The sequence below is a fragment of the Streptosporangium sp. NPDC000509 genome, assembly GCF_042898365.1.
Lineage (GTDB): Bacteria > Actinomycetota > Actinomycetes > Streptosporangiales > Streptosporangiaceae > Streptosporangium.
On the sequence record NZ_JBIAYX010000002.1, the window covers coordinates 114003 to 171505 of the forward strand.

A 57503-nucleotide genomic window follows, 5' to 3' on the forward strand; every position below is an offset into this window, starting at 1 on the left:
GGTTTATCGGGTGGTGTTGTCCCGGCTGGCCAAGCCGGTCGTGAACGGCTACCGGACCACGGTCTCCGTGGTCGTCCCGTCCTACCGGGAGGATGCCGAGATCCTGGTGCGCTGCCTGGACAGCTGGCTGGCCCAGAACCCCCAGGAAGTGATCATCGTCGTGGACGTCGGGGACACCGACTGCCATGCCAAGCTCCGCGAGGTGACAGACCCCCGGCTGCGTGTCCTGGTGTACGAGCACTCGGGCAAGCGCTCCGCGCTCGGGGTCGGCATCCGGGCGGCCCAGGGCGAGATCGTGGTCTTCGCCGACTCCGACACCTGGTGGCAGCCCGGCCTGCTGGACGCCGTACAGATGCCGTTCGAGGACCCGTCGGTCGGCGGGGTCGGCACCCAGCAGAACGTGTACCAGCGGACCAGCAGCGTCTGGCGGCGCATCGCCGACTGGCTGGTCAACCTGCGCTACTACGACTACGTGCCCGCGATGGGCAGCAGGGGTGGGGTGGCCTGCCTGTCCGGCCGCACCGCGGCCTACCGGCGCAAGGCCATCCTCCCGGTGCTCACCCACCTGGAGAACGAGTTCTTCCTCGGCCGCCGGTGCATCGCCGGCGACGACGGCCGGCTCACCTGGCTCGTTCTCGCCTCCGGGTACAAGACCGTGCACCAGTCCTCGGCCCGCGCCATCTCGATGTTCCCCGACTCCTTCCGCGCCTTCGTCAAGCAGCGCGTCCGCTGGAGCCGCAACTCCTACCGCTGCTACCTGACCGCGCTGTGGAAGGGATGGCTGTGGAAGACTCCGCTGGTCACCAAGGTGACCGTGCTGCAGATCCTGCTCACCCCGGTGACCATGGGCGTCACGCTCGCCTACCTGTTCTTCAGCAGGCTTGAGCTCACCCCGCTGGGCATCGGGCTCGCCGTCGGCTGGCTGCTCCTCGGCCGGGGCGTCCGCGGCTGGTCGCACCTGCGCCGTCACCCCGGCGAGATCCTGCTGCTGCCGCTGCTCTGCCTGGTGGTCATCATGATCGCTCTGCCGATCAAGCTGTACGCGTTCCTCACGATGAACAAGCAGGGCTGGCTCACCCGTACCTCCGACCAGGTGGGCGGGGCGGGCCAGAGCGCCGCCACCCTGCAGGGAATGAGCTGAGGTGAAACGCTCCATTTCCGTGCTGCTCGGCGCGGCGACGCTGGCGGTCGGGCTGGGGGGCGGGCCGGCCGTCGCCCTCTCCTCCCCCACCCCCGGAGGGAACTCCGAGGCGGTCTCGGGGCCCAGCGCGTCTCCGACGGGCAGCGCGCCCTCGGACGACAACCCGTTCCTGGCCGACCCGTCGCCCGAGCCCAAGCCCTCCGCGGAGGACGACTCCCCTCCGAAGGCCACCCGGACCCCCACCGCCAAACCGAGGCCGACGGCCACCACAACCCGGACAACCGGCCCGGCCACGGGAGAAGGCTCGGAGCCGACGTCCGCTCCCACCTCGCCGACCCGCCCCGCCCCGACCTCCGGCCCGGCCCCGACCTCCGCGACGGACGACCCCGACCCGGAGGAGAGCCCGGCTCTGGTCGAAGACGCGATCATGGCGGACGACGCGATCCTGGAGGCCGGCACCCTCGCCGCGGAGGACGCCGAGGCGCAGGCGATCCTGGTGGACGTCGAGGACCAGCGGATCATCCAGACTCGCGCCGCGCTCACGGCCATGCTGCAGAGCGGTGGCATCGCGGCCGCCCAGCGCAAGCAGCCCCAGGTCTTCGTGTCGGCGCACGGCAGGACGCTGGTGCTGCCCGCGCGCAACACCGAGGCCGCGTACACCCTCAAGGATCTGGCGGCCGTCGAGAAGGGCCGGTACCTGCGGCGACTGAAGGACGGTTCCTACCTGCTCGGCGTCCACGTCTTCGTGGCCGACGGGGCGCGCCTGCAGTTGCGCGGCCCGCTGACGCTGCGGATGGGCAGCCTGCCGGGTTCGTTCAGCTCGATCATCACGTTCGGCGGCGGCATCGAGATCAAGGGCACCGCCAAGAGGCCGGTGCGGATCACCAGCTGGGACGTGCGGACCCAGAAGCCGGACACGACCACGACCGACGGCCGCGCCTACATCCGGGCGGTCGGCGGCGAGTTCGAGATGTCCCACACCCAGGTCTCCCAGCTGGGATTCTGGAGCGGCCGTACCGGGGGCATCGCGCTCACCGGCACCGAGCGACCGGCCAGTGTCTACCGGCACCGGACGAAGGACCAGCGTCACCAGGACAAGCGGGAACGGCTGGCGAACACCAAGCAGGGCGAGCGGGGTGGCAGCAACTTCGGCGACGTGGAGACCATTCCGATCGGCCCCGGCACCGCCTCACACGTGCTCGCCGACGAGCTGGTCTCCGGATCGATCAAGAACAGCGTCATCACCGGCGACGCCTACGGCGTCTTCGTCTCCGGCTCGAACCAGACACAGATCATCGACAACAGGATCGTCGACAGCCTGGTGCACGGCGTGTTCATGCACCGGTTCGCCAAGAACGCGACGATCGAGAAGACCGAGGTGATCGGTAGCGGCGGCGACGGTTTCGTGCTGTCACGGGCGACCGAGAAGGTGAAGGTCGTCGACTGCCTGGCCGAACGGAACGGGCGCAACGGCTTCACGCTCAACGGACGGGCGCTCGCGAGCGGTCCGTCCGCGAGCGGCGAGTCGCTCGCCGTCTACGGTGACAGTTCGGTCAGCGGCAGCACCGCCCGCGACAACGGAAGGTACGGCGTCGAGGTGCTCGGCGGCAGCCGGCTGGCCGTGCAGACCAGCGAGATCATCGGCGGTGACATGGGAATCGTGGTGCGCGAGGGCGCCAGCGGTGTGCAGATCTCCGGCAACAGGCTGACCGGCCAGCGCCGACAGGCGATCGCGCTGCGCGACAGGGCGACCGGCGCGCATGTGGCCGGCAACACGATCGCCGGGACCGTCACCGGGATCTATCTCCGCGACTCCGCCGGCATGATCATCGGAAACAAGATCACAACCCTGTCGCACCCCAAGGCCCACGGGATCACCGTGGTCGGCGACGCGGCAGGTTCCGAGATCACCCGCAACACCGTCATCGGTTCGGGGACGAGCGCGATCAGCGTCGCACGGGCCGCCGACACGGTGAACAAGCACAACAACGACGAGGACCAGTGGAACGACACGTCGTCGTTCTGGGTCAAGGCCAAACGCTTCGTCAAGCCCATGAACGTGATCTGGGCCGCGGTCATCCTCCTGGTGATCGTGTCGGCGATCCGATCCCGCGCTGTCGTGGAACGCAGGCAACGCCGCAGGGAGATCCGCAACCCCTACGAGCAGCAGCGGCTGCTCGCCGAGGGGCGGTTCCAGGTGCTGCGCCACGCCGCCGTGCCCGCGCCGGACCATCCGGTGCCCGCCGACGGACATCTTGCACGGCGCCGGCGACCGTCCTCGCCGCACCTCGACCCGGTCCACATGACGGGCCCCTCCATCGGCGGCCCCTCCATCGGCGGTCCCTCCGTGGGCGGCGCTCCCGTGGGAGGCAGGGGATGAGCCCGCCACCCCGGAAGAGGAGCCGTACCCTCCTCATCGTCCTGGCCCTGTGCCTGTCCGCGGCCGGTACCTGGACATACCTCTCCTACATCGATCGCCCCGTGCCACCTCCCGGCGTGAACGAGGTGCCCGCGGTGGAGGCACAGCAGCAGTCGGCCCTGGTCGACCAGGAGGATCTGCGGATCATGCAGACCCGGGCGACGCTGACCTCGGCGATGGCGCGGGGCGGCCCCGCCGCCGCGAGATCCCGCGTGCCGCACATCTCCAGCTCGGCCAACGGCCAGACGCTCGTGCTACCGCAGCGCCGCGAGCCGTACCGGGTCGCGGACCTGGAGCGCCTCGGCCAGGAGCACTTCCAGAAGCAGTCGGACGGCTCCTACGTGCTCGGCATCAACCTGTTCGCCGGTCCGGGGGCCAAAGTCGTGCTCCAGAACGCGACCGGCCCCCTGGTGATCCGGATGCGCAGCGACCCGGGTGCCTTCGTGTCGATCGTGAGCTTCGGCGCGAACATCAAAATCAACGGTTCGGCACGAAACCCGGTGCGGATCACCAGCTGGAACGCGCACGACAGGACGGCCGACACCAAGGTCTCCGACGGACGCGCCTACCTGCGCGTGATCGGCGGGGAACTCAAGGTGAGCCACGCGACGGTGGAGCATCTCGGATTCTGGAGCGGCCCGACCGGCGGGCTCGCGTTGACCGGCAGTGACCGGCCGACCGCGAACGCCGATCTGGTGACCGTCCCCGCCTCCCTGCCGGGGGCGTCGCCCACCTCCTCGCCGAACCCCACCTCCCGGCCGAAGCGAGCCTCCTCCCAGCAGCGGGCGCTCCTGCCCAACGGCCTCCTCGTGCCGAGCAGGGGCAGCGATAACGAGGTCGAGATCACCAACGGAGCCGGCCGGGGCAGGGTCGCCTACCGGCTGCCCGAGGCCAATCTGGTCACCGGCGACATCACCGACACCAAGGTCACCGGCAACGCGTACGGGATCTTCATCACGGCCTCCAACGAGACCCGGATCATCAACGTCTCGGTCACCGGGAGCCTGGTCCACGGGATCCTGCTGCACCGGTTCGCGCGCAACGCCACCATCGAGAACACCACCGTGACCGGCAGCAGGGGTGACGGGTTCGTCCTGTCCAGGGGCACGCAGAACGTCACGATCACCGGTTCGGGAGCCGAGCGCAACAACGGCAACGGCTTCACCATCAGCGGCCTGCCGCTCGCCCGGGGGCCGTCGGCGTCCGGGGAGTCGCTGCGCAGCTTCGGCGGCAGCTCGGTGACGAGCAGCACGGCGCGGGACAACGGCCGCTACGGCGTGGAGATCCAGGGCGGCGTCAAGCTCGTCGTACAGACCACCGAGGTCATCGGCGGGGAGATGGGCATCGTGGTGAGCGAGGACGCCACCGGGGTCCGGGTCTCCGGCAACCGTCTCACCGGCCAGCGCAGCCAGGGAATCGCGCTGCGCGGCGGGGTACGGGGGGCCCGGATCAGCGGCAACATCGTGCGGGACACCCAGACCGCGATCTACCTCCGTGACTCCGAGGCCACCATCTCCGCCAACACGGTCGAGTCCGCCTCGCTGCACGCGATCTCACTGCTCGGCGCGGCCGAGGGCACCACGATCACCGGGAACACCCTGGGCGGTGCCGGCCGCAGCGCGCTCGACACCGGCCGGGCGAAGGGAGCCACCACCGTCGCGCAGAACAACACCACCGGCTGGCAGGACACCGCCGGCTTCTGGACGATGGTCAAGCGGATCGCCAAGCCGATGAACCTGATCTGGCTGGGAGTCATCTCCCTGATCGTGCTCTCGGCGCTCCGGGCACTACGCGGCGACGGCCCGCGGGCCGGCCGGCGGTTCGTCCACCCGTACGAGAAGCAGACACTGCTGGAAGAGCGACCGGCCAAGCTCCTGCGGACCGCCGCCACCCAGACTCCAGCCGAGAGAAGTTGAGCGATGCGCCTGGACATTGACAGGAAGACCCTGGTGGGGATGCTCGCCGGGGCGGTCATCACGGTGATCGTCGTAGTGCTGCTGCGCGGGCTGTTCGGCGGTGCGGAGGAGCCGGGCACCGCGATCGAGGACATCCGGCCGAAAAGCGCGGACGCGCCGGCCGCACAGCAGGAGGACGACACCGCGCGGGCTGAGGATGACGTGAACGAGGACAGGGACGAGGACGCCGAGGAGTTCGTCGCGTCGCAGGAGCCGCCCGACATCGCCGTACCCCTCGGGAAAGGGCTGGTCGAGTGCCCCGAGGCCACGGTGACCGTCACGGACGCCACCGAACTCGCCGAGGCCCTTGAGGCGGTCGAGCCGGGTGCGGTGATCAGCCTGGAGCCCGGTGTCTACAGCGGCCGGTTCGTGGCGGCGGTCTCCGGGACGGAGGCCGAACCGATCTTCGTCTGCGGCCCGCCCGAGGCGATCATCGACGGCGGCGGGATCAAGAAGGGCTACGCCTTCCACCTCAACGAGGTCGATCACTGGCGGCTGGTCGGCTTCACCGTCCGCAACAGCCAGAAGGGGGTGATGGCCGACCGCACCGGCAACACGATCATCCAGCAGCTGACCGTCCACCACATCGGGGACGAGGCGATCCACCTGCGCAACTTCAGCAGCGACAACACCGTCCAGTACTGCATGATCTACGCGACCGGCCTGCGCCGGGAGAAGTTCGGCGAGGGCGTCTACCTCGGCACCGCGGAGAGCAACTGGGCGGCCTTCTCCGGCGGGCAGATGGACCGCAGCGATCGCAACACCGTGCGCGGCAACGTCATCCGGGCCACCGCCGAGGCGATCGACATCAAGGAGGGCACCTCCGACGGCCGCATCCTCGACAATATCTTCGACGGTTCCCGTCTCGGCGGCCACAAGCACAACGATTCATGGGTCGACGTCAAGGGCAACGGCTATCTCATCCGCGGTAACACCGGTAGCCAGAGCAACGGGGACGGATTCCAGACTCACAAGATCGTAAATGGCTGGGGCACCGGAAACGTGTTCCAGGCCAACACCATCGATCTTGGTGGTTCGGGCGGCTTCGGCATCAACGACACGGTCGGCGGAAACACGATCACCTGCGACAACAAGGTCACCGGCGGAGCCCTTTCCAAGGCCGACGACTGTTCCTGAACAAGAGCCCGAAGACAAGTAGTAGATAGGACGACGGATATGGGCGAAGCCGAGCTCCCCCGATTGACCGTGATCGGAACCGGCTATCTCGGCGCGACGCACGCGGTTTGCATGGCGTCGCTGGGGTACGACGTGGTCGGCCTCGACGTGGACAGCAAGAAGATCGAAAAGCTACAGGCCGGGGAGGTGCCTTTCTTCGAACCCGGCCTGCCCGAGTTACTGGGCAAGGCCCTGGAGTCGGGCCGTCTCCGGTTCACCACCTCCTACGCGGAGGCCGCCGAGCACGGCGACGTCCACTTCGTCTGCGTCGGCACCCCCCAGCAGCCCGGCTCGGACGCCTGCGACCTGACCTACGTCGACGCCGCCGTGCGCGACCTGGCCGCCCACCTGACCCGGCGCTGCCTGGTGGTCGGCAAGTCGACCGTCCCGGTGAACACCGCCACCCGCCTGGCCGGCATGCTGCGCGAGCTGGCCCCCGCGGGAGAGGAGGTGGAGCTGGCCTGGAACCCCGAGTTCCTGCGGGAGGGCTTCGCCGTCGACGACACCCTCAAGCCCGACCGGCTCGTGTTCGGCGTCACCTCCGAATGGGCGCGCGAACGTCTCACCGCGGCGTTCCAGCCGATCCTCGACCTCGGTACCCCGGTGGTCGTCACCGACCTGGCCACCGCGGAGCTGGTCAAGGTGGCCGCCAACTCGTTCCTGGCCACCAAGATCTCCTACATCAACGCGATGGCCGAGGTCTGCGAGGCCACCGGGGCCGACGTCCGCGACCTGGCCAAGGCCCTCGCCTATGACGACCGGATCGGCGGCCGGTTCCTCCAGCCCGGCCTCGGCTTCGGCGGCGGCTGCCTGCCCAAGGACATCCGGGCCTTCGCGCACCGGGCCGAGGAGATCGGCGTCGGCCAGGCCGTGTCCTTCCTCCGCGAGGTCGACGCGATCAACCGGCGCCGCCGTTCCCGGACCATCGACCTGGTCAGGGAACTGCTCGACGGCCGGCTCGACGGCAAGAGGATCGCCTGCCTGGGCGCGGCCTTCAAACCCAACTCCGACGACATCAGGGACGCCCCGGCGCTGGACGTGGCCAGGACCATGCACGGCCTGGGCGCCAACGTCCGGGTGTACGACCCGGCCGCGATGGACAACGCGCGCCGCACCTATCCGGAACTCAGGTACGGCACGAGCGCGCTGGACGTGGCCCGTGACGCGGACGTGGTCGTCCTGCTCACCGAGTGGGCCGAGTTCCGCGAGATCGAGCCCTCGGCACTGGCGAGCGTGGTCAAGCACCCCCGGATCGTGGACGGCAGGCACGCGCTCGACGCGGACACCTGGCGTGCGGCGGGCTGGGAATACCGGGCACTGGGCAGCCCCTGATGGGACGCCCTGGATCCTTATGACGAACACCCGTCACCTCGCGGCGGCCGGTGGGGTATGGCGCCCTGTCGTCCCCGGTAACCGCGGGTGGCCGGGGCGAGGTCACCACCGGCGGCCGTTTCACGTCCCCATCCACAGGTCGTTTCGCAGCGGTGGAGATGGTGGCACGCGCTGGTGGAAGGCGCGTCGGCCGAGGACTGGTGCACGGCCTTGTACCCGGAGGCGGCGCCTTGTGGTCGGCGTCGTCGACTACAAGGCCACCAGCACCGAGACGAGCACGAAGGCCGCGAAGAGGGCGACGACAATGCCCAGGCCGAACAGGAAGCCGGATCCTCCGCGCTCTTTCCTGCCAGGGCCACTAAGGTCGACCACCACGGTTCCGGCAATCACGTCGTGGAGGCATCGACGCTTCGAATCGCCGAATATCCACAACATGTCGACCAGGTTGAGCAGCGCCCCGATATACGGCACCGACGTTATGAAGGGGTAGACAAGAGCGCGGATTCCCGCATGACGAAAGCTCGGCGGTTCTCCGATCGTACTGGACACCACCTTCAGGCGCCAAAGTCGCTTGCCGAGCGTCTGGCCCCACAGCGCGTGCTGTACCCAGAAGTAGGCGGCGAGGAGGACGGTGACCGCGACTTCGATCGGCCAATTCGGATTGTCCGCGTAGGGGTTGAGATAACCGGCAAGGGTCGACTCGTCGGACACCTCGACATCTCCGGTCAGCGCATAGATCGGCGAGACCGCTATCAAACAGATCAGGCCGTCGACAAGAAAGGCCGCGAAACGGTGACGTCTCGCGGCGAGAGTCCGTGTTATCGGGGCATGGGGGGCGGTTGTCATGCGAATCAGTGTGCCGGATGACCTTGACCCGTGAAACCAGCTCATCGCCGTACTGCTCGGCTGGACGGCACCGGCCCACACCATCGGCGAACGAACGGTCGACGACCACCACAGCCCGGGTTCATGTCGACACCCCGCCGCCAAGGCACTCTGACATCACCAGGGATTGACACGCGCCCAATCAGCTACGAACAGGCCGAGCGCGCACAGTGAAATCAACTGAACGAATGTGATCTCGGGACGCCGGCGCCACGCCAGGATCGCAATCGCCATCAGGATCAACGCGACGACCGTCGCTGAACCATATATGGCGAGGGATCCACGGTGTTGGTGAGCTTCCAACTCCGCTTGGGTCCTGTCAGGTCCGCCGCCCAAAATTTGGAACCCGCCGATGACGAAGGCTGCGTACAACCCCATCGCCATGAGGAAGCCATCCGCGATCAGGACAGCGATACCGATCACAATCTGCTCAAGCCATGAGCGCTTCCCCGCGCTGTGATCGTCCACGCTTCGACAATACCGACAAAACCCTGCCTCCGGCGAGGACGCTCGACTTCGGGATGACCGCGATTACAAGAACAGAGAACCATAATCGATTGAGATAAAACCTGATCGTCCCGCCTGCCACATCAAGAACGCCCAACATTCCGCCCCCTCCGCTCCGGAACTCAGGTAGGGCACGAGCGCGCCGGATGTGGCCCGTGACGCGGGCGTGGTCGTCCTGCTCACCGAAGCCGAGTTCCGCGAGATCGAGCCCTCGGCGCCGGCGAGCGTGGTCAAGCACACCCGGATCATGGGGAGCAGGCACGCGCTCGACGCGGAGACCTGGCTATCCTGTGGCGCGTCGAGCCGGGTACGGCTCCCCCACCACGAGCCCACCGGAAGGCGACGACCGTGACAGCCTCCCAACGCCGGAGCATGTGGCCGACGCCGGTGGCGGTGACGGCACACCTGGTCGTCGCTCTCCTGACGGTGATCATCTTGGTGGGCGTCCGGCACCTCGGCGCGGACCTGTGGCAGATCTTCGCCTCGGCGGGTGCCGCCGGCCTGCTCCATGTGGGAGCGGTGGTGGCCGATCGACGGCCGTGGGTGGGGTACGCGATCGGCGCGCTGGCGATGCTCGTCCTGGTGACGATGCCCCAGCTGGGCTGGTCACCGAGCATGCTGCCCTCGGCCGTGTGCTTCCCCCTCATGTTGTGGCGGCTGACCGGCCTGGTCCCGGTCAGGTCCTCGGCGGTCGCGTTGGCCGTCGCCGCGCTCGGGATCGTGCTCACCGAGCTGGTGGCGTGGGCCCGGCTGCCCCCTGACACCCCCGGGTGGACCCCCCTCGTCGAGGGCGGGCTGCTCATGCTCGTGGTCGGCGGCGTGTGGCTCGCGGCCCTGCTGGTACGTCGCAGGCACGAGACCCGGCAACGGGCCGAGAGCGAACGGCTGGCCGCGGCGGTCGCGGACGAACGGGCCGGCATCCGCCGCGACCTGCACGACGTGATCGCCCACACGGTCACCGTCATGGTCGCGCGGATCGAGGCCGCGGCGGTGACGACGGCGGATCCGGCGACCCGCCACGAACTCGGCGACATCGCCGAGGCCGGCCGGGACGCCCACCAAGGTCTGCGGGCGATGCTGGCCACCTTGACGCCGCGCGCCGGTTCCCGGCCCGGGGAGGTCCCGATCTCGCTCGACGCCCTCCCCGACCTCGTGGCCTCGGCGGCGAGCCCGCTCCACGCGGTGACGTTCGCGGAGGTGGGCGAGCGACGGCCGCTGAGCCTGAGCGCCGAGGTCGCGGCGGTCCGGACCGTGCAGGAGGGCATCACCAACGCGCTGCGCCACCTCGAACCGCCGGTCGAGGTGACCGTCCGCCTGCGCTGGACCCCGGCCGAGGTGATGGTGGAGGTACGCGATGACGGCGGCAGGGCGCTTCGCGACGGCGGCGGTCAGGGGACGGGATTGATGGGGATCGAGGAACGTGTGCGCACCGCGGGCGGCACCCTGTCGGTCGACGACGGCGACGACGGGTGGGTGCTGCGGGCGCGGCTCCCCACGAAGGAGGGGCATGACCCGGCCGCCACCGAGTCCCTTCACCGAGCACCGTAGTGGTGCCTGCGAGAAAGACGGTGCCCCGGTGACCGGGATCCGAGTCATGCTCGTCGACGACCAGGAGTTGCTGCGGGCCTCCCTCCGTACGGTGCTGTCGGCCGACGAACGCATCGAGGTCACCCACGACGTCGCGAACGGCGGCGACGCGATCGAGGTCGTCCGGCGGCACCGTCTCGACGTGGTGCTGATGGACATCCGCATGCCACGCATGGACGGGGTCGCCGCCACGGCGGAGATCGTCAGGATCGCGCCCGCGACCCGGGTGCTCATGCTGACGACGTTCGACGACGACGAACTCGTCGTGGCCGCCATCCGGGCCGGCGCGAGCGGCTACCTGACCAAGGACGTCCGGCCCGCGGCCCTGGCCCAGGCCGTGTGCGACGTCGCCTCCGGGACGTCGGCGCTGGCTCCGGGAGTGGCCGCGACGATCCTCGATCTCGTACGACGGGTGCCGACGCGAAGGACGACGGCCCTGGACGGCCTCACCCCCCGCGAGGTCGAGATCTTCGGCCTGCTCGCCCGCGGCAGGTCCAACAACGAGATTTGCGCGGAACTGGTGCTGAGCGAGAACACGGTGAAGTCGCACGTCCGGGCCGTCCTGCAGAAACTGAACCTGCGCGACCGCGTGCACGTGGTGATCCACGCGTACGAGAACGGGCTTGTGGGGCGCGGCGATCTGCCCGGCTGAGATTCCATCCTGCCGGGTGGTGCCGTCTCACCCCTTGGGGTGATGTCGGCCGGTGACGCCCGGCCTACGTTCGACGTCGTGCATCTCCTCCATCTGTTCTTTCCTCGGGTGACCGCCCTCCTCGTCCTCGGCGGTGTGCTCGTCGCCGTGCTGCTCGGCTGGACGGCACCGGCCCACGCCGTCGGCGAACGGCTGGTCGACGACTACCGCTCCGTCTACGGTGCGCCGGGGGTCGCGGCGGCCGTGATCGACGGGTCGTCGGTCGAGACGATCGTCCGCGGCCGGGACGGGGACGGCAACGCGGTGACGGCGCGGACCCGCTTCCGGATCGCGTCGATGAGCAAGTCGATGACGGCTGCGGCGATCATGCTGCTCGTCGACCGTGACCGCGTCTCCCTGGACGACCCGGTCGTCAAGCTGCTGCCCGACTTCGAGATGGCCGATCCGCGCTTCACCAGGATCACCGTACGCCAGGTCCTCAGCCACACCTCGGGGCTCTCGAACGACACGAACAACGAGTACGTGTTCCCGCCTCCGCGCGGCGCGCGGGAGGTCGTGGCCAGGCTGGCCGACAAGACCCTCGCCGCCGATCCGGGCACCCGCTCGGAGTACCACAACACCAACTACTCGATCGCGGCGAGGATCGTCGAAGTGGTGTCGGGCAAGTCCTTCGACGCCTTTCTCCGCAGCGAGCTGTTCACGCCGCTGGGCATGACCGGCACCGGCTCGACCTCGGGGTGTTCCGATCGTGCCGAGGGCCTGCCGTCCGGGTACGAGGTCGTTCTCGGGGTCGCCGTCGCGGCACCGGAGATGCCGGGGTTCTGCGTCGGCAACGGCGGGGTGATCTCGACCCTGGACGACATGGTGCGGTGGCTGCGGTTCAACCAGGGAACCTTCGGGGCGGACCTGCTGAGCGCCGGTTCCCTGGCCGAGTTGCACACCGTCCAGCCCAAGGCCGGCACCTACGCCCTCGGCTGGCAGTCCCGCCCCCTCGCGGCAGACGCCCCGCCGTCGGTGATCGGCCACGGCGGAACGCTGGCGACGTGGACCGGGGACATGGTCTTCTCCCCCAAGACCGGTGTGGCCGCCATCGTCCTCACCAACAGCGGCGGCGATCCCGGTCTGCTCTCGACCAACCTTCTCGCCGAACGGATCGGGGCGCCGACAACGCCGATGAGCAACCCGCTCACCGTCGTGAACGCGGTCCTGCTCGGGCTCACGGCGGGGATGACCGCGCTGCTGGTCACCGCGATCGTCCGAGCGCGCCGCTGGGCCTCGCGACGCCGCGCGGCGCGCCGGCCGAGGCTGGTCCCGCGGCTCGTGCCCCTCGCCCTGGTGACGGTGCTGGGCCCGGTGCTGCCGACGCTGATCTGGGGGGCGTTCAGCATCCACTACTGGATCGTCACCGCCTGGCTGCTGCCACTGCTGGCGCTCTTCTGCCTCACCTGCTGCGTGCTCGGGGCGGTCGCACTCGGCCGCCGCCTCTGGTGCTTCCACCGCGCCGGTCAGGTCGCATAACACCCGGCACGACCTAGGGAAACCCGTACACCACCTCCGTGGACGGTGGACGCGCCCCCCGTCCCCTCAGCGGTACACGTGGACGCGACCGCCCGTCCGCTCAGCGATATATCCCCTCCGCGTAGGCGGGGCCGTAGTAACGCTCCAGTTCCTCGATCGGCTCCCCCTGTCGTTCCAGCGCCTGGGCGATACGCGCCCGCGATGGCAGGACCTGCGGGTTCCAGCTCTCCGGGCGCCACAGTTCCGAGCGGAGGAAAGCCTTGGAGCAGTGGTGGAAGATCTGCTCGATCTCGACCACGATCGCGAGCGACGGCCGGTGCCCCTTGACCACCATCCGGTCGAAGAAGGGGGCCTCGCGCACCAGGCGCGCCCTGCCGTTGACCCGCAGGGTGTCGCCGCGGCCGGGAACGAAGTAGATCAGGCCGACGTGCGGGTTGCGCAGGATGTTGTGGAATCCGTCCGCCCTGCGATTGCCCGGCCGTTCCGGGACCGCGATCGTGGAGTCGTCCAGGACCAGCGTGAATCCCGGCGGGTCACCCTTGGGCGAGACGTCGCAGTTACCGTCGGCGTCCGAGGTCGCGACGAGGCAGAACGGCGAGGCGGCCAGCCAGGCACGGTCCAGCTCGTGCAGGGTCCTCCGCTCCTTCGCGAGCGCGGCCGGTTTGGGAATGCCGAGCACCTCCCGCAACTCGTCCGCCGACTCGATCGATTCCCAGCCCTCGGCCCCCATGATTCCCCTTCGGTGATCCGTTTCTTCGCGGAGGGCGTGTGGTCACCGACCTGGCAGGTAAACGTCGGGATCGTTGCCGTTCACACCGTAGACCATGAACCTACGCCCTCATGGAGCATAGGCCCATGGAAACGCATTGGGAAAGATCAGTCATAGAGCATCGTTAACGGCCGGACATACGAGAAGAGCCTCCTCACCACGTTTCCACCGGCGAGGGAGCTCTTTCTACCTGCGTGGCAGGTGCGGTTTGAATCAACACAGGCCGAGCCGACGACGTTACAGGCCGTTCCCGACGACAGGTGAAGAATAACCTCTGGATGACGTCTGGGTTTTAGTGCTCAAGGGTTGACGAGATCCCGTCCGATCACCTCGATCGGGCGGGACCTCCTTGTTCCTCCGGAGCCATGGGCAACGGGCGGCAAACTCCGGCGGTGTCCTCGTGACGGTGGACACGGTCATCGGGTTCACCCGCCACACAGCGGGCGGGGCGCGGCGAGATTCAGCAGCACCTCATGAAGCTAGCTGTCGCACACCTTGGAAATGCGCTTCCCGGTCTTGGCGTCCGTACACGTCTTGCACGTGCGGTTCGGGCTGGTCGTGGTCGGGTCCTTGGTGGTCACGCATTCGACCTCGGTCGAATTCTCGGACTCGCCGCGCTTCCGCTCACAGTACTGCTTCTTGTATCCACTGCCTTTCTTGCCGCGGCAGTAGTAGCACCTCCTCTCCCCCTCGTCGAGCCATTTACATTTCGGGGCCTGCGAGACGGAGTGATCGGTGGACGAGACGACGGTGCCGACGCTTCCAGACTGCGCCTGCGAGGGAATCGAAGGGGCGAGGGCGGCAGCCACGAGAGCGCTGACAACACAGGCTTCCTTGAGCACGGTTCCTCCCAAGGTTCGCGTTCCTCTGACCCTCCCATCATGAACCCCCCTATCTGAGAGGCGTCAAGGCAGGCGCTGAACTTATTTCTCAATCGCCACGTGCGCATTTTTACGGCTAAACGTACGCGGTCGATATCCTTTCGATCTCACAGCCATTCTCAGAATACTATTTTACATTCTCATTATTTTCTTTCCATATGGCCATCACATTTTTTCGGTCTCGATGACGGTTCTCTCCGGCGCCGGTGTGACGCCGATCCAGCACCTGCCGCACATCCTCGAACAGGTTCGGCGGGCGGCGGGAAACCACGGCCGACGAGAGCAGCGGCATGTCCTCCTCCAGCCGCTCGGACAGGGAACAGGCAAGGATCTGTTCACTGTCCCAGCAGCCCGACACATCCGCCGCGACGATCGCGTGGGCGGCACACTCGCCGATGACCACGACCCGGGCCTGCGGGAACGCGCTCTCATACCCGCCCACACTGTCCTTGGAAAACTCTTCGAGGTCCGCCGGAGTGCCGGGCAGGTCGAGCACGAACCCGTCGATCGCCATCAGCCGCCGTCGGCCGAGCCACGTTTCGCCATGGTGGCATGGTGCCGATAGAGCTCAGCCCGTGAGTGCGGCCGGGAGTTCATCGAGGGAGCGGATGACTCGAATGCCGCTACCGACGGCCGTGCGAGCGCTGATGTTCGCCCGGTCGAGCCAGTAGGCGTGCAGCCCTGCCTCGTGGGCTCCCACCGCGTCCAACGCGTACTTGTCTCCGACGTAGGCCACCTCATGCGGCTGGAGGCCGAGGGAGGTGCAGCCGGCGACGAAGATGCTCGACGCGGGCTTGGCCGCACCGTGCTGCTCGGAGCACACAAGCGTGTCACCGAAGTAGGGCAGAAGGCCAAGGACGTCGAGCTTGTGACGCTGGTGATCGGCGGATGAGTTGGAGACGACGCCGAGGCGGTAGTCGGGTGCGAGTTTCTTGAGGACCGGCTCGGCGTCGGGGAACGCCGCCCAGGCGGCCCTGCGGTGAACCTGGTATCCGGCGAACCACGCGGAGGCTTCCTGGTCCGACAGACCGGCATGCGTGATCTGCCCGAGGTGGGAGAGGAATTCCCTGGTGCGTTCGAGCTGCTGTTCGGTGAAGGTGAGCTCGCCGTTCAGAAAGCGGGCGTACTGCCTCTCCATGACATCCCGCCAGAGCGCGAGCGCCGTGGTGGAGTCGGGGAACCTCTCAAGCAGTCCTTCGGCCCGCAGGTGGGTGAGCACGCCGACTTCTTCCGAGGTCGAGTAGTCGAACAGAGTGTCGTCCACGTCGAAAAGCACCCCCTGGATCGGCATGAGGTCGCCCCTTCTGGTCCTGGTGTTGCCGGGTTCCGCCACGCCGAGCATTCCACCGCTGTACGCGTCCATCGGCCACCTCGCCGAGGCCGTGCGCCTGCTGATTAATGCACCGTCCCTGATGTTCAACGTCGTTGCTGCCACCACGGCCACTCGGGCGAGGCATGCGGGTCCGGCGACGTTCGGGCGAGAAACCGCCTGTCGATGGGCAGGACCAGGGCGTAGAGATACGGTTCGGCCCAACGCGGCAAGGCGATGAGTGCCTGTTCGAGCCGCTGACGTGGCGCGTCTCCGCACTCGGGACATATACACCGGGGTCCGATCCGGTCGACGGTGCCGGGAACGACTGCCTGCGTCCAAGCCAGCAGTGCCTCAGCAACCGTTCCGGGCCACATCCGGGTGTGCTCCAGCGCAATCACCGCGGCCATGGGGCGACGTCCGAGACCGGGAACCTGATGAATCGAAGCTCTGTGGGTTCCGCACACCGATTCTCGTGCGCGAACCTCCGAAGGGCGCCTACGAGGCATGGCCCTTTCTGATCGATGTCATGGCGTCGATGATCGCACACCGGAAAGCCGATCTCCAGATCTGGCCCATCGGCCTACCGCCATGAATCGCTTCGGGGCTGATGGAGGCTTTGGCCTCGCTTGATCGCTTTCTGTCCAAGCTCTTGGTGTTGTCGACACTTCAGGAGACCAGACAGCACGGCCGTCATCCGCGAGCTTAGAGTTGAGCAGGTGCGTGACGACCCCGAACAGGAACGGCCGTTCTTGGACTCGACCACCAAAGCCACTCGTGAGGCCAACTCCCCTCTGTGGTCGGTGAGAGCCGCCGCCGGACGGCGCCTTGCGGCATCGGCGCACATACCCGAGGTGTCCGAGGTCCTTCACCGCCTCCTGCTGGATCCTGATGACACAGGGGTCACCCAGGAGACGGCGGAAGCCCTAATGCAGCGGGGAGACGCATGTGGTCTGCGCGCCGTACTGGCGGCACTCGCCTGTGCGCAGGCTTTCGACACCTCTGATCAACTGGCGGCGGAAATCGACTGTGATCCCCGCTGGATAACGGAGAGCGGCGCAGATCAACTGGTCCGGCAACTGCGGGAGTTGACCTCCGATGAGAACGACGGCGTCCGTACCGAGGCGCAGAGCCGCCTGCTTCGCATGAGGAAGCCCCAGGGCGAAATGGGTCCGAACGCCTCAGGGCCGACGTGATTCTTTCGGCAACCACTACAGCTGGTGGCCGAACCGCGCCCCAAGAGATCATGCGATCAAGTCCAAAGCACAACAGCGAAGGGCCGGCTGGGAATGTCCAGCATCAACCGAGTCACGACATCCATGATCGATAGCGTTCCTTACCTGGGCGGCTGGTAGAACGCTGAGTGTGGAGGATCGTCGGGATCGCCTGCGGGCGCTCCAACGGCTCGTGAGCTTCCCCCCTTAGCCCGGACACCGGCGGTGTGTCATCAGGCTCCAGGGTCCGGCGGCTGGTGACGCCGCTCGTGCACGGCCTGGGCACTTGGTCCGAGTGGACCGCTGGGAACGGCCAGGACCCGCACGGTACAGCTTCCCGACGCCTCCGCACGTTCCTTGGCCCAGTGGAGTCCCTCGGCATCGGTAGCGAACCGCACGACATCTCCCATGGCCACCCCTCTTGCAGAAAGGGGACGTTTTCCAGACGGGCGGTGTCCTCGCCAAGCCGCGTGGCCCAGAGTCCTTCGGTGCTGTAGGGAAGCCCCCCCTTCTCGCGGCACAAACCGGAACCAGACCTTGATCCGGTTGTTCTCGGTCGTGTCGTGCTCCGGTGAAGTCGTGGAGGCCATGACCGACATGATCGCGCATTCTTCTCGGGCATCGAGCCCTGCCAAGACGCCCGAGGAGACGAACCAGAACACCGGTTAACCTCTCCTCCACCACTACGCCCGCGACGGACACCTGGTGACCTCCTTCAGCCCCTCCGAGCCGGAGTTGCGCTTCGGCAACGACCCGTACGCGCTCGATCACCTGATGGACGGCCGACGCTTCCAGATCAGCGCTGACGACGTCTTCGAGGATCGCGTGGACCCGAAAGAGAGCGTCAACTCGGCCTTGGCGCTGATCGGACGCTTTACGAAAACCGATGTCGCCACCGACTGGTTCGAAGCACGGTACTCCTGCATCAGACCCACCTCCTGACGGCCTGGGAAGTACCGGAAACCCCGGGGGTCCGCTGTGTTGGATGCTGTGATCAGACTCGGAACATGGACAAGGGCGCCATGCAGAGGGTCTGCTCGGCGCCGAACTCCTCGAACGTGCTGATGGGGCAGAAGCCAAGGCGGGCGGCGAGTTTCAGAGATCGTTTGTTCGCGGTCTGGGTCACGAGCGAGACCGGCTGGTCGGGGAGTTCGTCAGCCGCAGCGCGCAACGCGGCTGTTGCGGCCTCGAATGCGAACCCCGCGCCCCATGCACTGCGCCGCAGTACATAGCCCAGCTCCAGTTCCTCGCCATCCTCGGTGACATGCCCGGGGCCATCGGTCGACCGGTGGGCGAGCATCAATGTCCCGATAAGTCGGTTCGTCGTGTTGTCCGCGATGACGTAGTTGCCGGGCCTGGATGTCGCGTTGGCGATTGCTGCATCGAAGCGCTGCTCGACGTCATTCCGAGGCTGGGGACCACCGATGTATGCCTGAACCTCGGGGTCGGTCGAGAGCTCGATGAATCCTTCGCGGTCGGCATTGTGCAACACACTGCGCAGCAGGAGTCGTTCCGAAAGGATCTCCGTGGCAGATAGCGTGCGCAAGGGGCTCATAGGGCCGTGAGCATAGAACAGGCCCCTTGCACTCGTCTGCGCCTGTGGCGCTGAAAGGATCTCGCGAACCAGCGGATCGGTGACGCGCCGGTCGGCTGAGATGTTCAACGTAAGAGGGTCCCGGAAGTCATTCGGGACCCTTTCGCTTGCGCTGCACACTGTAGGCCGTTACATGATCACCATTCGGCCAGGCGATGTCGCCACCATGTACTTGACATTGACGAGCGTCCGTCGTCTGCCCTTGGATCAGGCAGGGTCCGGTCGAGGAACTTCGTGTCCAGAGGCTCCACGATTCGCCGAAGCTCAGATCGAGCGAACGAAGGCAGGGCGTGGAGGGCTTCTTCCAGGAGGTCACGGGCTTCTACGGGGTCGCAACATGGCAACCCGTCCGGACGGAGGTAGAGGTATCGGCCAGAGTGCCGGAGAAACCCTGCGTACTGGTCCAAGGCGTCGGCCAGGGCATCCAGCCACAGACGCTCGGCTTCCAGCCGTCGTATCGCGGCATGGGTCTTACGAGAGATTCCAAGTATCTGCCTGGCCGGGGTGTGGCCGGATGATCGAGGGCACCCTGAACGCAGAGTGCCGGGCGGCCTACGCGGCACGGTTCCTTCGAGTCAGCATGCGGCACATCCTGTCACGTCTCAGCAGACCGTCGAAAGGCCGATGCCCGTTCCAGAGCCACCCGAAAGCCCGGCGCGACCTGGGAAAACACGGCCAAGATCATTGCACGCATATTGGTGGAGTGGTGACATGCGGCTGCTTCCGGCTGCCTGTAGCTGCATGTCCCGGAAACGCAAAAGAGGCCCCGGAGGGCCTCTGAGCTGCCAGTTTGGCTGGTGGCAGGTGCAGGACTTGAACCTGCGTAGGCTGAGCCGACGGTTTTACAGGACGTGACCGTTCCTGCTGCCTCAATGCTTCTGACCTGCGGCGACATCTTGTCAGGCCGCCTCCACCAGCAAGATCATTGCACATATATTGCACGGTCCCCCGGACGCCACCGTGAGACGCTGAACCCTGTGGATCAACCCGCTGAGGCAGTCTTCCCAACAGACAAGCTAAGCGCGCTTCGCCTTGGCAGGCCCCTCGTCGCCGAAGTCGAGGCGGACCGGCCGCAGTATCGGGCATGGATCGAGATCCGCCCACTGCGAACTGTCGCCGACGATGCCGCCCAACGAGAAGGCTGGACACGTAACGACGAGAGGCGCAGCTTCCGGCTGACACACTGCGAATACGTCATCGAGCGCCTCGACGGCTTGGACTACGACATTGGAAGCAACGAACTCAAGCGCATCGTCGCCACCGACGAGGCCAACCTCCTCGCCCTGCTCCAAGATTGGGGTGTAGTGCCCGAGCGATTCGCCCACCCCTGGAACACCGATTTTCCGGCCTAGCAGACACTTCCGATGGCGCCTGCGGCCGTCGGATTAGAAGTGGAGCGGCCGGTATCTGCTCTCTCATCTGATGACCTGGGCAGATGAGTTACATAGCGCCGAGTATGCGAAGCTCCTTCCACATATGTTCCGGATCTTCCTGTTAGTCCCAAATTGGAATTGCCCTGCACGACTTCTGACCCATCACCGTCCTCCTCGTAGCTCCCGATCTTTGGTGGGGCCATGTCAACAGCAGCAGAGCTGATCACATAGCAACATCGTAGGCGCCCTTGACTCGGCAGGGCCGAGCTGCTCCCATCCACAGCGGCCGTAGGGCGCAAGTCGCAAAAGTAACAGTTTGAACACGTCAGACAAGCTAGGGCTTGTCGGGTGTGATCGTTTCGTTCACCCTGAGACTGAATGATTCTGCCTAAGGTGGAATGCAGGGCATAAGTAAGCCGCAGCAGGAGAGTCAACTGAATGGCGATACTAATCCCGGGGCCATCGACAGATCCCCTTCGGGGTGACCTGAGGCTTAAAAGCCGAATGGAGATGCTTCAAGATAGTTATTTGCGAGCTGTAGCGGCAGCAGCCGGTTGCACCATGGCGAAACCTGACCCAGATGACGGTATTGACTGGATACTTACTCATAGCTCAAACAAACACCTAGCAGATTATCAGATAGATCTCAAAGTGCAGTTGAAGAGTACGTATCAGTATGGCCCAAATCCGGCCAATGGACACGTTAGCGTCAAGTTGAAGAACGATCGATTGACGTTTATGGCCGCAAGGCCGGTCACTGTCCACCGCATACTTGTTGCGATGATCATTCCTAGGGAGATAGCTACCTGGGTAGCAGCCACTCACGATGTCTTCAGTCTCCGCCATTGTGCCTACTGGGCTGATTTAAAGGGACTTCGCCCTACGGGGGAGGAAGAGACGAGTGTTAGCGTTCCGACTGCTAATGTCTTCGATGACATCGCTCTGTGCGCGATCATGGAACGCATTGGAGCTGGGGGCCAGCCGTGAGCAGCAACCTTTCGATACGTCAGCTAGCGACGGAGATTTCCCCAGGTGATTTTGCAGCTGTTTTGCGACGAGTTGGGTGGTCGCAATTTGGAGGGCAGCAAGGCCTCTATTCGCGCTGGCGTCCCTCGGGGGACGAAAATGCGCCCAGCCTACTTCTTCCTCTTAATGAGGAAATGGCTGATTATCGCGATCTTTTCCAGCAAGCTTTAGCGGCTTTGTTGAAGCGCGAGTCGCAAGCTGAGAAGTTATTGATGCGCTTAGGGGGTGATGCTAGGTCTTTAGGTGATGAGATCAGATTCCGTAAGGAAGTAACCACAATCGCTGGCGCCATTCCATGGCTCCAAGGTGAGAGCTTGATCAACTCGGCACGTTTGGCGCTCCTAGCTTCCGCCAAGTCCCGGAAGTCGCGTAAAGCCTACTTCGGCAACACAAATTCTAAGTTCGCATACGCTTTCCTTGGAAGCGTGTTGATGGGGCAAACCGACAATTCGAGTTATGTAGTAACAGCATACGCCCCGGTGGATAAATTATTCTACGAGAGGCCAGCCGACGAAGGCTCTACCTTGCCTGGAGTTGGATCCCATACAGGGCGCGATATAACGCAAACTCTTATCTCGTCTCTAGATGCTACACAAGAAGCTATAGAGCACTTCGAGAACTCGCAGTCAATGTCAGGTTTCGACGCGGGGGTTCGGAACGGAATATCTTACGAACTCGTATTAGCCCTTCAGGGAGTTCTTGAAAATTCCGATGGTGCAGACATATCGGTCTCCTGGAAACCGGCCTTAAATCTAGAAGAGGATAGCCAGCCAGAATCGGCGATTAAAGAGTTTGAACCCCGCCACATCCCTATTCTAGAAAAAGCATGCAACCGTCTCGCAATAACTTCAGCCTCTCAAACGGTTACCGTAATGGGGGCGGTTACCTTACTGGAAAGACCTAACCCTGGAAGTCCAGGAGTAATTCGCATTGAGGTAGTTAGCGGCTCTCCTGCCAAAAAAATCCGCGTCCGTCTTGAAGGTCAGCAATATAGGGTGGCATTCGAGGCACACGGAGACGAGCGCGGGATCGTAGTCACGGGCCGTCAGGAAAAAGAGGGGCGATACTACTGGTTATATGATGCTCAGGACATTCAGCCTATTGATCTTCCGATAAAGTATGCCCATATTCAAGCGGTGGGACTCGGCGAGGATCAAACGGCAATGGAACTGGAGTAAATTCTGCCTTGTCCGCCGATGGAAAGTGTCTTGGTGGAAAGTGGGATGGAGGATTCAGTGGCACTGAATCTCGGGACGACACGGGGTGATGCTGTAGTCGTTGACCAAGATCTCGGCTTCCGAACCACATGCGTCGGCTATCGCGTGGACACGAAACCATGTTGCCCGTTGGGCCGGGGCTGAGGGACGAAGCCCTGGACCGTCGATCGCCCCCAACCAGGTATGGCGCTTAGCCACGACTTGGCGATCGTGGGGGCGGCACCATCTCCCAACCGCTCTACTACCGACGATTGCGGACCACTTCCGCCCACGATGGTCTTACAACTCGTGAACGTTTCGAGTGAAGATAGCCCCTAACCTGCAAGGGAGCTACGTTAACCCGCTAAGCTTCATGATCACCTCATGCATATTGACGCAGCCGCTGCTTGAGCGCAGAGCTTTCGAACGTGATCCACTCCTCCGCCGAACTAAATTCCAGAACCAAAGATCCAAGAAATCTCGACGAAATCACCACATCAGCCCCTGTTACGGGCGACACTTTGTCGGTGGCCCCGTGAACGTCCCGGCCGACTCGGGATCAAGATCACTGGGCAGATGTACTGTACTGTTTCGGGGCTGATAGAGGGAGCAATGCGTGACAGGGATCGCCGATGCGGTTCGTAGAAGTACAGAACTCAGGAAGCCGCTGACAGCGCTGATAAACAAGGGCTGCGTGCCGGTCGGCGGCATCTACCGCCTTGACTACGATTCCGCAATCGTGCTGACTGACGACTTCAAGAAGCACAAGGCCGGAGGAGTGCCGCGGGGCGGATTTCTTCTTGCGGTTGCGGGAGAGAATACCGAATCCGGATTTATGCTCGAGGATCAAGAGGTCATTCTCCTCCGCGTACGCGGAACTGCACCGCTCCCCAACGAGTCCGAACTGATCCAGACGCGCTTGGCGGTTGTTCGCGACGCTGGTGCGTCAGGTGTGGGATTCGACGACGTTACCGACGTACTCACTCGCAACGAGCTGCAGCAGTCCGCCTTCGACTGCGAGGTGCTCGGAACTTTCTATACCGAGACTGATGCCCGTGACGCTCAGATCGAGTATGGCGCGGATATCGACAACGTGGTCGTCTCAGCTCGTTACCAGGTTTTTCTTCCATCAATAGAGGTACTCTCCTGGCTGGCGTCTTACCCGGAACCCGTTGACAATCGCGATGCCCTTGCGATCGGCAAAGTTCGATTCGCTGCAACACGCCGTAAGGCGCTAGTCGCCGGCACTGATCAGGCCGATGTGCGTGTTGACGTCTCCGACTTCATCGGCCGGAAAACCGCCGTGTTCGGCATGACTCGGACGGGCAAGTCCAACACCATCAAAACCCTGGTCACGGCAGTACATCGTTACGGTTCGGAGCACAAGCGCTCCATCGGACAACTCATCTTTGACCCTCAAGGCGAGTACGCCAACGTCAACAAGCAGGACAAAACGGGCCTTCGACTGCTCGGCGATGACGACAACACGGTGCGGATCTACAAGGTGGAGCCCAACTCGACCGATATCCGGGAAAAACCACTGCGCATTAACTTCTACGACCGCGAGGTTCTGGACGCGGGATGGAGCTTGGTCAGCGAAGCAACTGCACCGGTCAACACCAATTACAGTAAAGACTTCCGGTCGGCTGTTCTTTCCGAGCCTGACCGGAACGATCGCAGTGCGTACAACCGTTGGGGCTGGGCGATGGTCGCCTTCTATGGGCTGCTGGCAAAGTGCGGTTTCCAAGGAAGCTCACTGCCGCAGGAACTCATTATTGCCGCACAGGCAGACCCGATGAACGCATTCATGGCTGCCAACTCTGGCGCGGTCATCCAGGCTGGCCGACCGGGCAGCTACCGTGTACTCACTTCGGCTGGCGCACTCGCACTTGCGGAGTGGGTGGGCGAACGGCCTGGCGAATTCCCAAAGTGGCACGAAAGAAGTAACTGCCACTTCGTCGACATATGGAGTGTCTACAAGTACACGGGCGTCACATCCGCCATTCGCAGCATCCGCGCCTTCCATGGAGCGCAGTCGGCTGGCGATGTCGGCGAGCACCTATGGCAGGACATGCTCGCCGGGCGACTTGCAATCGTTGATCTCTCCAGTGGCAACGACAAGGTTGCTAAGGTGATGTCGGAGCGCATCGTGACGCATCTGCTGAACCGAGCAAGCGAGCGGTTCCGCGCTGACGACGACCCAGTCGACATGCAGATCATCGTTGAGGAAGCCCACAACCTGTTCGAGCGCGGTGGGCGAGACGTGGCTGATGACCCTTGGGTGCGTCTGTCGAAGGAGGCCGCGAAGTACCGGATGGGATTGATCTACGCGACGCAGGAGGTCACCTCCGTCGACAAGCGCATCCTGTCCAATACCTCGAACTGGTTGATCGCGCACCTTAACTCAGATCACGAGACGCGTGAGCTGGCGCACTACTACGACTTCAAGGTCTGGGCCCCTAGCATTATGCGGGCCGAAGACATCGGCTTTGTGCGGATGAAAACTTACTCCGGCAAGTTCATCGTCCCGGTGCAGGTTGCGAAGTTCGACCACGCGATGGTCAACAACGCACGCAATACCGCCGGGCTTGCAAGCATCGACTTTCAGGACGAAGGCGAGTAGTCCATGCCCTACGAAGGAGAGAAGGCTTCCCGACTCGGGCACGTAGGAACGGTCCGCAATGAGGCAGTCAAGGCTGCGCTCCAACGCTGGACCATCACAAGCGCTCGCCCGAACAGCAGGGACGACATTGATGAGCTCTGCTCGCCGCTCGAAGACCTGCCGCTTGTTGGCAAGTTGGATGACGTTGATTTTTCGATCACAGTAGACGGCTCGGACACGGAGGTTGAGACAACCCGCGACCATCCAACCGTGAAAGTCGGCTACCTGCGGGTCGCCGGCTCGGTGGTTCGCCTGGATGTCTTCAGGAGCCTCGCACAGGTACGGTACATCGACCCACGGGAGGTCCGCCGCTCTCACACCGAGTATGCCTTTGACGTCGCACTCCCCGGCTCTCAGCTGGCTCGCCCAGGTATGAGCGGCGTCGACACCTGGCGCGCAGAGCTCGACGCGTTCCTCCAGAGCTCGCGATTCGACTCGAGCACCAGCATGACTCTCGCCGATGGCCTCCTTGCGCTGCACGGCACTCGTGGAGCGCCCGCGGCGGGAGTCGCGCTCCGGGTATGCCCTGGCTGCGGACTCAAGGCGACGAGCATAGCCACGCTCGCTGTCACCGCCACGGGCGGCACTTGCCCGTCATGCAACGCACAGCTTTACCTCGCGGACGTGCTCCGAACTCACGAGGAGTACAACGTCGAGGGCTCTAACTTCACCCCCATGGGACGTGTCATGACAGCCGCCGAACGGCTGATGTCTCTGTGCTACCTGAATTTCTTCGCCGACACGGCACCTGACGTCCTCCGGCACACCATCTTCATCACTGACGGACCGCTTGCTCTGTTTGGTCCACTGGCTCCACTCAAACGTCGATTCCAGGAACATCTCAGCGACCTGAGCAACTGGTGCGCCCAGCACAGCCTCGTCGCCCCGCTCATCGTAGGCATCGAGAAGTCGGGAGCGTTCGTCGAGCACGCTGAGCAGATCAAGGACCTAATCCCCGCCGGGCACGTCATGCGGCTCACCAACGACTACATCAACCGGATCTCAGGACGCCCAGCGAACAACCACTACGGTGTCGATGAGTTCTACGGACGCCGCTTCATCTATCGCACTCGTGCCGGGGATCCCCTGGTGATCACGGTCCTACCAGCTCCCGGACTTTCGCCATACGACGGTGGTACCGAAGTTGAAGGGTGGGATGCCTACCCGACACTTCGTCTGATCTGCGATGTTCTCGACTCGCTCAGGACCCGTATGTATCAACATGCCGTCGTGCCCATCGCCCTCGCGCATTCAGCGGCCGCGCTGCCCCTAGGGGTTGGACGATCTGTCCTGACGATGATGGCGCAGCAGAACATTCCTGGGCTGAAACTCGACATCCAGGCAGTGCAGCCGCCAACCTACTTCAAAAGGTAGACCGAACTATGCGCCCGAACATTCGTTCGTCCGGCATGATACGGTCATGACGACTCTGACCTCGCCGCCGACCGGCATCGCTGCTAGCGAGCTTGCCCGGACCGCTAGTCTCTTCGGCACCGGCGAGGCGATAAATGTCAGGGCTCGTCCTTTGGTTAAAAAGCTTGAGCCTGTCTCGCACAGGCTCGCCCATGGCCGCTATCAGTCGCCCTTGCGCTATCCGGGCGCCAAGTCGTCACTAGCCCCCGTCATCACGCGAGTGATCACATCGGCGAAACAGTCCCGGGAAGTGCCCGAGATTAACCTTCTCGTGGAGCCCTTCGCCGGCGGGGCGTCAGCATCACTGCGCATGATCGGTGAGGGCAGTGTGGACCGCATTCTCCTTGCAGATGCTGACCCGCTTGTCACAGCCTTCTGGCAGGCGGCCGCTGACGATACCGAGCGGCTTGTCGACCGAATGCATGATGAGTGGAAGCGATACGTGCGTAATGGTGGCACGGCAGCCGTTGAACGATGGGACTACTGGCGCGACTGGAATCCGCGGCCGAACATGATTCCGCGCAATCGTCGCCTGGCGGCTGCTATAAAATGTCTGTTCCTCAACAGGACCACCTTTTCGGGCATCTTACATGGCAAGGCCGGTCCCATCGGCGGACGTGCCCAGACAAGTGACTACCCGATCGGCTGCCGGTGGAATCCAGACGCGATCGCTGAGCGACTCCGGTACGTCGGCCATCTCTATGATGTCGGACGCCTCGTGGACGTGTGGCGCAAAGATTGGCGCCAGACCCTCGACGACGTCCCCGAGCATTACCCACAGCTTCTGCCGTCTCGGGTAGTTGCCTACCTCGACCCGCCATACGTCGAAAAGTCATCACTCCTCTATCGAACCTCGTTCGACCCGCGAGGGGGCTACGGCGGCGACGGGCTCGGCGCGTCCCGGCCCAGTGATGACACGCTCCACCTCAGCCTCGCTGAGTACCTGCGAACGAAGGCACAGTTCAGGTGGCTGCTCAGCTACGACAACCACCCAATGCTCACGCAAAGCACATGGCTATACGCGCACAACCGCATGACTCCTTCGGAAGATGACCGCGAGATGCTTGGTGTACGCCGCTGGCGAATCAGCAAACGTCTGATCACCACCCGCTACACAGCGGCTGGTCGCGTTGGAAAGCGATCCGCCGAAGAGTTATTGATCACGACGCTCCCTCCTGCGACTGTCCCGCTTGACGAGCATCTACGCCTGCTGTGAGCGAGCAGGAACTCCGGACGCTTTCAAGTCGTCCGTCGCCGTTGTCCCGTCGGGAAGGGAAGCGGGTCGGCGAGGGCGTAGCGGCGGCGCGTCGCTGGGGTCGGCGCGTGCGTTTGGTACCGGCGAGTGCACTGGACGATAGAAGGCCCGGGCCGCCGCCGCCCGGGACCGGCGCCCACGCCGCACGCCCGGGCGGCGGGCGGCGGAGGGCCGGGTACGGCGGCGCGGCGCGCCGCCGCTTGATACCTCACAAGAACAATTCGGCAATCCTCCGGGACGGCCCGATGTCCCGTCTCGAAACGGACTGCTGGCACTGCGCTGATGCCCGTGTACGTCAGGGTTGTTGGGCGGTAACTTCGCTGTGTGGCTACCAACGATGAGCAGACGCGCTGGATCGTGCACGGTGAGCGGCTGATCTACGACAACCGGTGGATCCGGCTGGGCCTGGTCGATGTCGCGATCCCGGACGGGGAACGGTTCGAGCATCATGTGGTGCATCTGGATCGAGCTGCTATCACGGTAGTGGTCGACGACCAGAACCGAGTGCTCCTGATGTGGCGTCACCGGTTCCTGGCTGACCGCTGGGGCTGGGAGCTGCCTGGCGGGCTGGTCGATGCGGGCGAGGACGCCATGACGACGGCCGCTCGTGAGGTGGAGGAAGAGACGGGATATCGGCCCAAGGAGATCGAGCACCTGATCACCTACCAGCCAATGGCCGGCATGGTCGACTCGGAGCACAACCTATTCCTGGTGCGGGGTGCCGAGTTGGTCGGGAGTCCGACCGGGGAGATCGAGGCCGATCTCATCGAGTGGGTGCCGATGTCGGAGATCCCGGCGATGATCGCCCGCGGTGACATCTGGACGTCGGGGACGTTGATCGGTCTGTACGCGGCACGCGACCGGCTTAACGGAGTGAGCGCTTAACCGCTCGAACGAGTTCCTCGATGCGCTTGCGCTGGCGGCGGGAGCCGGTCATGGTCGCGAGTTGCTGAGCGCGTTGGATGTGGGGTTGGGCCGCGTCAGGTTCTCCTCTGGCCAGGAGGGCGTGGCCCAGGTCGCAGCGGACTCCGGATTCGGCGCGGTTGTAGGTGCCGTCCATCCCGGCCAGGGCAGAGCGAAGGTCTTCGACGGTGCCGGGATCGCCGAAGCGCACCAGGCAGTTGCCGCGCCAGCGGGCGAGGTGGTGAGCATCCAAGGAGAGGTAGGGCATGCTTACATCGGCCTCCCCTGCCGGTAGAAGTGCGGCAGCCTGGTCGAGGGCCGCGCGACATGTGGTCTCGTCCCCGAGGATCGCGGCTGCTTCGGCTTCGGCTGCTGACAGCCATGTCCGTAACCGGTTGGGGATGTGGTCGCGGTGGGTGGCGTGGATGTACTGGAGTAGCTCGGTGGCTTCGGCCGGCCTGCCGAGTTCCATCAGGACATATGTCTGTTCGGCCGAGACGTAAGCGAGAACGGCAGGGTCGTCGGCTTCGCGGGCGGCGGCTTTGGCCTGCTCGTAGTGATCCCAGGCGTCGTTGAGCGCACCGGTGTGGATGGCCTGCCATCCGGCCAACGATGAGGTCTCGGCCAGGACCTGGGCGAGTTGAGCGCGGATGCCGGGCCGGATGGCGTGGCGGTGGGCGCGTTGCACCTGGGCGATCTGGGCGCGCATCTTCTCTGCGATGGCGACGCCGCCGACTCGGCGGTCCATAAGGCGCAGGTTGTTGGTCTCGGTGGTGAGGATCATGACCATGACGGGGTCGATGGCGGTAGCGGCTTCGATCCGGGCTGTCAGTTCGTCGGTCTGCTCCTGGTGGTTGTCGCCGTGATCCCCGGTGGGGGATGCGAGGTCGAGTGGCGCCAGGCCGAAGAGCATGCGGGCGTGGTCGGGCAGGCCCAGGCCGGTGGCGATGCGCTCGTAGACCTCCAGGTCGGTGACCTGGCGTCGCCCTCGGATGATCAGGCTTACGTGGCCCTGGGCTATTCCGGTCGCCGTGCTGAGGCGGATCTGACTGGCTCCGCTGTACTTGACGGCGAGGTTGAAAAGCGCCATCACGTCACGATTTTTAAGGATTTCCTGGCTTTCATCGCGATCCCAGACCCATGCCGGAATATCGATCGGATTGAAAGCGTTGCTGTGCATTCCATCCTCCGGTGATCGGTTCCGAAGTGGTGCATTGCCGCAGAACGAGACTCTATATTCTCGGTGGTATACCTGCGCGGGATAGGGTGGAAAAGTTCGCCCGGACATTCTTTTCGGCATGACAACACCGGTTAAGTGCACGGAGTGCGACGGGCGCGGCTGGAAGATCGTCACCCGTCGTGGATGCGTGGCGGCCATGGGCCTCCGCCTGGAATTCTCGGCACACGAGGACTGCATCTACTGCGGCGGTACGGAACAGCTCGCCGAGATGTTCGAGTGGGAGGTGTTCACCACCTCCGGCGGAACCGACGAGCTCGGGCCGTGCGGGGTGAGCTCGGGTCAGGCCACGGCGATGGACACGCTGCGCACGGAGATGCGCCGGATGGACTCGCCCGCGACGATCTGGGGCCGCATCAGCCACCGGGTTCGCGACTTCAGCACCATGCAGGAAGACTGGTCAAAGCAGGTCTTATTTCACGCCACCGTGGATGCGGCCGGGTCGGTGCGTTTCGAGCGGCAGGAATCATGAGCGAGAATTCTGCCCAGCGGGAAGTGTCGTGCGTGGCACATCATCTCGTACCGGCTGTTCCCGGATGTGTGTCTTTGACCTGGAATAGGGCACGGCGTTTCGGACGGTCCCGGGTGGTGGCCTGGACCTGTCACGAGCATCGGGTGACGTTTTACGAATTGTGCGATGCGGGCGGCCTGTCATTCATCCGCAAGACGGTTCGGGCCGGAAACCGCAGCACCGTACTTCACAGTGAGGCGCAGACTCCTGCTCAGGCGCGGGTGATATGGATCAGGATTCTGGCGGGGCTCGCCAGGTAGCCGCCTGTCGCTGCTGCGCCTCCTGACAGAGCTGACCTCAGCCGGTACTGTGCTTGTGCAGACAAGTGGAAGAGCGATCAGGCGGTCAAGATGAGCAGGGATTTCGCCCCTCCGAAGTATGCCCAGGTGATGGGCGCGATTCAGGAGCGCATCGAGGCCGGGCAGTATGCGGCCGGTGACATGCTGCCCTCGGAGACGCAGTTCGTCCGGGAGTTCGGGGTGGGACGCACGACGGTGGTGCGGGCGCTTCAGACGTTGGCCATGCAGGGCTGGATCGAGCGTGAGCATGGCCGCGGCTCGTTCGTGAAGGGTCGTCCCGAGAGTGCCGCCGATCGCGTTCGGCCGGGCTTGGCGGTAGCTGAGCAGGTCGAGAGCGGTGACATGGTGACCGGGGTGGCCCGTGTTCCGGCTCCCCGCCATATCGCTCGTCTGCTGGGTGTTCAGGACAAGACGCCGGTGATCTCTCGTCGGCGTGTGGTGAAGCAGGGTGGCCGGCTGTCGGCGGTGGAGACCTTGTGGTTCCCTCTGGAGATCGCGTTGGGCACCGACGTCGACAAGCCCGAACCGTTGGCACGCGGGGTGCGTCATCACCTCCAGGCAGTCAAGCACCTGCGCTTCGATCACATCACCGAGCGACTGACCGCGCGCAACCCGACCAAGGAGGAGGCGGAGTCGCTCGGCTCCTCCAAGCCCGTTCTCGGGGTGCTGGCCACCGTGCATGACGCCACCGGGAGCGTGCTGCTCGTGATGAGCGTGGCGCTCCCCGGCGACCTACACGAACTCCAGGACGTCTACCAGGTGAGTTAACCGGGTGCTGCATCAGGCAACGTTCGCCGTGGTGATGGTCTCTCGTCGGCGCCGTGCTGTCTGGGACAGCGTCCGGGAAACCTGTCACAAAGCGCGACGACGCTGCAACTCCTCAAGCCACTCACGCACCTGCTCGTCGCCGTGCAGAAAGTCCCCATCCGGCCCGTGGGCCAGATCAATCCCGTACAGCAGCCTCAACGCCCACCACTCCAGGTCGTCCCAAACGAGATAATCATCGACAACCCAGCGGCATGCCCACCGGTCGGCCTCGTCCCGGCTCATCCGCCCATCGAGAACCGCAACGAAGCACTGCTCGATCTCGTTCAGTCCCGGCTGCTCGTCGCCGCTCATGAGCTGACCGTACTTCGAACGGGACACATGTTGCCCAATGCGGCGTCAGGCGTTGCGCCAGGCATCGGTGACACAGGAAGCCTCGAAGTGCCACCAACCGTCTTCCTCACCACGAATCAGTAGAGCCTTTATCTGGCCCAGTTCGGCGTCGGGCGGCACGTTGAAAGCAACCAGCGGTAGGTCCTTGCTGAAGACCTCTCCGCCCAGACCGAACGGCGCCAACCGCTCGTGCACGGCCTGGGCACTTGATCCGAGTGGACCGCTGGGAACGGCCAAAACCCGCACGGTACAGCTTCCCGACACCTCCGCACGTTCCTTGGCCCAGTGAAGCCCTTCGGCATCGGTAGCGAACCGCACGACATCTCCCATGGCCGCCCCCTCCTGCAGAAAGGGGACGCTCTCCAGACGAGCGGTGTCCTCGCCAAGCCGCGTGGCCCAGAGCCCCTCGGTGCTGTAGGGAAGCCACCCCTCTCGCGGCACGAACCGGAACCAGACCTTGATCCGGTTGTCCTCGGTGGTGTCGTGCTCCGGTGAAGTCGTGGAGGCCATGACCGACATGATCGCGCATTCTTCTCGGGCATCGAGCCCTGCCAAGACGCCAGAGGAGACGAATCAGAACGCCGGCCCACCTCTCCTCCCTCAATCCACTCATTCACTTGTGCGGACAAGTTGCCGTAGGCTAATCTCAACTCGATCGGACAAGTGGACAACCGATTGTAGGTCGGCCCATCCAGAGTGGAAGGAGCATCTGACATGGCTATCCAAGGCCCCATTCCCATCAGCTTCACGCAGGTCTTCCCGCACGGCTGCTACGTCGTCGGTGAGGTCGAGCAGGTCAAGGACTTCGACGCCTCCAGCAAGGGGCGCACGGTCTACGCCAAGGACAAGAACACCGGCGAACTCGTCTGGCAGGTCGCCGTGATGGACGCCGATCCCACGGTGAAGGCCGGCCAGAAGACGGTCTCGGTCAAGATCCTGTCCCCGACTCAGCCCGTCGTCCCGGCCGCGCTGCCGGGCCTGCCGTTCGTGCCGGTGGAGTTCGACGGCATGACCGCAACCGCGTACGTCGGCCAGAACACCGGGCGACTCGCCTGGTCCATCCGGGCAACCGCGATGCGCGCTCCCCGCTCCGCGACGGCTCCCGCTCGGCAGGCCGCTGCGGCTCCGGCCAAGGAGACGGCCGGTAAGGACGTGGCCGCGTGAGCGAGCACAAGCCCTACACCTACGTCACCGCGTCGATCCACGAGGGCCTCACCCGCTTCGACGTCTCCTTCTGCACCTCGGACATGTCGGCCAAGGCGTTCGGGGGCGACGGTGAGCGGCCGTTCCTGACCCTGTCCAGCGCTGAGGCGCAGATGACCGTCACCACCACGGGCGGCGGGCCGGTCACCGAGCGGGACGTGACCCTCGCGCGGGAGATCTTCGCCGCTTCCGCGCGCTACCTGGCCGACTGCGAGCGCCTGCACGCCGAACAGCCCATCAACCCCGACCAGGTCGAGCGGGAGAAGACGGCCTGACACGTAAGCGGGGCCGCCAGAAGCGCCAACTTCCGGCGGCCCCTCGATTCTCCCTCTCACGCGAATTCAAGGAAGAGGTTCCAGCCTAATGTTCAAGAAACTGCCCGGCGACGAGGCACAGCACCTCGTCTCCACCACCCCTGATACCGCCGTCGTCTTCCGTCCGGCCGTCGTCCGTACCCCGGCGATCGTCACCATTGTGATCTTCGCGTGGCGGCTGCTGGCCGGTGTCCTGCGGCTGCTGTGGCGTCACCCGATCGCCTCGGCCGTCGCCCTCACCCCCGGTGTGCTCACCTACTTCTACGGCTGGCGCTGGGGCCTCGGCTTCGTCGTCCTGGTTCCGCTCGGTCTCACCACGTGGTGCCTGCTGGCTCGTCCGTCGTTCCTGCGTCTGGTGGGCTGGCGGCTGCTGGCCTGGTGGCGGCTGGTGTGGGTCTACCGGCGTCACTGGCAACCGGTAATGATCATCTCCGGGCTCGGCCGTCACTTACGCGGCCGGGACTACCTTCCCCGCATCATCCGTGTCACCTGCACCTCGTGGGCCGACCTGGTCATAGTGCGGATGCTCACCGGGCAGTCGGTCAAGGACTGGGCCGACCGCACCGACCATCTCGCCCACGGATTCGGCGCTCAATCGTGCCGGGTCTCCGTCGCACGCTCGGGCCGGCTGCTGCTCGTCTTCCCCCGGCGCGATCCCCTCGCCACTCCGCTCACGGCCGTGCCGGTTCCTGCTGAGGCGTCGGTGGGTCCGGTGGAGGTCGGCACCTGCGAGGACGGCAAGCCCTGGCTGCTGAAGGTCCACGGCACTCATGTCCTGGTCGCCGGAGCCACCGGGGCAGGCAAGGGCTCGGTCATCTGGTCGACGATCCGCGGCCTGCTCCCCGCCACCCGCGCGGGCCTGGCCCAGGTGTGGGCGCTGGATCCCAAACGGATGGAACTGTCCTACGGACGCGACCTGTTCGGCACCCGCTACGCAGCCAGCCCGGCCGACTGCGCCGACCTCCTCGAATCCGCCGTACAGATCATGCAGGAGCGGGCCGACCGCTACGCCGGACTCCAGCGCTCCCACACCCCCACCGTCGATGACCCGTTCGTCCTGGTCGTGGTCGACGAGGTGGCGTTCCTGACCGCCTACCAGTCCGACAAGGGTCTGAAGCTGCGGATCTCGGCTGCCCTGGCGACGCTCACCACGCAGGGTCGTGCGGTCGGGTTCGGTGTGATGGCGGCGCTTCAGGACCCGCGCAAGGAGGTCATGAACATCCGCAACCTGTTCCCCGACAAGATCGCACTCCGGCTGGACGAGTCCGAGCAGGTCGACATGGTCCTCGGCGACGGCGCACGGGATCGCGGCGCGCTGGCCGATCACATCTCGCCGATTCCCGAGCAGGGGGCTGGTATCGGCTACGTCCGCCTGGAGACTTCGCCCGACCCGATCCGGGTCCGCGCCGCGTACGTCTCCGACTCCGACATCCGCGCGATGGCACTGGAGGGGACGGCGTGATCGCCTCGACGGCCTACACCGAGGTGTGGCAGGAGGCTCGGAAGCCAGCCTTCACCCCAGCTCAGGTGGCCTCTCCCCTGACTCGCAGACCGTATGAGCCTCCACCCGCAGGGCGGACACCTCAAGTCGCCGAGTGAGCCGGGCACAGTGTGCACGTGCTTCTACGGGTCTACGCCAAGTGCATTGTGGGACAAGACGACCTTGCTCGGAAGCTGATTGTTGAAGCTTTGAGACCCGCACAAGTGACCAACTGATCTCGGCAGGGCATAACACGGAACCACCCAGAAGCCCCGAAGCAAGAACATCCGCAATGGGTCACGGCGGAGAAGGCAGCTCGGGGACTTTCCGGGAACGAAATGACTTTTCCTGCTCTATGGCAGGATACAAAGGAAAATGTGGCGCATGGCGCCCATAGATGTCCAAACCTTTTTCCGGGAGGACTTTGCGATCGACGTTGGGCTTAGCTTGATTTTTTCGGTCAGATCGTCCGATGGCATCGGCAACCCGTTGAATATCGACAGAATCGTACATTCCTCTGACCCCAGAGATAGACATCCCAGCTGCTTCCGCCAGGGCGGCAAGGCGATAAGGTTCGGGTCGAACAAACTCTCGACCATAGGTCACGAGGAGACGCATCTGCTCTTCAACCTCCCTCTTTTTCCTGCCGAGCTCACGCAGGCTTGAGATTAAGGGATCGAATGCGCCATCTGCCTCCTTGATCTGAGCCGCCAGTTCCTTCTGCACTGCATCCCGCTGACTGCTGGCCCGACTTCGCCGTTGCACGAAGTCCATGCGCATCTCGTCAGGTTGTGGTATCGGGTCGGGGTAGAGGACATCAATGACCTCTCTCGTGATGTCGTTCATGCCTTGCAGTATGTACATTTTTTTGCGTTGACCGCAAGGCATTGCGGAGGATGCACGGATTTCAGGTCACCCAGGTATGAAAAGTTCCCCCCAGGCACAAGTTCCCCAACCGGATGAAGACAAAAATCATCCGGCTAGCTATATCTCAAGTGGCGGTAAAACCGATCATCTGCAACCTTGTTCACAGATGAAGGCTTCGGCCCGCTCTATGCGAATGGCCCCCCGCGGACACGGGGGGCCATTCTGCGGCACTCACACAGTTGACTCCGGAGAGGCCACATGATGAAGATACTCAGACAAGCCAGCCAGAAAAAGCAAGAGGAGCAACCTGAAAAGCCACCCCGACTCCCGCTGCGTTGGGTCGTCATCATCGGCCTGGCGTCAGTAACAGGGGTCTTCGTAGGAACCTTGGCTAGCAGCGTCGCCACCGGCTTCGGTGCAGGTTTGGCCATGACGGGCCTGTTGCACCAAGTCATGGATTGAGGTCCTTGAGCGGTAAGTCGCTACACGGCCACTAGACGTCCCAGGCCAGCCCTAAAACTTGCGCTGGCAGCCTCAGGACTACCGGATGGGATGGCTTCGATCGCCGGACAAGGCCGACTGATCGCCGACGCGCATACGACGCGGGCGCCCGTAGATCGCCGTTGACGACCATGGACAGCCGGACATATGCAAACAGCCCTCTCACCGCGTTTCCGCTGGTGAGAGGGCTGTTTCTGCTGGTGTGGCAGGTGCAGGACTTGAACCTGCGTAGGCTGAGCCGACGGTTTTACAGACCGCTCCCTTTGACCACTCGGGCAACCTGCCATGTCTTCCGCTTGCGGCGGCGACAGGAAGAAGAATAGCGGACTTCCGGGGGTGACGTGACATCGGCGGAGGGCACCTCCGGATACCCGCTCCTATCAGGACTTTTGCGCCCATACCACTGCTCGGATCGGCGTCTTCTGGGGAAGAAGAGGCGCGAGAGGCGTCGCGGTGCCGGGGCGCGAGGAGGCCCGATGGGGGTGGAGGCCGAGGGCGGGCAGGTGGCGCGAAGGGCTGAGGAGGGAAGACGCGCAGGGTGAGTGAGAGGTGGGAGAGGTGAGAGAGGTGAGAGGGGAGATGAGACGCGCCGGGGTGGGAAGGACCCGTGGAGGACGGGTGAGGACACGCTGCCGCCTCGGCATCGGCGGGAGATGCTGGCTAGGCTGATCCGTTACGTACGCGTCTACCGAACCGGCTCGCGGACGCCGCCGTGATTCGCGGTCCGTGGTCTGCGGGAGCCGGGGAGTGATTCATAGTTCTGGCAGGTCAGAGGGGATTGTGCTTTGGCGGATTCATCGTTCGACATCGTTAGCAAGATCGACCACCAGGAGGCCGACAACGCGCTGAACCAGACGATCAAGGAGATCGGGCACCGATTCGACTTCAAGGGCACCGGCGCGGCCATCGCCTGGTCGGGCGGTCAGAAGGCCGTCGAGATCAAGGCCAACAGCGAGGAGCGCGCCAACGCGGTGCTCGATGTCTTCAAGGACAAGCTGATCAAGCGAGGGCTCTCCCTCAAGATCCTGGACGCGGACGAGCCCAAGTTGTCCGGCAAGGAGTACCGCCTGGTGGTGACCCTCAAGGAGGGCATCGACCAGGAGCACGCCAAGAAGATCTCGAAGATCATTCGCGATGAGGGGCCCAAGGGCGTCAAGGCCCAGATCCAGGGCGAGGAGCTTCGGGTGAGCTCGAAGAAGAGGGACGATCTGCAGGAGGTCATCGCCCTTCTCAAGGGGAAGGACCTGGAGATCGCCCTTCAGTTCTCCAACTATCGCTAGCGGATGAGCGGTCGCGACCCCGGCCTCCGGCTCCGGGATCCAGCCCGCCGCAGAAGGCGTATCCGGGCACACGGCCGGGGGCGCACGCGCATGCCTTCGCGTGTGCCCCGGTCGCTTCACCTCCCCGGTCCGTGAGCGGAGGTGCGGCCTCTCGGCGAGGGAGAGGGCGGGCAAGGCGGGAGACGGGGAAGGCGGGAAGAGCCGGGAGCGGGAGGGCGGGAGCGGAGAGTCCGAGGGGGAAGGGGTGTCCGCGGGCGAGAGGGCTCACCGGTTGGATACAGCTGTTGGACGCGGTACCGACCGGCGAACGGCAAAGAACTATCGTCCTGTTCATGGGGAAAATTCACGACAGGATCAACGACCGGCTGCGTGAGTTCATCGGAGCGCAGCCGGTCTACTTCGTGGCCACGGCTCCCGAGAAGGGGGGTCATGTCAACATGTCCCCCAAGGGGTACGCCGACACCTTCGCCGTTCTCGACGACACCACCGTCGCCTATCTCGACCTGGACGGCAGCGGGGTGGAGACGATCGCGCACCTCCGCCAGAACGGCCGCATCACGGTCATGTTCTGCGCCTTCTCCGGCCCTCCCAACATCCTCCGCCTGTACGGCACCGGCCGGGTCGTCGTACCGGAGAGCCCCGACTTCGCAACACTGATCAAGAATTTCGGCCCGCATCCGGGTGTGCGGTCGATCATCGTCGTCGACTGTGACCGGATCTCCGACTCCTGCGGCTTCTCGGTGCCGTTCATGTCCTTCGAGGAGGACCGGACGCTGCTGGACGAGTGGGCGGGGCGCAGGGACGTCCAGCAGCGGCGCGCCCATCGGGCGCAGAAGAACCGCGAGAGCATCGACGGCATCCCCGGTCTCTCCGCGGAGGAGACCGACCCGGTCACGCATCACTCCTGAGACGACCGTCCCGGCCGGGACCGGTCCGCGCAGGACTGGTCCGTTCGTCCCGCTCGGGAAGGGGTTTCCGCTCCTGCCTCGGCCGGAAGACGCCCTTTCCAGTGGCACCGCCGACCGGAAGCGGACGCCCCTTTCGGCGGCACCACCGAGCGGAAGGGGTCTCCGCTTCACGCCTTGGCCGGCTTCCCCCGTACGGCGACACCACCGGCCGGAAGGGATGTCCGCTCCACGCCTCGGTCTGCTTCCCCCGTACGGCGACACCACCGACCGGAAAGGGTGTCCGCTTCGCGGCGAGGTCGGGTGACACTCGCGGCGGCACCGCCGACCGGCCTTCCCCGAGGCGTACAGTGAGCCCGTACGTGACGGACGTCCCCCGCTGTCCGGAAAGACTCGGGAGGGCGTCAGTGGGGTTGTTCCGCCGCTTGAGTGTTTGCGTCGGTGCGGTCGCCGTGGTCATGGGAGCGGGTGGCCCGGCGGGGGCCGCGAGCGCGAGGCCGCCGGTCCGGTACGCGGGGCTCGACGGGTGTGTCTGCGCGCCGTGGAAACTCTGGGTACGCGGCGGCAAGGTGGTCGCCCTCCGTGACGCCCGGGTGTTCTCCGTGCGCGGGCAACGAGCACCGCTCGCCCTGTCGCCGAACGGCAGGTATGTCGCGTACTTCCAGCTGGGGGACGGGGCTCTGGTGGTGCGGGAGATGGCCACCGGCGAGGTGCGCGTGGTGCCGGGGGTGATGTGGTCGAACGGCATGCGCACGGCACGGGTCGAGCTCTCCCCCGGTGGGCGGTACGCGGTGCTGGGCATCGGCGGGGAGTATCAGATCCTGGACACCTACAGCGGGGATGGTGTCCCGTTGCCGCCCGGACTGCGGCCGTGGAGTTTCAGTCCTGACGCGAGGTTCGTACTCGTGGTGGATGACATGTTCCAGGCGGGGATCTACTCGCTCTCGCCCTTCGCCGAGCGGGGGCGCGTTCCGGTGGGAGGGGCGCTCGGCCCGGGCGGCGAGGTCGTCGCTCACTTCACGGCCCGTGACGCGGGGATCCGCCTGTGGGACGTGCCCACCGGCGGTATCCCCAGGCACGACCCCGTCGCCGTGCCCGTCGGCAGGACCCCGACCCGGATGCGCTGGAACGGTGCGGGCCGTCTCGACCTGCAGACGGTGATCCCGCGCAGGCTCAGGAAGGGGGGAGGTGCCCGCTACGCCTGGTATCGGGTCGATCAGGAGTCGGGTGGTACGGAGCGAATGGGGGGCTTCGTCGTGCCCGGATCCGTGCACAATCCGATCGTCACCGGGCTGACCCCCTGAGCCGCCCCGAACCGTGGAGGTTTCACGGGGGCGGGCAGGGGCTCAAGCGTTAGCGTGCGGTCAGCGGCGGTAGCCGGCCATGCGCTCCAGGCGGGCGACGCGCTCGGCGGTGGGCGGGTGGGTGGAGAACAGCCTGCCGATCCCGGCGCAGCGGAAGGGGTTGGCGATCATCAGGTGGGAGGCGGAGGCGATCCGGCCGTTTTCCGGGAGGGGTAGCTGACGGGTGCCCATCTCGATCTTTCTCAGTGCCGAGGCGAGGGCGAGCGGATCGCCCGTCAACCGGGCGCCGGACTCGTCCGCCTGATATTCGCGGGAGCGGGAGATGGCCATCTGGATCATTCCGGCCGCGACCGGGCCGAGCACGATCATGAGGAGCGCGCCGATGAACCCGGGCCCCTCGTCGTCGTCACCGCCGCCGAAGAACAGCCCGACGTAGCCGAGGTAGGTGATCATGGTGGCGAGCGCGCCGGCCACCGACGAGATCAGGATGTCGCGGTTGTAGACGTGGGAGAGCTCGTGTCCGATGACCCCGCGCAGCTCGCGCTCGTCGAGCAGCTGGGTGATCCCGTAGGTCACGCAGACCGCGGCGTTGCGTGGGTTGCGCCCGGTCGCGAAGGCGTTGGGCTGCATGGTCGGCGAGACGTAGAGCCGGGGCATGGGCTGGCGGGCCTCGGTGGAGAGTTCGCGCACGATCCGGTAGAGGACCGGTTGCTCGACCTCGCCCACGGGCCGGGCGCGCATCGCGGACAGCGCGATGCGGTCGGAGAAGAAATAGGCGACGCCGTTGGTCGCCAGCGCGATCAGGACCGCGATCTGCACGCCGGGGCTGCCTCCGAGCCACGCCCCCGCCGCGATGATCACCGCGGACAATGCTCCGAGAAGGACTGCGGTACGCAGACCGTTGTGATGCACTACACCCCCCTCTCGGTTGATGCTGGTTCACCCGTGACAACGTCCCCGGCCAGGTCGAACGTTCCCGGACGGTTCAGCCCACGGCGATGAGGCCCGAGGGGACGAGGTCGAGGACGAGCTGCGGGGCGACCGAGAACGCGATCGCGACGATCGCCGCCACCGCGATCGCCGCGGTCGCGGGTATCCATCCGGCACCGCGGCCATCCGTTCTCACGCCCCCCACCACGACATCTCCGGCCACAGCGCTTCCTGTCATGACACCCCCGGTCGCGGTGCCTCCCGCCACGGCACTTCCGGTCGCGCCGCCTCCCGTCATGGCGCTCCCGGTCGCCGAAACCGGAGTGAGGACCGGAACCGGGGTGAAGATCCGTACGACCCAGGCGACGTAATAGTAGAGGCCCACGACCGTGTTCACCGCCATCACGACGGCGAGCCAGCCACCGCCTCCGCCGAGGAGCTCCCGGAACACCACGATCTTGGCGAAGAGCCCGGCCAACCCGGGGGGCAGGCCCGCCAGGCAGATGAGGAAGAAGGCGAGCGCCAGCCCGGCGGCCGGCCTCTGAAGCGCCAGGCCCCGGTAGTCGTCCAGCTCTCCCCCACCCGACCGCCTCGACACCAGTGTGACCACGGCGAACGCCCCGAGGTTCATCGCCGCGTAGAAGACCAGATAGGCGACCGAGGCGTTCATCGCCTCGTCGTTCCTGATGCCGAGGGGGGCGAGGATGTAGCCCGACTGGGCGACGGAGGACCAGGCGAGCAGTCGTACGGCGTGGCGTTGGCGCATGGCCAGGAGGTTGCCCACGGTCATGGTCAGCGCGGCGAGGATCGCGATCAGCGGGACCCAGGTGGCCCCCTGGCCGCCCAGGGCGACGACCAGGACGAGGATCAGCCCGGCGAACCCCGTCGCCTTGGAGACGACGGACAGCAGGGCCGCGACGGGGATGGGGGCACCCTGGTAGACGTCGCCCGCCCACGCGTGGAACGGCACCGCCGCGATCTTGAAGGCGAACCCGGCGATGGCCAGGACCACGGCCACGGTGACCACGGCGGGCAGGTCGTAGCCGATCCGCAGCGAGGACTCGTAGGCGGTGCCGGCGTCTCCCGAGCCGGGTCCGAGACCGGTGGCGGCGGAGACGCCCTGCCGCAGAACGTGGGCGATGCGGTCGAGGTAGACGGTGCCGGTCGTCCCGTACAGCAGGGAGACCCCGAAGAGCATCACCGCCGTGGAGACCACGGAGACGAGGAAGAGCTTGACCGCCGCCTCGGAGCTTCGGCCGTCGTACCGCCTGAGAGCGGTGAGCGCGAACACCGGCAGCGAGACGAGCTCCAGAGCGACCACCAGCATGATCAGGTCACGGGAGGCGGGCAGGGCGACGGCGCCCGCCAGCGTGCAGAGCAGCAGGAAGTACCATTCTCCGACGGGGATGTCTCCCGAGGAGAGTTCGGCCGCCGACAGCAGCACCACGACGATCCCGGCGAACAGCGCGAGCCCGGCGAAGACCAGCGTGAAGTCGTCGACCACGAACGAGCAGGGTGCCACGGCGGCCGTGGGCGCCGTCGGCTCGGCGACCGGGGGGACGATGGCCCCGATCGCCGCCTGGGGGGAGCCGAGCAGACCCTCGGGCACGCAGAAGGTCCGCAGCGGGTCTCCGGCGCGTACGGCCTGCGAGATCACCACCGCGAGGGCGCCGATCACCCCGGCCAGCGTGACCGCGCCGAGTGCCGTCCGGACGTACGGCCTGCGGGGCAGGAAGGCGTCCAGGAGCAGCACGAGCCCGGCGGTGAGGGCGAGGATGAGGGGCGGTGCGACCGCGTAGTAGTCGATCGACTGGATCATGGCGCGCCCACCAGGGTCCGGACCACCGGATCGGTGAGCAGGAGGAGCGCCTTGGGCCAGAGGCCGAACAGCAGGATCAGCACGATCAGCGGCACCCAGGCGGCCAGTTCGTAGCCCGTGACGTCGGGCATGCGTGATCTGGCCGCGCTCGTCGTCCCCGAGGTCACCGCCGAGGCCGTCTCTGAAACCGTCCCCGCAACCGTTTCCGAAGTCGCCGCTGAGATCGCCCCCGGAGAGGAAGCATCTCTCCCACCGCCTGTCGCCACGGGGATGCCCTCCTTCTCGTCGGCTTCGGGGGTGGGAGCGCCCTCTTCGCGGTCACTCTCTCTGTGATCGGTCTCCTCACCGGTCGGGCCCGTGGAGGGGAGACCACCCGTGGTGATTCCGGCCAGGACCGGGACGTGGACGGTCTCGGTGCTCCGGCCGTGGGTGACGCGGGAGAGCATGAGCAGGAAGTAGGCGGCGGTCAGCACGGTACCGAGACCTCCGAGGGCCATGAAGACCAGGTAGAGGGGGCGGGACAGGCCCGCGGCCGGTTCGAAGGCACCGAGGAGGGCGAGCATCTCGCCCCAGAAGCCCGCGAGTCCCGGCAACCCGAGCGAGGCGACGCAGGCGAAGGTGAGCAGGGAGGCGAGCCGGGGCAGGCGTGTCATCATGCCGCCGCCCAGAGCCGGCATGTCGGAGGTGCCGTAGCGCTCCTTGATCGCTCCTGCGACGAAGAACAGCAGGGCGGTGATCAGGCCGTGGGCGATGTTGCCGAACAGGGCGCCGTTGACTCCGGCCGGGGTGAGCGTGGCGAAGCCCAGGAGCACGAACCCCATGTGGCCGACCGAGGAGTAGGCGATCATCCTCTTGAGGTCGCGTTGGGCGAGACAGGCCAGCGAGCCGTAGACGATGCCGACCACCGCGAAGGCCCCGAGCCAGGGCGCCACCGCGACGGCGCCGTCGGGCAGGATCGGGATCGCGACGCGGGCGATGCCGTACGTGCCCATCTTGAGCAGCACACCCGCCAGGAGCACCGAACCGACGGTCGGTGCCTCGGTGTGCGCGTCGGGCAGCCAGGTGTGCAGCGGCCACATCGGGGCCTTGACCGCGAAACCGATGCCGACGGCGAGGAAGGCGAGGGTCTGCACCGAGGTGGACATGCCCGTCCCCCGTGCCTGCGCGAGGGCGGTCATGTCCAGGGTGCCGGTCTGCGACCAAATGAGCAGCAGGCCGAGCAGGAGGACCACCGAGCCGAGCAGGGTGTAGAGGATGAACTTGATCGCCGCCGCGCGGCGGGCACGCCCGCCCCAGACGGCGATCACGAAGTACATCGGGATGAGGACGACCTCGAAGAAGACGAAGAACAGCAGCAGGTCGAGCGCGAGGAACGTGCCGATCATGCCCACTTCGAGGACGAGCAGCGTGAACACCAGCGCCCGCGGCCGGTTGCCTCCCGGCCGCGGCGCCAGCAGCTGCCCGGGTCCTTCGGCGCTGCCCCGGCACAGGTAGACGAAGCACAGGAAGGTCAGCAGCGTGGTCAGCACGACCAGCGGCAACGAGATCCCGTCCACGCCGAGGTGGAACCTGAGGTCGAGGCCGGGGATCCAGGCCAGGTCGGTCACGAACTGCGGCCGGGCGGCGTTTCCGTAGTCGAACGTGGCGGCGAGCAGCACCGACAGCGCGAACGTGAGCCCGGAGACGACCAGGCCGTGCACCCTGAGCAGCCGCCTCCTGGCCGCGACGTCCGCTCCGGGGAGTGCGAGCAGCGCGGCGGCCCCGGCGAGCGGCACGCCGAGGAGCGCGATCAGCAGCCAGCTCATGGCGTGACCACCTCACAGGGGCCGGGCACCGGGTCCGTCGCCGTGCCGGGCTTTGGGACCGGTGTCGGGGTCGGTCGCGGGGAGGGGGTCACCGGCGCATCACCGCCAGACGGATGAGGAGCAGCACCACGAGAGCGACGATGCCCCAGAACAGCAGAGAGATCATCTGAAAATCACCGCCCACGCCGCGATCAGGAGGACTCCGGCCAGCAGGCCGGTGATGTAGAGCTGGGCGTTGCCGTTCTGCATCAGGCGGACCAGTCTCGCCAGGCCCAGGGTCGCCTGGCCCGAGCCGCGCACGGCACCGTCCACCACACGACTGTCGATGCGGGCGACGAGGCTCGCGAAGAGCAGCGTGGGGCGGACGAAAAGCCTGGCGTACAGGGAGTCGACGTAGAAGGCGCGCTCGCACGGGGCTCTGAAGGGGCCGAGCAGGCGGGCCGGGTCGCGCATGGAGTCGGAGCGCCACGCCGCGTAGACCGCCCCCGCACCCAGCAGCGCCACCGCGAGACCGAGGGCGGCGGTGCCCCAGTGGACGTCGCCGACCCGGACGAGGCCGAGGAGCAGCGCCGGGACGGCCAGGACGAGGATGGGCACGCGCATGGTGGCCGGAGCCTCGTGAACGGCGGTGTGGGCGGCGGTGGGGACAACGGCATGGGCGGCGTGAGGCGTGCCCGGCGCGGGCTGGAGTTCGGGGAGGGTATGGGGCTGGGGGGCGCGCTGTCCGAAGAAGGTGCGCAGCCACGCCCGGGTGGCGTAGGCGCCGGTCACCGCGACCGTGGTGAGCGCGCAGCCGTAGAGCAGCAGGGCCGCGCTGCCGGTCAGCGTCCCCGAGGACAGGGAACGCTCGATCGCCACCAGCACCTCGTCCTTGCTGAAGAAACCGCTCGCCGGGGGGAGGCCCACCAGGGCGGCGAAGCCGATCGTCGTCGCGGCGAAGGTGACGGGAAGATCCTTTCTCAGGCCTCCCATCGTGCTCATCAGGTTGGAGCCGACCGCGTGGATCACAGCACCGGCGCAGAGGAAGAGGAGCGCCTTGAAGGCGCCGTGGGTGATCAGGTGGAAGACCGCGGCGCTCCGGGACCCGGCGGCCAGGGCGCCGGCCATGTAGGCGAGCTGGCTGATCGTGGAGTAGGCGAGGACGCGTTTGAGGTCCTCTTGGGCGAGGGCCGCGAGGGCCGCGCCGAGCATTCCGATGGCGGCCAGGACCGCGAGGATGTCCAGGGTGGGTCGGGCGCCGAGGAAGGCCGGGTAGAGGCGGGCGACGACGAAGATGCCCGCGGCGACCATGGTGGCCGCGTGGATGAGGGCACTGATCGGTGTCGGTCCGGCCATCGCGTCGGGGAGCCAGACGTGCAGCGGCACCTGGGCGCTCTTTCCCGCGACCCCGGCCAGCAGCAGCATGGTGGCCGCGATGAGCGTGCCCGACGACATCTCGGGGACCTTCGCGATGACGTCGGCGATCCTGAAGCTGCCCGCCGCCGTCCCGAGAACGAAGATGCCGAACAGGAATCCGACGTCGCCGATCCGGGTGACGAGGAACGCCTTGATCGCCGCTCGCGAGTTGGCCCGGTCTTCCCACCAGTGCCCGACCAGCAGGTAGGAGCACAGCCCCATGATCTCCCAGCCCACGTAGAGGACCAGGAGGTCGGCCGCGTAGACGACGAGCAGCATGGCGCTGGTGAACAGGCTGATGAAGGAGCTGTAGGACGGGTAGCGCCGGTCACCGCGCATGTAGCCGACGGAGTAGACCTGCACGGCCAGCGCGACCACGCCGACGAGCACGGCGATCGACGCGGCGAGGCCGTCGACCAGCAGGCCGACCGAGATCGGCACCGAGCCCGTCTCGATGACGGCGAACGTCGCGGTGACACCGTCGATCGCCCCCTGGGCCCCTGGTCCGGCAGGCACGGGCGACTCGATCCCACCCCCGCCCCTGCCAGCCGCCCAGGTGGCGTAGGCGAGCCAGATCGCCAGGGCCGCGGAGATCGCGGTGGGCACCACGGCGATCCAGGCGGCCTTGCGGTTGGCGTCGGTGTCGGGGGCGGGGTTGACCTCGGAGGTGGCGGGCTTGGGGGCGGCGCTGTCGCCGGTGTCCGGGGGCGTCACGCTTCGAGGACGCCGGGGGAAGCGGGAGCCGAGGAGCCCGACGGCCGCCGCGAGGAAGGGCAGGAGGATCACGAGCGAGGCGATGGTGATCATGGCGTGTCACCCTGCCCGGGGTCCGGCTCTCCGGCCGGGGCCGAGTCGGTCTTTCCGGCCGGGACAGGCGTGGTCTTTCCGGCCGGGACAGGCGTGGTCTTTCCGGCCGGGACCGGATCGGTGGAGCCGGACAGGACGGGGGCGGACGAGTCGGACAGGGCCGGGTCGGGCGAGTCGGACAGGGAGCGGAGGCGATCCAGGTCGACGGTGCGGCGGTTGCGGTAGAGCGCGAGGATGATCGCGAGACCGAGGCCGACCTCGGCGGCGGCGATCACGATGACGAAGAGGGTGAGGACCTGCCCGCTGTGCAGCCGGTCGCGCAACCACACGTCGAAGGCGACCAGGTTGAGGTTGACGGCGTTGAGCATGAGCTCGACGGACATCAGCACGAGGATCGTGTTGCGGCGGGCGAGCACCCCGTACACGCCGATGGAGAACAGCAGTGCCGAGACGACCGCGGGATAGACGACGTGCACGTCAGTCCCTCCCTCGGATGTCGGTGCGTGACAGGACGATGGCGCCGATCAGGGCCGCGAGCAGCAGGACGGAGAGCGCCTCGAAGGGAAGCACCCAGTTGCGGAAGATGCTGGAACCGAGCTCGGCGGCCGAGCCGCCACCGGGCTCAAGCTGGATGTACGCCATGCGGAAGCCGTCGACGACCACGGTGACCAGCACGGCCGCGGTGGCGATCGCCACGATCGCCGCGGCCGGACGGTTCGGGCTGTCGAGGTCGGCGCTCCTGCCGATCGGGGCGCGGGTGAGCATGATGCCGAACAGGAGAAGGACCACGATCGCGCCGACGTAAATCAGCACCTGGACCCAGGCGACGAACTCGGCGGTGAGAACCAGATAACACCCGGCCAGCGCGCCGAAGCAGACGACCAGCCATAGGGCCGCGTGGACGAGCTGCCTGGTGGTCACGACGAGCAGCGCCGACCCGACGGCCATCGCGCCCAGCAGAAGGAAGACGATCTCCTGCCCGGTCGGCGACAGGTAGGACGGCACCTCGGTCACTTCTCCTCCCCGGGCTCTCCACTCGGATCCGTGGGAGGAGTCTGCCCCGGCGCGGCCGTCGCCGGAGGCGCGTCGTCCCCGCCTGTGGATAACTTTTCGACGGACGACCCGCCTGTGGACGGATCGTTCTTCTTCGGCAAGGCCCCCGGCGGCCGGATCGCCCGGACGCTCGAAGCGGGTCTGGGAGAGGCGGCTCCGGAGGAGGAAGGCCCGGAGGAGGTGGGCCGGGGGCGAACCGGGCGGGAGGCGGCCGCGAGCTCCTTCGGCGGATCGGCGTTGGGCTCGTGCGCCGGGGGTGGCGGGACGGTCTGCGCCCAGGCCGCGAGTTTGTCCTTCTCATGGAGAAGGTTACGGATGTCGCCGTCGGCGTACTCGAACTCCGGCGACCAGAACAGCGCGTCGAAGGGGCAGACCTCGATGCAGATCCCGCAGTACATGCACAGGGAGAAGTCGATCGCGAAGCGGTCGAGCATGTTGCGGGCCCGGGGGCGGCCGCCCTCCGGGGCCGGGAGGGTCTCCTTGTGGGAGTCGATGTAGATGCACCAGTCGGGGCACTCGCGGGCACAGAGCATGCACACCGTGCAGTTCTCCTCGACCAGCGCGATCACCCCCCTGCTCCTCGGGGGCAGCTCCGGCCGGACTTCGGGGTACTGCTGGGTCACCGACCTGTTCAGCATGTGGCGAAGGGTGACGGAAAGCCCCTTCGCCAGTCCCACTCCTGGTATCCGTGCCACAACTCATCATCATGACGCACAGTGGGGCGCTCGGGAATGCGTGGGACCACGAGACCGTAATGACGGGGGAATCAGCGAGGGAACCGGGTTATCCACAGAAGTTATCCACAGACTGTGTGTTCGAGAACCGCCCTTCAATCGCCGACTCGCCACCGAAGCGTCTGCAGAGATCCGGAAAAAATCGTATTGTTCGCCCCATGTCCCACCAGTACGGGCCGGCCTGGCAGTCGCAACCACCGGCACGATCCAACACGGCGTGGAGCGTCGTGTGGACGCTGGTACCCGCGCTGACCTGCGGCGTCGGGACGCCTTTCATCATCGGCCACGCCGCGCGCAAGCTGCGGAGCCCGTTACTGGCCTTCGCCGCCGTCCTCTACGCCCTCGGCGTCGGCATCTTCATGACCGCCGCGGCCATCTACGGGAGTTCCGACGACATCCCGATCGCGCTGGACACCGTCGCGACGATCGGTCTCTTCGGCAGCTGGCTCGGTGGGCTGGGCCACGCGCTGATCCTCAGGGGGGCGGTCTTCGCGCAGAGGACCTCCCCCGCGTTCCATCCGGGGCCGTCGTCTCCCGGGTACGGCCACCTCCAGCGGCCGTCGTACCAGACGGGCCCCACCGAGGTCTCGATGCTGCACCCGCCCGCGCAACGGCCGCAGCCGCGACTTCCCGAGCCGCCGCAGCACCACGGCGGCTACCGGCCGCAGCCACAACCCCGTCATGACGACCGGCCGCAGCGGTACGCGCCGCCCCAGCCCGCCCAGGGGCACTTCGTCCACGGCCGGCCCACCCACACCTCACAGGACCACTTCGCGCAGGGCGGGCCCGCGCACACCCCCCGGGACCGCTTCGCGCAGGGCCAGTCCACCCACGCCTCCCAGAGCCCACACGTCCCCTTCGCTCAGGGGCAGCCCACCCACACCTCCCAGAACCCGAACACCCCCTTCGCCCAGGCCGGGGCCACCTACCCCGCGCAGAGCCGGAACACCCCCGCCCCCCAGGGCTGGCTGGGGCCGTACCGGCTCATCGGCCACCTGGGGAAGGGCGGCCAGGGAACGGTTCACCTCGCGCTGACCCCGCAGGGACAGAAAGTCGCGATCAAGGTGCTGCACGAGCACTTCACCGGCAACCAGGTGGTGAGGGAGCGGTTCCTGCGGGAGGTGGAGGCGACGCGCAGGGTGGCGACGTTCTCCACGGCGCGGGTGCTCGACGTGAACATCAACGAGGACCAGGCGTACGTCGTCAGCGAGTACGTGGAGGGCGACTCCCTGGAGCAGCTGGTCCGCGACAAGGGTCCGCGCGACGAGGACGGCCTGACCCGGCTCGCCCTCGCCACCGCGGGCGCGCTCGCCGCGATCCACCGGGCCGGCGTGGTGCACCGGGACTTCAAGCCGGCCAACGTGCTGATCGGCGCCGACGGCCCCCGCGTCATCGACTTCGGTATCGCCCGAGCCCTCGACCAGGTCACCTCGACGTCGGGCAACATCATGGGTACCCCCGCCTACATGTCGCCCGAGCAGCTCGCGGGCCGGACGATCGGTCCGGAGACCGACGTGTTCAGCTGGGCCGCGACCATGATCTTCGCCGCCTCGGGAAAGGCCGCCTTCGGGGAGGACACCATCCCCGCCATCCTGAACCGGGTGATCAACCATCATCCGGACCTGACGGCCCTGCCCCAGTCGCTGCGCCCGCTCGCCGCCGCCTGCCTGGACAAGGAGCCGGGCAACCGGCCCACGGCCTCCGACATCATGCTGCGGATCGTGCAGTAGGGGACCGCGACCACCGGGGCCCGCACCGAGCCGGGCACGGAGAACCGCGCCCGGAGGACCGCGCCCGGAGGACCGCCGGGAAGGCGGCGCCCAGGAGGACCGTCCCCGGAAGACCGGGCCGGGGCACCGACCGTCTCTCGGAGACCGTGCCGGGGCACCGGGAAGACCGTCTCTCGGGGACCGGGCCGGAGAGGTGGCCACCGGGAAGGCCGTCCCCGAGAGACCGTGCCGGGGAAACCCGGCCGAGCTCGGCTCTAGGGAACCGCGTCCTTCGCCCGCGCCGTCAGGTCCAGATACTCCTCGCGCGTCAGCCTGCGGATCGTGAGCTCCAGGTCGTTTCCCGTGGCGAAGCGCTCGACCTGCGTCTCGTCCCAGCGTCCCGGCAGGTGGAACAGATCCCCGCCCACCAGCAGGCCGGTCTCCCCTGTCTCCACCGAGTACAGCAGGAGCTCGGACGCCTCAAGCTCGCGGGTCCTGCGCGCGGTCTCCAGCAGCAGGCGGCCGTGAACGGCCACCAGGCGGCAGTGCGGCTGGCCCTCGCGCCTGAGCACGCGTCCCTGGGCGGTCTGGTTACGGGACCTGCGACGGCCGACCCCGACCACGACGACGGCCCCGACGACCGTCAGCGCGGCCAGTACGAGGGCGGCGACCCCGAGCGGCCCCATCCCCCGGGTGACGTCGGCCCGGGTCTCGGTCAGGTTGAGGAGCACGAGCGTCACGAAGACCGCACCGTAGGCGAGCACCGCCCACATGAGCACGTACAGCAGTTGCTCGCGCCACCACACCTTCGGCGAGCTCAGCGGCGGTCTGAGGCTTCTCACGCCGGGCACGCGCAGGCGTGGCAGGGGCGCGGGCGCCCGGCGCCAGGTCACCGCGCGCCATCTCGGCGACCGGCGGGCGAGCGCGACCCTGGCCTGCTGCGGGGTGTCGAACGTCCTGAGTTCGAACTCCAGCCCGTTGTCCGCGGCGAACGCCTCCACCGCCCTCCTCGACCGGGAGCCCGGGGCCTCCAGCATGACCAGGCCGGACTCGTCGAGTATCGCCAGGCCGTATCTCGTCCGGCCCCTGCCGGGATAGCCGAAGATCAACAGTGTGCTCGCCCGGCCCTCCCCGGTGAGCGGCAGCCGCACCGGCGGATGTTCCGGCACATCGACGACCAGTTCATCCTTTTCCACGGCGAGCGCGAGGGTCATGCATTCCGTCCTTGGCAGGTGGTGTCACAGAGTGTAACTCCCTGCCCTGTGAGGAGACTTCGAACGTCAGATCATCCAGTAAAACGCCCCGGACGGTACGGAAAAAGCTCGACGGAACAGGACGAAAAGGGTCATCTGATGGCGATAGTAACGATTCCCGTCAGCGCGAGCTGGACGAGCGCCAGCGGCACCAGGACGACCCAGGCGAGCTTCTGCAGCTGGTCCTCACGGAGTCGGGGATAGCTCACCCGGAGCCAGATGATCACGAAGACCAGCAGGAAGACCTTGAGGAGCATCCACACCGGCCCCGGCAGGAAGGGGCCGTGCCAGCCGCCGAGGAAGAGCACGCTGGTGAGCGCGGACACCACGATGATCCCGGCGTACTCGGACAGCATGAAGAGGGCGAACCTCATGCCGGTGTACTCGGTCATCGGGCCCATGATGAGCTCGGAGTCGGCGATCGGCATGTCGAACGGCGGGCGGCGCAGCTCGGCGAGCCCGGCGACGAAGAAGACGACGCCGCCGATCGCCTGCCAGGGCAGCCACCACCACTGCCAGGCCTCCACGATGCCCGGCAGGGAGAGCGTGCCCGCCGCCATCGCGACGCTGGAGGCCGCGAGGACCAGCGGCAGCTCGTACGCCATGAGCTGCGCGGCCGAGCGCATCCCGCCCAGGGCGGAGTACTTGTTGCCCGAGGACCATCCCGCCATGATCGAACCGAGCACGCCGACCCCCATGACGGCGAGGACGAAGAACAGCCCGGCGTCCAGGTCGACCCCGACCAGCCCGGGTCCGATCGGGATGACGACCATCGCGAGGAGATAGGGGACCAGTGCCACGCCGGGGGCGAGGGTGAAGACCCGGCGGTCGGCCGCGACCGGGATCACCTGCTCCTTCTGCATGAACTTGACCCCGTCGGCGATCAGCTGGGCCCAGCCGTGGAAGCCCCCGGCGTACATGGGACCGAGGCGCGCCTGCATGTGCGCCATCACCTTGTGCTCCATCTGCCCGGCGACCAACGGCAGCACCAGGAAGACCGCGACGATCACGACGAGCCGTACCACGACATCGAGCACCTCGGCGATCACGGGCACCTCCGGTCCCTCGGGGAGACTCCCCGGCCACCACGGATCACGCGGGTCGCGCGGGCGCGAGACGGCCGGGCGGGCCCGTCGCACGACAACGGATCGGCCGACCCTCCGCGCGGCATGCGCGGTATCCCGGGAGCGCGAGACGGCCGGGCAGGGCCGTCGCATGACAACAGCCTGGCCGATCCGTCGCGCGGCACGCGCGGTGTCTCGCGGGCGCGAGACGACTTGCGGAGTGTCTCAGTCGTCACGCTCGCGCCCCCAGTCGGCGGGCACCCCCGGCGGGAGCGTCTTGCGACGGCTCGGCGAGCCGTGGCCGGACTCTCCCGGCTCCTTGGCACCCGGCCACGCCTTGGCGACCCGGGCGGCCAGTACGAAGTCCTTGCGCAGCGGGAAGCCCTCGAAGCCCTCGGGAAGCAGCAGCGGCACCAGGTTCGGGTGGCCCTCGAACACGACGCCGAACATCTCGAAGGTCTCGCGCTCGTGCCAGTCGGCTCCGCGGAAGACGCCGACCGCGCTGGGCAGCCGGGGGTCGGCGCGCGGCACCCGGGTGCGCAGCAGCAGGTGGGCGCGCGAGACGGGGGCGAAGAGGTGGGCGACGACCGCGAAGGCATCCGGCGGCTCGTCCACCGCGGTGAGCCAGTCGAAGAACTCGTAGCCCTCAGCCCTCGCGGACCCCAGCAGGCCGAGCCAGCCGTCGGGGTCCACGTCGACGGTGATCTGGCCGAAGGACTCCGACACCCGGGCGCCCTCGCCGTACGCGAAACCGAGCGCGAAACCGGACGCGGAACCGGGCGCGGGTTTGGGAGCGGGCCCGGAGCCGGGTGAGGAGCCGGGCGCGGAAGCGGGCTCGGAGCCGGGGGTGGAGGGGTTCGGGGACTCGGGGTGGTCAGGCATAGCGATCACTCAGGTTCTCCGCGGCGATCTTCTCCTGGAGCATCATGATGCCGTGGAGCAGCGCCTCGGGCCGGGGAGGGCAGCCGGGGACGTAGACGTCGACCGGGATGATCTGGTCGACGCCCTTGGTCACGCAGTAGGAGTCCCAGTACGGGCCGCCGGAGTTGGAACAGGCTCCGAAGGAGATCACGTACTTGGGGTCGGGCATCTGCTCGTAGAGCCGCTTGACCGCGGGGGCCATCTTGTCGGTCACCGTGCCCGAGACGATCATCAGGTCCGCCTGCCGGGGACCGTTCGCGAACGGGATGACCCCGAACCTGATGAAGTCGTGCCTGCTCATCGAGGTCGCGATGAACTCGATCGCGCAGCAGGCGAGACCGAAGTTGAACGCCCACAGTGAGTAACGGCGCCCCCAGTTGAGAATGAAGCGCATGGGCTTGGGGGCCAGACGCGAGACTGGCCCCACGGTGGGCATCGGGAGATCCGCCATGGCACGCATTCTCCTTCAGAGTCGGTGCTCGCGCTCGCCCGGTCTCACGGGCCCTCAGGTCCAGGTGAGCACGCGCTTGCGCCAGGCGTAAAGGATGCCGAGCGCGATGAAGCCGAGGAAGACGAACATCTCGGCCAGGGTGGTCATCCCGAAGCCGGGCTTGGCGAAGATCGTCGCCCAGGGGAACAGGAAGACCGCGTCCACCGCGAAGACCACGTACAGGTAGGTGAACACGTAGTAGCGGATCTGGGACTGCGCCCACCCGTCGCCGACCGGATCGACGCCGCACTCGTAGGTGAGCAGTTTCTCCGGGGTGGGGCGGTTGGGCCGGAGTCCTCGGTTGACGAGCAAGGCCCCGGCGACGATCAGCAGACCGATCGCGAACAGAGCGAGGACAACCACATATGAGCCGAAATATCCGCTCATGGCCTCTCCTCCTCGGGATCGCCGCACGAATCCTCGAAACCGCCGCGCGACCACTCGGAACCGCTACAGAGCGGTCCAAGACCGACCGTACGAACCCGGTCGGGGACCCACCGCCGCACGGAGGTTCTTCGCTTACCTATAGCAGTATTCACCCTCCCCGTCACGCGGCGGAACCACCGGCCGCGCGACGGCTAAAGCCTCTGTCCACTTCACATCAAGCAACAGCAAAACACTCCATTAGGCCCTATAACGTCGCTTCATGCCTAAAGTGCGATTCATCGGAGGAATCGCTTGGATGGCCGCGATGCTGGCCGGTTGCGGCGTGGCCACCGCCTCTCCCCCTGCGAAGTCCCCCGTCCCCTCAGAGCCGACACTGATCAATTACGTGGACCCCTCCATGGTCCAGGGCATGAGCACGAGAAGCCTGACCCCGGAAGCGAGCAAGGGCCGGCGCGTGCACGCCACCTACCCCGCCATCTCCCATGCCCCCCTCCTCACCGAGAAGCTCCGCGAGACGGTGGCCGAGAGCCTCGACCGGTTCACCCGGCGCAAGGTCTCCCGGGGTGCCCTGCCCAGGCCCGAGTTCAACGTGGACTGGCAGCTCGCCGCCGCGTCCCCCGAGGTCCTGGGGGTACGGCTGCGCATCGGCCAGTCCATGGGCTCCGGCTGGCGGGAGTCCAGGACCACCGTCTGGTACGACCGGATGAGCAGGCGCGCCCTGGACTCCCCCGACCTGCTCAAGAACGGCACGGCACTGGCCACGCTGACCGGGCTCGTCAGGAAGGAGCTGGCGCTGCGGGGTCCGCTGGTGAATCCCAGCGCGCTCAAGCCGATCCCCGAGATGTTCGACTCCATCGGTTTCAACCCGCGCGGCGATCTCGTCGTGGAGTTCGACGACGAGCAGGTGAGCCTCGGCGTGACCGGCCGGGTCGCGGTCGCCGTACCGTCCGCGACCGCGGCGCCGCTGCTGTCGGCGACCGGGCTGCGGGCGCGGGACGCGGCCGTGGGGACCGCGACCCTCACCTCACAGGAGGACCTGCTCGCGGCACGCGGGGACAGGCCCGCCGCGCACAGTTCCAAGGCGGGCGGGGTGGACTGCGCGCGGGTCAGGTGCGTGGCGCTGACCTACGAGGACGGGCCTGGCCCCGAGACCGGGCGGCTGCTCAACGTCCTCGGCGCCCACGGGGCGCGGGCGACCTTCTTCGCCCTCGGTTCCAACGCCTCCGCGCGTCCCGAGCTGCTCAGGCGGATGCGCGACGAGGGCCATCTGGTGGCCAACCACAGCTGGTCCCACCGCGACCTCACCGCGCTGCCCCCCGCGCTGCTCGCCGACCAGCTCACCCGCGCGCAGTACGTGATCACCCAGGCGATCGGCCAGGTCCCCACGCTGATGCGCCCGCCGTACAACACGGCCGACGCGCGGGTGACCTCCACCGCGCGCCGGCTGGGCATGTCGGTGGTGCGCTGGAGCGTGGACGCCGAGGACCTGCGCGACCCCGACCCCCGGGCGATCGCCCGTCGGACCGTCGACCGGATCAAGCCGGGATCGATCGTCCTCATGCACGACGTTCACGACGCGACCGTGGACGCGACCCCCGAGATCCTGCGCGAGATCGCCGCCAAGGGTTATACCTTTGTCACCGTTCCGGAACTGTATGACCCACACGCGATGGAACCGGGCCGGACCTACGACTCCGGGACCGTGTCGGACGTGCTGAAAAATCAATCCATGCCATAACCTGTGGCTATGGGGCCATAGCCGGAGGCGATGAGAGCGTCTCCGCGACGGGACATATAGTTGGGCATCGTGATCCCAACTGTCCTCTTCGGCCGCCTGCACGTTGACCTGTGTCGGCTCGCGGCCGGGCTGTGTCAGGCCGGCCGTCCGTGATCGCGACCTCTCCGTAGACCGTACGACGCAAACCGTACGACGGCCGCGACACCGACGTCCGTGCCCAGGCTTCGACTCAGATTCGACTCAGCGGCACTAAGGATATGGGACAAAGGTCACTTTCCTCCGCCGAGTGGAACGCGAAAAGACTACGCGTGACCCCGAGGATCTAGCATGGAAAAAAGAATGTGCCACGAGCAACGGCGCCCTGTCGCGTCGAGGAGGACTGAGCTGTGACCAAGCAGGTTCAGCAACTCGACCGCGTGATCATCCGGTTCGCGGGCGACTCCGGCGACGGCATGCAGCTGACCGGTGACCGCTTCACCGCCGGGACCGCGGAGTTCGGCAACGACCTGTCGACACTGCCCAACTTCCCCGCCGAGATCCGCGCCCCCGCAGGCACCCTGCCGGGTGTGTCGAGCTTCCAGCTCCACTTCGCCGACCACGACATCCTCACGCCGGGTGACGCCCCCAACGTCCTGGTCGCGATGAACCCCGCCGCGCTGAAGGCCAACCTCTCCGACCTGCCGCGCGGCGCCGACATCATCGCCAACACCGACGAGTTCACCAAGCGCAACCTGCAGAAGGTCGGCTACGCGGTCAGTCCCCTGGAGGACGACTCGCTCTCCGAGTGGCGGGTCCACTCGGTGCCGCTCACCTCGCTCACGGTCAAGGCGCTCGAAGGTTTCGCGCTGTCCAAGAAGGACGCCGAGCGGTCGAAGAACATGTTCGCCCTCGGGCTCCTGAGCTGGCTCTACCACCGGCCCACCGAGGCGACGATCCAGTTCCTGGAGACCAAGTTCGCCAAGAAGCCCGACATCGCCAAGGCGAACATCGCCGCCTTCCAGGCGGGCTGGAACTACGGCGAGACCACCGAGTCCTTCTCGGTTTCGTACGAGGTCAAGCCGGCCAAGCTCGCCCCCGGCGTATACCGCAACATCTCCGGCAACCAGGCGCTCGCCTACGGTCTGATCGCCGGTTCGGTGCAGTCGAGGCTGCCGTTGTTCCTCGGCTCGTACCCGATCACCCCGGCCAGTGACATCCTGCACGAGCTGTCCAAGCACAAGCGGTTCGGCATCCGCACCTTCCAGGCCGAGGACGAGATCGCGGGCGTCGGCGCGGCGCTCGGCGCCGCCTTCGGCGGGGCGCTCGGCGTCACGACGACCTCGGGGCCGGGTGTGGCGCTGAAGGCCGAGACCGTCGGCCTCGCGGTGACCACCGAGCTGCCGCTCATCGTGGTCGACGTGCAGCGCGCGGGTCCCAGCACCGGCATGCCCACCAAGACCGAGCAGACCGACCTGCTGATGGCGATGTACGGCCGCAACGGCGAGTCGCCGCTGCCGATCGTGGCGCCCTCGACCCCCTCCGACTGCTTCGACGCGGCGGTGGAGGCGGTGCGGATCGCGGTGAAGTACCGCA

At 66.4% G+C, this 57503-nt stretch carries 53 protein-coding genes, 1 tRNA gene and 2 pseudogenes (2 of these 56 cut by a window edge); 31 read left to right on the top strand and 25 right to left on the bottom strand.

Annotated features, from left to right (window positions below; translation table 11 throughout):
• The 5 genes in view from ACFY3D_RS03945 to ACFY3D_RS03965 are tightly spaced (at most 39 nt apart) and all read left to right on the top strand, a layout consistent with a single transcriptional unit that may run on beyond the window.
• Positions 1-1141 carry the 3' portion of a glycosyltransferase family 2 protein gene (locus tag ACFY3D_RS03945; RefSeq protein WP_362896648.1) on the top strand. Its footprint begins 77 nt before the window's first position, so only the last 1141 of its 1218 coding nucleotides appear in the window; its start codon lies beyond the left edge, outside the window; the stop codon is at positions 1139-1141.
• Position 1142: 1 nt separating this feature from the next.
• Complete coding sequence (locus ACFY3D_RS03950) at positions 1143-3521, top strand: right-handed parallel beta-helix repeat-containing protein (RefSeq protein ID WP_389974577.1); 2379 nt, start codon at positions 1143-1145, stop codon at positions 3519-3521.
• Positions 3518-5476, top strand: coding sequence for a right-handed parallel beta-helix repeat-containing protein (locus ACFY3D_RS03955; protein ID WP_389974581.1), 1959 nt, complete (start codon positions 3518-3520; stop codon positions 5474-5476). Before ACFY3D_RS03950 ends, ACFY3D_RS03955 begins: the two co-directional genes overlap by 4 nt.
• Before the next feature lie 3 nt (positions 5477-5479).
• Entirely contained in the window at positions 5480-6652 is a 1173-nt protein-coding gene (locus ACFY3D_RS03960; protein WP_389974584.1) for a right-handed parallel beta-helix repeat-containing protein, read from the top strand.
• A gap of 39 nt (positions 6653-6691) precedes the next feature.
• Positions 6692-8023: a UDP-glucose/GDP-mannose dehydrogenase family protein gene (locus ACFY3D_RS03965; RefSeq protein WP_362896656.1), complete on the top strand. Its 1332-nt coding sequence runs from the start codon at positions 6692-6694 to the stop codon at positions 8021-8023.
• Between the two features lie 249 nt (positions 8024-8272).
• On the opposite strand, the gene ACFY3D_RS03970 is transcribed toward ACFY3D_RS03965, so the two are convergent.
• Both ACFY3D_RS03970 and ACFY3D_RS03975 read right to left on the bottom strand, forming a co-directional pair.
• Positions 8273-8869, bottom strand: coding sequence for an RDD family protein (locus ACFY3D_RS03970; RefSeq protein WP_389974587.1), 597 nt, complete (start codon positions 8867-8869; stop codon positions 8273-8275).
• A 156-nt stretch (positions 8870-9025) separates the two neighbouring features.
• On the bottom strand, positions 9026-9376 hold the full coding sequence (locus ACFY3D_RS03975; RefSeq protein ID WP_389974590.1) for a hypothetical protein: 351 nt from the start codon (positions 9374-9376) through the stop codon (positions 9026-9028).
• Between the two features lie 187 nt (positions 9377-9563).
• Between ACFY3D_RS03975 and ACFY3D_RS03980 the strand changes: the two genes are divergently transcribed.
• The 4 genes from ACFY3D_RS03980 to ACFY3D_RS03995 all read left to right on the top strand — a co-directional run bounded on the left by ACFY3D_RS03980 (position 9564) and on the right by ACFY3D_RS03995 (position 13172).
• Positions 9564-9767, top strand: coding sequence for a hypothetical protein (locus ACFY3D_RS03980; protein ID WP_389974593.1), 204 nt, complete (start codon positions 9564-9566; stop codon positions 9765-9767).
• Positions 9764-10963: a sensor histidine kinase gene (locus ACFY3D_RS03985; RefSeq protein WP_389974596.1), complete on the top strand. Its 1200-nt coding sequence runs from the start codon at positions 9764-9766 to the stop codon at positions 10961-10963. The genes ACFY3D_RS03980 and ACFY3D_RS03985 overlap by 4 nt, the downstream gene beginning before the upstream one ends.
• 28 nt (positions 10964-10991) lie before the next feature.
• Entirely contained in the window at positions 10992-11654 is a 663-nt protein-coding gene (locus tag ACFY3D_RS03990; RefSeq protein ID WP_389974599.1) for a response regulator, read from the top strand.
• 78 nt (positions 11655-11732) lie between these two features.
• Complete coding sequence (locus ACFY3D_RS03995) at positions 11733-13172, top strand: serine hydrolase domain-containing protein (protein ID WP_389974602.1); 1440 nt, start codon at positions 11733-11735, stop codon at positions 13170-13172.
• A gap of 100 nt (positions 13173-13272) precedes the next feature.
• Here ACFY3D_RS03995 and ACFY3D_RS04000 read toward each other — a convergent pair whose 3' ends face one another.
• The 4 genes from ACFY3D_RS04000 to ACFY3D_RS04015 form a co-directional block, all read right to left on the bottom strand.
• A complete protein-coding gene (locus tag ACFY3D_RS04000; protein WP_389974605.1) occupies positions 13273-13902 on the bottom strand; it encodes a pyridoxamine 5'-phosphate oxidase family protein in 630 nt (209 codons plus the stop codon).
• A gap of 518 nt (positions 13903-14420) precedes the next feature.
• On the bottom strand, positions 14421-14783 hold the full coding sequence (locus ACFY3D_RS04005) for a hypothetical protein (RefSeq protein WP_389974608.1): 363 nt from the start codon (positions 14781-14783) through the stop codon (positions 14421-14423).
• Between the two features lie 166 nt (positions 14784-14949).
• The gene (locus tag ACFY3D_RS04010; protein WP_389974611.1) at positions 14950-15336 is read right to left on the bottom strand and encodes a hypothetical protein; all 387 of its coding nucleotides are present in this window, start codon (positions 15334-15336) and stop codon (positions 14950-14952) included.
• A 54-nt stretch (positions 15337-15390) separates the two neighbouring features.
• Positions 15391-16185, bottom strand: a complete 795-nt coding sequence (locus ACFY3D_RS04015) for an HAD family hydrolase (RefSeq protein ID WP_389974614.1) — start codon at positions 16183-16185, stop codon at positions 15391-15393.
• A 665-nt stretch (positions 16186-16850) separates the two neighbouring features.
• Here ACFY3D_RS04015 and ACFY3D_RS04020 point away from each other — a divergent pair.
• Positions 16851-17327 carry a hypothetical protein gene (locus ACFY3D_RS04020; RefSeq protein WP_389974617.1) on the top strand — a complete coding sequence of 159 codons (477 nt, stop codon included), beginning with the start codon at positions 16851-16853 and terminating at the stop codon, positions 17325-17327.
• A 251-nt stretch (positions 17328-17578) separates the two neighbouring features.
• Here ACFY3D_RS04020 and ACFY3D_RS04025 read toward each other — a convergent pair whose 3' ends face one another.
• A complete protein-coding gene (locus tag ACFY3D_RS04025; protein WP_389975616.1) occupies positions 17579-17944 on the bottom strand; it encodes a DUF4265 domain-containing protein in 366 nt (121 codons plus the stop codon).
• 94 nt (positions 17945-18038) lie between these two features.
• On the opposite strand from ACFY3D_RS04025, the pseudogene ACFY3D_RS04030 reads away from it, so the two are divergent.
• Positions 18039-18287, top strand: a pseudogene (locus ACFY3D_RS04030) (DUF6461 domain-containing protein); the annotation flags it as partial.
• 52 nt (positions 18288-18339) lie between these two features.
• On the opposite strand, the gene ACFY3D_RS04035 reads toward ACFY3D_RS04030, so the two are convergent.
• The gene (locus tag ACFY3D_RS04035) at positions 18340-19008 is read right to left on the bottom strand and encodes a GNAT family N-acetyltransferase (RefSeq protein WP_389974620.1); all 669 of its coding nucleotides are present in this window, start codon (positions 19006-19008) and stop codon (positions 18340-18342) included.
• Positions 19009-19916: 908 nt separating this feature from the next.
• Here ACFY3D_RS04035 and ACFY3D_RS04040 point away from each other — a divergent pair.
• From ACFY3D_RS04040 to ACFY3D_RS04070, 7 genes are all read left to right on the top strand, one after another.
• Positions 19917-20291, top strand: coding sequence for a hypothetical protein (locus ACFY3D_RS04040; protein WP_389974623.1), 375 nt, complete (start codon positions 19917-19919; stop codon positions 20289-20291).
• A gap of 531 nt (positions 20292-20822) precedes the next feature.
• A complete protein-coding gene (locus ACFY3D_RS04045; protein WP_389975619.1) occupies positions 20823-21299 on the top strand; it encodes a DUF4365 domain-containing protein in 477 nt (158 codons plus the stop codon).
• Positions 21296-22516, top strand: coding sequence for a hypothetical protein (locus tag ACFY3D_RS04050; RefSeq protein WP_389974625.1), 1221 nt, complete (start codon positions 21296-21298; stop codon positions 22514-22516). Before ACFY3D_RS04045 ends, ACFY3D_RS04050 begins: the two co-directional genes overlap by 4 nt.
• Before the next feature lie 634 nt (positions 22517-23150).
• Positions 23151-25157 (top strand): ATP-binding protein, encoded by a 2007-nt coding sequence (locus ACFY3D_RS04055; RefSeq protein WP_389974628.1) that lies wholly within the window; start codon positions 23151-23153, stop codon positions 25155-25157.
• A 3-nt stretch (positions 25158-25160) separates the two neighbouring features.
• The gene (locus tag ACFY3D_RS04060) at positions 25161-26570 is read left to right on the top strand and encodes a hypothetical protein (RefSeq protein WP_389974631.1); all 1410 of its coding nucleotides are present in this window, start codon (positions 25161-25163) and stop codon (positions 26568-26570) included.
• A 46-nt stretch (positions 26571-26616) separates the two neighbouring features.
• A complete protein-coding gene (locus ACFY3D_RS04065; RefSeq protein WP_389974634.1) occupies positions 26617-27825 on the top strand; it encodes a DNA adenine methylase in 1209 nt (402 codons plus the stop codon).
• A gap of 363 nt (positions 27826-28188) precedes the next feature.
• Positions 28189-28749, top strand: coding sequence for an NUDIX hydrolase (locus ACFY3D_RS04070; RefSeq protein ID WP_389974637.1), 561 nt, complete (start codon positions 28189-28191; stop codon positions 28747-28749).
• Here the strand turns inward: ACFY3D_RS04070 and ACFY3D_RS04075 are convergent.
• Positions 28730-29947 (bottom strand): XRE family transcriptional regulator, encoded by a 1218-nt coding sequence (locus ACFY3D_RS04075; RefSeq protein ID WP_389974640.1) that lies wholly within the window; start codon positions 29945-29947, stop codon positions 28730-28732. The two genes, ACFY3D_RS04070 and ACFY3D_RS04075, sit on opposite strands and share 20 nt — an antisense overlap.
• Positions 29948-30065: 118 nt before the next feature.
• Between ACFY3D_RS04075 and ACFY3D_RS04080 the strand changes: the two genes are divergently transcribed.
• Both ACFY3D_RS04080 and ACFY3D_RS04085 read left to right on the top strand, forming a co-directional pair.
• Positions 30066-30476, top strand: coding sequence for a hypothetical protein (locus ACFY3D_RS04080; protein ID WP_364231402.1), 411 nt, complete (start codon positions 30066-30068; stop codon positions 30474-30476).
• A gap of 389 nt (positions 30477-30865) precedes the next feature.
• Positions 30866-31582 (top strand): GntR family transcriptional regulator, encoded by a 717-nt coding sequence (locus ACFY3D_RS04085; protein WP_389974644.1) that lies wholly within the window; start codon positions 30866-30868, stop codon positions 31580-31582.
• An 84-nt stretch (positions 31583-31666) separates the two neighbouring features.
• Here ACFY3D_RS04085 and ACFY3D_RS04090 read toward each other — a convergent pair whose 3' ends face one another.
• Together ACFY3D_RS04090 and ACFY3D_RS04095 are read right to left on the bottom strand one after the other, a co-directional pair.
• Positions 31667-31933 (bottom strand): hypothetical protein, encoded by a 267-nt coding sequence (locus ACFY3D_RS04090; protein ID WP_389974647.1) that lies wholly within the window; start codon positions 31931-31933, stop codon positions 31667-31669.
• 45 nt (positions 31934-31978) lie between these two features.
• A complete protein-coding gene (locus ACFY3D_RS04095) occupies positions 31979-32482 on the bottom strand; it encodes a DUF4265 domain-containing protein (protein WP_389974650.1) in 504 nt (167 codons plus the stop codon).
• A 204-nt stretch (positions 32483-32686) separates the two neighbouring features.
• On the opposite strand from ACFY3D_RS04095, the gene ACFY3D_RS04100 reads away from it, so the two are divergent.
• The 3 genes from ACFY3D_RS04100 (at position 32687) to ACFY3D_RS04110 (ending at position 34951) form a co-directional block, all read left to right on the top strand.
• Positions 32687-33136 (top strand): plasmid replication, integration and excision activator, encoded by a 450-nt coding sequence (locus ACFY3D_RS04100; protein ID WP_389974653.1) that lies wholly within the window; start codon positions 32687-32689, stop codon positions 33134-33136.
• Positions 33133-33450 (top strand): hypothetical protein, encoded by a 318-nt coding sequence (locus tag ACFY3D_RS04105; protein ID WP_389974656.1) that lies wholly within the window; start codon positions 33133-33135, stop codon positions 33448-33450. The genes ACFY3D_RS04100 and ACFY3D_RS04105 overlap by 4 nt, the downstream gene beginning before the upstream one ends.
• Before the next feature lie 88 nt (positions 33451-33538).
• A complete protein-coding gene (locus tag ACFY3D_RS04110; protein WP_389974659.1) occupies positions 33539-34951 on the top strand; it encodes an FtsK/SpoIIIE domain-containing protein in 1413 nt (470 codons plus the stop codon).
• Positions 34952-35266: 315 nt separating this feature from the next.
• Here ACFY3D_RS04110 and ACFY3D_RS04115 read toward each other — a convergent pair whose 3' ends face one another.
• Positions 35267-35815 (bottom strand): hypothetical protein, encoded by a 549-nt coding sequence (locus ACFY3D_RS04115; RefSeq protein WP_389974662.1) that lies wholly within the window; start codon positions 35813-35815, stop codon positions 35267-35269.
• A 279-nt stretch (positions 35816-36094) separates the two neighbouring features.
• Here ACFY3D_RS04115 and ACFY3D_RS04120 point away from each other — a divergent pair, with 279 nt between their 5' ends.
• On the top strand, positions 36095-36298 hold the full coding sequence (locus ACFY3D_RS04120; protein ID WP_389974665.1) for a hypothetical protein: 204 nt from the start codon (positions 36095-36097) through the stop codon (positions 36296-36298).
• A gap of 242 nt (positions 36299-36540) precedes the next feature.
• On the opposite strand, the gene ACFY3D_RS04125 is transcribed toward ACFY3D_RS04120, so the two are convergent.
• Positions 36541-36622, bottom strand: a tRNA-Tyr gene (locus ACFY3D_RS04125).
• 500 nt (positions 36623-37122) lie between these two features.
• Here ACFY3D_RS04125 and ACFY3D_RS04130 point away from each other — a divergent pair.
• The 3 genes from ACFY3D_RS04130 to ACFY3D_RS04140 all read left to right on the top strand — a co-directional run bounded on the left by ACFY3D_RS04130 (position 37123) and on the right by ACFY3D_RS04140 (position 39826).
• Entirely contained in the window at positions 37123-37617 is a 495-nt protein-coding gene (locus ACFY3D_RS04130; protein WP_350942824.1) for a YajQ family cyclic di-GMP-binding protein, read from the top strand.
• 332 nt (positions 37618-37949) lie between these two features.
• Positions 37950-38525 (top strand): pyridoxamine 5'-phosphate oxidase family protein, encoded by a 576-nt coding sequence (locus ACFY3D_RS04135; RefSeq protein WP_350942823.1) that lies wholly within the window; start codon positions 37950-37952, stop codon positions 38523-38525.
• A 422-nt stretch (positions 38526-38947) separates the two neighbouring features.
• Entirely contained in the window at positions 38948-39826 is an 879-nt protein-coding gene (locus tag ACFY3D_RS04140; RefSeq protein ID WP_389974668.1) for a hypothetical protein, read from the top strand.
• Positions 39827-39886: 60 nt separating this feature from the next.
• Here ACFY3D_RS04140 and htpX read toward each other — a convergent pair whose 3' ends face one another.
• From htpX to ACFY3D_RS04175, 7 genes and pseudogenes are all read right to left on the bottom strand, one after another.
• Complete coding sequence (gene htpX / locus ACFY3D_RS04145) at positions 39887-40738, bottom strand: zinc metalloprotease HtpX (protein ID WP_389974671.1); 852 nt, start codon at positions 40736-40738, stop codon at positions 39887-39889.
• 73 nt (positions 40739-40811) lie between these two features.
• Positions 40812-42575, bottom strand: a complete 1764-nt coding sequence (locus ACFY3D_RS04150; protein WP_389974674.1) for an NADH-quinone oxidoreductase subunit N — start codon at positions 42573-42575, stop codon at positions 40812-40814.
• Positions 42572-44380: a NuoM family protein gene (locus ACFY3D_RS04155; protein ID WP_389974677.1), complete on the bottom strand. Its 1809-nt coding sequence runs from the start codon at positions 44378-44380 to the stop codon at positions 42572-42574. The genes ACFY3D_RS04150 and ACFY3D_RS04155 overlap by 4 nt, the downstream gene beginning before the upstream one ends.
• Before the next feature lie 162 nt (positions 44381-44542).
• Complete coding sequence (locus tag ACFY3D_RS04160) at positions 44543-46582, bottom strand: NADH-quinone oxidoreductase subunit L (RefSeq protein ID WP_389974680.1); 2040 nt, start codon at positions 46580-46582, stop codon at positions 44543-44545.
• A gap of 179 nt (positions 46583-46761) precedes the next feature.
• Positions 46762-47058 (bottom strand): annotated as a pseudogene (gene nuoK, locus ACFY3D_RS04165) (NADH-quinone oxidoreductase subunit NuoK); the annotation flags it as partial.
• A 1-nt stretch (position 47059) separates the two neighbouring features.
• On the bottom strand, positions 47060-47596 hold the full coding sequence (locus ACFY3D_RS04170; protein WP_362924014.1) for an NADH-quinone oxidoreductase subunit J: 537 nt from the start codon (positions 47594-47596) through the stop codon (positions 47060-47062).
• The gene (locus ACFY3D_RS04175; protein ID WP_389974683.1) at positions 47593-48273 is read right to left on the bottom strand and encodes a NuoI/complex I 23 kDa subunit family protein; all 681 of its coding nucleotides are present in this window, start codon (positions 48271-48273) and stop codon (positions 47593-47595) included. The genes ACFY3D_RS04170 and ACFY3D_RS04175 overlap by 4 nt, the downstream gene beginning before the upstream one ends.
• Positions 48274-48527: 254 nt before the next feature.
• Here ACFY3D_RS04175 and ACFY3D_RS04180 point away from each other — a divergent pair, with 254 nt between their 5' ends.
• A complete protein-coding gene (locus tag ACFY3D_RS04180; protein WP_389974686.1) occupies positions 48528-50099 on the top strand; it encodes a protein kinase in 1572 nt (523 codons plus the stop codon).
• Between the two features lie 254 nt (positions 50100-50353).
• Here ACFY3D_RS04180 and ACFY3D_RS04185 read toward each other — a convergent pair whose 3' ends face one another.
• The 5 genes from ACFY3D_RS04185 to ACFY3D_RS04205 all read right to left on the bottom strand — a co-directional run bounded on the left by ACFY3D_RS04185 (position 50354) and on the right by ACFY3D_RS04205 (position 54193).
• Positions 50354-51292: a hypothetical protein gene (locus tag ACFY3D_RS04185; RefSeq protein WP_389974689.1), complete on the bottom strand. Its 939-nt coding sequence runs from the start codon at positions 51290-51292 to the stop codon at positions 50354-50356.
• 131 nt (positions 51293-51423) lie between these two features.
• Entirely contained in the window at positions 51424-52377 is a 954-nt protein-coding gene (gene nuoH, locus ACFY3D_RS04190) for an NADH-quinone oxidoreductase subunit NuoH (protein ID WP_389975622.1), read from the bottom strand.
• A gap of 243 nt (positions 52378-52620) precedes the next feature.
• Positions 52621-53286: an NADH-quinone oxidoreductase subunit C gene (locus ACFY3D_RS04195; RefSeq protein ID WP_389974692.1), complete on the bottom strand. Its 666-nt coding sequence runs from the start codon at positions 53284-53286 to the stop codon at positions 52621-52623.
• On the bottom strand, positions 53270-53752 hold the full coding sequence (locus ACFY3D_RS04200; protein WP_386200574.1) for an NADH-quinone oxidoreductase subunit B: 483 nt from the start codon (positions 53750-53752) through the stop codon (positions 53270-53272). The genes ACFY3D_RS04195 and ACFY3D_RS04200 overlap by 17 nt, the downstream gene beginning before the upstream one ends.
• 69 nt (positions 53753-53821) lie before the next feature.
• Positions 53822-54193: an NADH-quinone oxidoreductase subunit A gene (locus tag ACFY3D_RS04205; protein ID WP_350942810.1), complete on the bottom strand. Its 372-nt coding sequence runs from the start codon at positions 54191-54193 to the stop codon at positions 53822-53824.
• A gap of 295 nt (positions 54194-54488) precedes the next feature.
• On the opposite strand from ACFY3D_RS04205, the gene ACFY3D_RS04210 reads away from it, so the two are divergent.
• From ACFY3D_RS04210 to ACFY3D_RS04220, 3 genes are all read left to right on the top strand, one after another.
• Positions 54489-55931 carry a polysaccharide deacetylase family protein gene (locus ACFY3D_RS04210; protein WP_389974696.1) on the top strand — a complete coding sequence of 481 codons (1443 nt, stop codon included), beginning with the start codon at positions 54489-54491 and terminating at the stop codon, positions 55929-55931.
• Positions 55932-56000: 69 nt separating this feature from the next.
• Positions 56001-56084 carry a putative leader peptide gene (locus ACFY3D_RS04215; RefSeq protein ID WP_350943552.1) on the top strand — a complete coding sequence of 28 codons (84 nt, stop codon included), beginning with the start codon at positions 56001-56003 and terminating at the stop codon, positions 56082-56084.
• 233 nt (positions 56085-56317) lie between these two features.
• A protein-coding gene (locus ACFY3D_RS04220) for a 2-oxoacid:acceptor oxidoreductase subunit alpha (protein ID WP_350942808.1) crosses the window boundary here: on the top strand, positions 56318-57503 show its 5' portion. Its footprint extends 668 nt past the window's final position; 1186 of the gene's 1854 nt are visible here — the first part of the coding sequence; the start codon lies at positions 56318-56320; the stop codon falls past the right edge of the window.

Excerpts from the sequence above, each read along its gene's own strand:
- ACFY3D_RS04000 (WP_389974605.1), bottom strand. The coding sequence starts at position 13,902 with ATGGGGGCCGAGGGCTGGGAATCGATCGAGTCGGCGGACGAGTTGCGG.
- ACFY3D_RS03960 (WP_389974584.1), top strand. The coding sequence starts at position 5,480 with ATGCGCCTGGACATTGACAGGAAGACCCTGGTGGGGATGCTCGCCGGG.
- ACFY3D_RS04200 (WP_386200574.1), bottom strand. The coding sequence starts at position 53,752 with ATGCCCACCGTGGGGCCAGTCTCGCGTCTGGCCCCCAAGCCCATGCGC.
- ACFY3D_RS04015 (WP_389974614.1), bottom strand. The coding sequence starts at position 16,185 with ATGGACGCGTACAGCGGTGGAATGCTCGGCGTGGCGGAACCCGGCAAC.
- ACFY3D_RS04065 (WP_389974634.1), top strand. The coding sequence starts at position 26,617 with ATGACGACTCTGACCTCGCCGCCGACCGGCATCGCTGCTAGCGAGCTT.
- ACFY3D_RS04115 (WP_389974662.1), bottom strand. The coding sequence starts at position 35,815 with ATGAACGACATCACGAGAGAGGTCATTGATGTCCTCTACCCCGACCCG.
- ACFY3D_RS04150 (WP_389974674.1), bottom strand. The coding sequence starts at position 42,575 with ATGATCCAGTCGATCGACTACTACGCGGTCGCACCGCCCCTCATCCTC.
- ACFY3D_RS04175 (WP_389974683.1), bottom strand. The coding sequence starts at position 48,273 with ATGCTGAACAGGTCGGTGACCCAGCAGTACCCCGAAGTCCGGCCGGAG.
- ACFY3D_RS03955 (WP_389974581.1), top strand. The coding sequence starts at position 3,518 with ATGAGCCCGCCACCCCGGAAGAGGAGCCGTACCCTCCTCATCGTCCTG.
- ACFY3D_RS04095 (WP_389974650.1), bottom strand. The coding sequence starts at position 32,482 with ATGGCCTCCACGACTTCACCGGAGCACGACACCACCGAGGACAACCGG.
- ACFY3D_RS04025 (WP_389975616.1), bottom strand. The coding sequence starts at position 17,944 with ATGTCGGTCATGGCCTCCACGACTTCACCGGAGCACGACACGACCGAG.
- ACFY3D_RS04210 (WP_389974696.1), top strand. The coding sequence starts at position 54,489 with ATGGCCGCGATGCTGGCCGGTTGCGGCGTGGCCACCGCCTCTCCCCCT.
- ACFY3D_RS03965 (WP_362896656.1), top strand. The coding sequence starts at position 6,692 with ATGGGCGAAGCCGAGCTCCCCCGATTGACCGTGATCGGAACCGGCTAT.
- ACFY3D_RS04180 (WP_389974686.1), top strand. The coding sequence starts at position 48,528 with ATGTCCCACCAGTACGGGCCGGCCTGGCAGTCGCAACCACCGGCACGA.
- ACFY3D_RS04205 (WP_350942810.1), bottom strand. The coding sequence starts at position 54,193 with ATGAGCGGATATTTCGGCTCATATGTGGTTGTCCTCGCTCTGTTCGCG.
- ACFY3D_RS04060 (WP_389974631.1), top strand. The coding sequence starts at position 25,161 with ATGCCCTACGAAGGAGAGAAGGCTTCCCGACTCGGGCACGTAGGAACG.
- ACFY3D_RS04085 (WP_389974644.1), top strand. The coding sequence starts at position 30,866 with ATGAGCAGGGATTTCGCCCCTCCGAAGTATGCCCAGGTGATGGGCGCG.
- ACFY3D_RS03970 (WP_389974587.1), bottom strand. The coding sequence starts at position 8,869 with ATGACAACCGCCCCCCATGCCCCGATAACACGGACTCTCGCCGCGAGA.
- ACFY3D_RS04075 (WP_389974640.1), bottom strand. The coding sequence starts at position 29,947 with ATGCACAGCAACGCTTTCAATCCGATCGATATTCCGGCATGGGTCTGG.
- ACFY3D_RS04160 (WP_389974680.1), bottom strand. The coding sequence starts at position 46,582 with ATGATCACCATCGCCTCGCTCGTGATCCTCCTGCCCTTCCTCGCGGCG.
- ACFY3D_RS04155 (WP_389974677.1), bottom strand. The coding sequence starts at position 44,380 with ATGAGCTGGCTGCTGATCGCGCTCCTCGGCGTGCCGCTCGCCGGGGCC.
- ACFY3D_RS04185 (WP_389974689.1), bottom strand. The coding sequence starts at position 51,292 with ATGACCCTCGCGCTCGCCGTGGAAAAGGATGAACTGGTCGTCGATGTG.
- ACFY3D_RS04010 (WP_389974611.1), bottom strand. The coding sequence starts at position 15,336 with ATGGCGATCGACGGGTTCGTGCTCGACCTGCCCGGCACTCCGGCGGAC.
- ACFY3D_RS04045 (WP_389975619.1), top strand. The coding sequence starts at position 20,823 with ATGCTTCAAGATAGTTATTTGCGAGCTGTAGCGGCAGCAGCCGGTTGC.
- ACFY3D_RS04120 (WP_389974665.1), top strand. The coding sequence starts at position 36,095 with ATGATGAAGATACTCAGACAAGCCAGCCAGAAAAAGCAAGAGGAGCAA.
- ACFY3D_RS04100 (WP_389974653.1), top strand. The coding sequence starts at position 32,687 with ATGGCTATCCAAGGCCCCATTCCCATCAGCTTCACGCAGGTCTTCCCG.
- ACFY3D_RS04110 (WP_389974659.1), top strand. The coding sequence starts at position 33,539 with ATGTTCAAGAAACTGCCCGGCGACGAGGCACAGCACCTCGTCTCCACC.
- ACFY3D_RS04090 (WP_389974647.1), bottom strand. The coding sequence starts at position 31,933 with ATGAGCGGCGACGAGCAGCCGGGACTGAACGAGATCGAGCAGTGCTTC.
- ACFY3D_RS04135 (WP_350942823.1), top strand. The coding sequence starts at position 37,950 with ATGGGGAAAATTCACGACAGGATCAACGACCGGCTGCGTGAGTTCATC.
- ACFY3D_RS04080 (WP_364231402.1), top strand. The coding sequence starts at position 30,066 with ATGACAACACCGGTTAAGTGCACGGAGTGCGACGGGCGCGGCTGGAAG.